Origin of the sequence: Spirosoma profusum (assembly GCF_014699005.1) — a bacterium.
In the GTDB taxonomy this organism is placed as follows: Bacteria; Bacteroidota; Bacteroidia; order Cytophagales; family Spirosomataceae; genus Spirosoma; species Spirosoma profusum.
Genome location: NZ_JACWZY010000016.1, coordinates 55405 through 113075, shown reverse-complemented (window position 1 = coordinate 113075; position 57671 = coordinate 55405). Strand labels below are relative to the sequence as shown.

General features: G+C 48.9%; 40 protein-coding genes (2 of these 40 only partly in view). 20 read left to right on the top strand and 20 right to left on the bottom strand.

Annotated elements, in window-relative coordinates; translation table 11 throughout:
* Positions 1-2 carry a 2-nt sliver of an HAD family hydrolase gene (locus tag IC229_RS18735; protein ID WP_190888537.1) on the bottom strand. Its footprint begins 700 nt before the window's first position, so a 2-nt sliver of its 702-nt coding sequence is all that appears in the window; the start codon is cut by the window's left edge — 2 of its three bases fall inside, at positions 1-2; the stop codon falls past the left edge of the window.
* A 169-nt stretch (positions 3-171) separates the two neighbouring features.
* Between IC229_RS18735 and IC229_RS18730 the strand changes: the two genes are divergently transcribed.
* Positions 172-1689 carry a DUF4301 family protein gene (locus tag IC229_RS18730; protein WP_190888536.1) on the top strand — a complete coding sequence of 506 codons (1518 nt, stop codon included), beginning with the start codon at positions 172-174 and terminating at the stop codon, positions 1687-1689.
* Positions 1690-1758: 69 nt separating this feature from the next.
* Here IC229_RS18730 and IC229_RS18725 read toward each other — a convergent pair whose 3' ends face one another.
* The 3 genes from IC229_RS18725 to crcB form a co-directional block, all read right to left on the bottom strand.
* Positions 1759-2235, bottom strand: a complete 477-nt coding sequence (locus IC229_RS18725) for an RrF2 family transcriptional regulator (RefSeq protein WP_190888535.1) — start codon at positions 2233-2235, stop codon at positions 1759-1761.
* Positions 2236-2567: 332 nt separating this feature from the next.
* Positions 2568-3983 (bottom strand): M14 family zinc carboxypeptidase, encoded by a 1416-nt coding sequence (locus IC229_RS18720; RefSeq protein WP_190888590.1) that lies wholly within the window; start codon positions 3981-3983, stop codon positions 2568-2570.
* Positions 3984-4118: 135 nt separating this feature from the next.
* Positions 4119-4505, bottom strand: coding sequence for a fluoride efflux transporter CrcB (gene crcB, locus IC229_RS18715; protein ID WP_190888534.1), 387 nt, complete (start codon positions 4503-4505; stop codon positions 4119-4121).
* 116 nt (positions 4506-4621) lie between these two features.
* Between crcB and IC229_RS18710 the strand changes: the two genes are divergently transcribed.
* Positions 4622-5932: an APC family permease gene (locus IC229_RS18710; RefSeq protein WP_190888533.1), complete on the top strand. Its 1311-nt coding sequence runs from the start codon at positions 4622-4624 to the stop codon at positions 5930-5932.
* Positions 5933-6039: 107 nt separating this feature from the next.
* Complete coding sequence (locus tag IC229_RS18705; protein WP_190888532.1) at positions 6040-6324, top strand: hypothetical protein; 285 nt, start codon at positions 6040-6042, stop codon at positions 6322-6324.
* Between the two features lie 58 nt (positions 6325-6382).
* Here IC229_RS18705 and IC229_RS18700 read toward each other — a convergent pair whose 3' ends face one another.
* Together IC229_RS18700 and IC229_RS18695 are read right to left on the bottom strand one after the other, a co-directional pair.
* Positions 6383-6952: an LOG family protein gene (locus IC229_RS18700; RefSeq protein ID WP_190888531.1), complete on the bottom strand. Its 570-nt coding sequence runs from the start codon at positions 6950-6952 to the stop codon at positions 6383-6385.
* 144 nt (positions 6953-7096) lie between these two features.
* Positions 7097-8461 (bottom strand): UDP-N-acetylmuramate--L-alanine ligase, encoded by a 1365-nt coding sequence (locus IC229_RS18695; protein WP_190888530.1) that lies wholly within the window; start codon positions 8459-8461, stop codon positions 7097-7099.
* A gap of 243 nt (positions 8462-8704) precedes the next feature.
* On the opposite strand from IC229_RS18695, the gene IC229_RS18690 reads away from it, so the two are divergent.
* The 5 genes from IC229_RS18690 (at position 8705) to IC229_RS18670 (ending at position 16954) form a co-directional block, all read left to right on the top strand.
* Entirely contained in the window at positions 8705-9319 is a 615-nt protein-coding gene (locus IC229_RS18690) for a TetR/AcrR family transcriptional regulator (protein ID WP_190888529.1), read from the top strand.
* Positions 9306-10706 carry a TolC family protein gene (locus IC229_RS18685; protein ID WP_190888528.1) on the top strand — a complete coding sequence of 467 codons (1401 nt, stop codon included), beginning with the start codon at positions 9306-9308 and terminating at the stop codon, positions 10704-10706. The genes IC229_RS18690 and IC229_RS18685 overlap by 14 nt, the downstream gene beginning before the upstream one ends.
* Before the next feature lie 115 nt (positions 10707-10821).
* Positions 10822-11964, top strand: coding sequence for an efflux RND transporter periplasmic adaptor subunit (locus IC229_RS18680; RefSeq protein WP_190888527.1), 1143 nt, complete (start codon positions 10822-10824; stop codon positions 11962-11964).
* A 129-nt stretch (positions 11965-12093) separates the two neighbouring features.
* On the top strand, positions 12094-15528 hold the full coding sequence (locus IC229_RS18675; protein ID WP_190888526.1) for an efflux RND transporter permease subunit: 3435 nt from the start codon (positions 12094-12096) through the stop codon (positions 15526-15528).
* A 130-nt stretch (positions 15529-15658) separates the two neighbouring features.
* The gene (locus IC229_RS18670) at positions 15659-16954 is read left to right on the top strand and encodes a metallophosphoesterase (RefSeq protein WP_190888525.1); all 1296 of its coding nucleotides are present in this window, start codon (positions 15659-15661) and stop codon (positions 16952-16954) included.
* A gap of 166 nt (positions 16955-17120) precedes the next feature.
* Here the strand turns inward: IC229_RS18670 and IC229_RS18665 are convergent, their stop codons facing one another.
* From IC229_RS18665 to IC229_RS18655, 3 genes are all read right to left on the bottom strand, one after another.
* Complete coding sequence (locus IC229_RS18665; protein ID WP_190888524.1) at positions 17121-17912, bottom strand: DUF4397 domain-containing protein; 792 nt, start codon at positions 17910-17912, stop codon at positions 17121-17123.
* A 14-nt stretch (positions 17913-17926) separates the two neighbouring features.
* Complete coding sequence (locus IC229_RS18660) at positions 17927-19471, bottom strand: SusD/RagB family nutrient-binding outer membrane lipoprotein (RefSeq protein WP_190888523.1); 1545 nt, start codon at positions 19469-19471, stop codon at positions 17927-17929.
* A gap of 71 nt (positions 19472-19542) precedes the next feature.
* The gene (locus IC229_RS18655) at positions 19543-22671 is read right to left on the bottom strand and encodes a SusC/RagA family TonB-linked outer membrane protein (RefSeq protein ID WP_190888522.1); all 3129 of its coding nucleotides are present in this window, start codon (positions 22669-22671) and stop codon (positions 19543-19545) included.
* A gap of 363 nt (positions 22672-23034) precedes the next feature.
* On the opposite strand from IC229_RS18655, the gene IC229_RS18650 reads away from it, so the two are divergent.
* Positions 23035-23910, top strand: a complete 876-nt coding sequence (locus IC229_RS18650) for a dienelactone hydrolase family protein (protein ID WP_190888521.1) — start codon at positions 23035-23037, stop codon at positions 23908-23910.
* 119 nt (positions 23911-24029) lie between these two features.
* On the top strand, positions 24030-24326 hold the full coding sequence (locus tag IC229_RS18645) for a hypothetical protein (RefSeq protein WP_190888520.1): 297 nt from the start codon (positions 24030-24032) through the stop codon (positions 24324-24326).
* A gap of 99 nt (positions 24327-24425) precedes the next feature.
* On the opposite strand, the gene IC229_RS18640 is transcribed toward IC229_RS18645, so the two are convergent.
* Positions 24426-25187, bottom strand: a complete 762-nt coding sequence (locus IC229_RS18640; RefSeq protein WP_190888519.1) for a glucose 1-dehydrogenase — start codon at positions 25185-25187, stop codon at positions 24426-24428.
* Between the two features lie 187 nt (positions 25188-25374).
* On the opposite strand from IC229_RS18640, the gene IC229_RS18635 reads away from it, so the two are divergent.
* Complete coding sequence (locus tag IC229_RS18635; RefSeq protein ID WP_190888518.1) at positions 25375-26526, top strand: acyltransferase family protein; 1152 nt, start codon at positions 25375-25377, stop codon at positions 26524-26526.
* Positions 26527-26762: 236 nt separating this feature from the next.
* Here the strand turns inward: IC229_RS18635 and IC229_RS18630 are convergent, their stop codons facing one another.
* The 3 genes from IC229_RS18630 to IC229_RS18620 are packed head-to-tail and all read right to left on the bottom strand — an operon-like array spanning position 26763 to position 36433.
* A complete protein-coding gene (locus IC229_RS18630; RefSeq protein ID WP_190888517.1) occupies positions 26763-30146 on the bottom strand; it encodes a fibronectin type III domain-containing protein in 3384 nt (1127 codons plus the stop codon).
* 38 nt (positions 30147-30184) lie between these two features.
* Positions 30185-33310 (bottom strand): fibronectin type III domain-containing protein, encoded by a 3126-nt coding sequence (locus tag IC229_RS18625; RefSeq protein ID WP_190888516.1) that lies wholly within the window; start codon positions 33308-33310, stop codon positions 30185-30187.
* A gap of 27 nt (positions 33311-33337) precedes the next feature.
* Complete coding sequence (locus tag IC229_RS18620; RefSeq protein WP_190888515.1) at positions 33338-36433, bottom strand: fibronectin type III domain-containing protein; 3096 nt, start codon at positions 36431-36433, stop codon at positions 33338-33340.
* 263 nt (positions 36434-36696) lie between these two features.
* Between IC229_RS18620 and IC229_RS18615 the strand changes: the two genes are divergently transcribed.
* A complete protein-coding gene (locus IC229_RS18615) occupies positions 36697-37620 on the top strand; it encodes a TIGR01777 family oxidoreductase (protein WP_190888514.1) in 924 nt (307 codons plus the stop codon).
* A gap of 43 nt (positions 37621-37663) precedes the next feature.
* Here the strand turns inward: IC229_RS18615 and IC229_RS18610 are convergent, their stop codons facing one another.
* A complete protein-coding gene (locus IC229_RS18610; RefSeq protein ID WP_190888513.1) occupies positions 37664-39097 on the bottom strand; it encodes a mandelate racemase/muconate lactonizing enzyme family protein in 1434 nt (477 codons plus the stop codon).
* A 116-nt stretch (positions 39098-39213) separates the two neighbouring features.
* On the opposite strand from IC229_RS18610, the gene IC229_RS18605 reads away from it, so the two are divergent.
* Together IC229_RS18605 and IC229_RS18600 are read left to right on the top strand one after the other, a co-directional pair.
* On the top strand, positions 39214-40176 hold the full coding sequence (locus tag IC229_RS18605; RefSeq protein ID WP_223834070.1) for an RraA family protein: 963 nt from the start codon (positions 39214-39216) through the stop codon (positions 40174-40176).
* 219 nt (positions 40177-40395) lie between these two features.
* Positions 40396-41325 carry an RraA family protein gene (locus IC229_RS18600; protein WP_190888512.1) on the top strand — a complete coding sequence of 310 codons (930 nt, stop codon included), beginning with the start codon at positions 40396-40398 and terminating at the stop codon, positions 41323-41325.
* A 36-nt stretch (positions 41326-41361) separates the two neighbouring features.
* Here IC229_RS18600 and IC229_RS18595 read toward each other — a convergent pair whose 3' ends face one another.
* Together IC229_RS18595 and IC229_RS18590 are read right to left on the bottom strand one after the other, a co-directional pair.
* Complete coding sequence (locus IC229_RS18595) at positions 41362-42366, bottom strand: YpdA family putative bacillithiol disulfide reductase (RefSeq protein WP_190888511.1); 1005 nt, start codon at positions 42364-42366, stop codon at positions 41362-41364.
* A gap of 577 nt (positions 42367-42943) precedes the next feature.
* Positions 42944-46096, bottom strand: a complete 3153-nt coding sequence (locus IC229_RS18590; protein ID WP_223834069.1) for an SdrD B-like domain-containing protein — start codon at positions 46094-46096, stop codon at positions 42944-42946.
* Positions 46097-46740: 644 nt separating this feature from the next.
* On the opposite strand from IC229_RS18590, the gene priA reads away from it, so the two are divergent.
* Positions 46741-49266 carry a replication restart helicase PriA gene (gene priA, locus IC229_RS18585; RefSeq protein WP_190888509.1) on the top strand — a complete coding sequence of 842 codons (2526 nt, stop codon included), beginning with the start codon at positions 46741-46743 and terminating at the stop codon, positions 49264-49266.
* A 55-nt stretch (positions 49267-49321) separates the two neighbouring features.
* Here priA and IC229_RS18580 read toward each other — a convergent pair whose 3' ends face one another.
* Positions 49322-51787: a beta strand repeat-containing protein gene (locus tag IC229_RS18580; RefSeq protein ID WP_190888508.1), complete on the bottom strand. Its 2466-nt coding sequence runs from the start codon at positions 51785-51787 to the stop codon at positions 49322-49324.
* A gap of 304 nt (positions 51788-52091) precedes the next feature.
* On the opposite strand from IC229_RS18580, the gene pyk reads away from it, so the two are divergent.
* Positions 52092-53528, top strand: coding sequence for a pyruvate kinase (pyk, locus tag IC229_RS18575; RefSeq protein ID WP_190888507.1), 1437 nt, complete (start codon positions 52092-52094; stop codon positions 53526-53528).
* A gap of 46 nt (positions 53529-53574) precedes the next feature.
* On the opposite strand, the gene IC229_RS18570 is transcribed toward pyk, so the two are convergent.
* Positions 53575-54201: a 4'-phosphopantetheinyl transferase family protein gene (locus IC229_RS18570; RefSeq protein ID WP_190888506.1), complete on the bottom strand. Its 627-nt coding sequence runs from the start codon at positions 54199-54201 to the stop codon at positions 53575-53577.
* A 76-nt stretch (positions 54202-54277) separates the two neighbouring features.
* Between IC229_RS18570 and IC229_RS18565 the strand changes: the two genes are divergently transcribed.
* From IC229_RS18565 to folB, 3 genes are all read left to right on the top strand, one after another.
* Entirely contained in the window at positions 54278-55180 is a 903-nt protein-coding gene (locus IC229_RS18565; protein WP_190888505.1) for a WD40 repeat domain-containing protein, read from the top strand.
* Positions 55181-55299: 119 nt separating this feature from the next.
* Complete coding sequence (locus IC229_RS18560) at positions 55300-56232, top strand: DivIVA domain-containing protein (RefSeq protein WP_190888504.1); 933 nt, start codon at positions 55300-55302, stop codon at positions 56230-56232.
* Between the two features lie 58 nt (positions 56233-56290).
* Positions 56291-56641 (top strand): dihydroneopterin aldolase, encoded by a 351-nt coding sequence (gene folB / locus IC229_RS18555; protein ID WP_190888503.1) that lies wholly within the window; start codon positions 56291-56293, stop codon positions 56639-56641.
* A gap of 65 nt (positions 56642-56706) precedes the next feature.
* Here the strand turns inward: folB and ytxJ are convergent, their stop codons facing one another.
* Positions 56707-57036 carry a bacillithiol system redox-active protein YtxJ gene (gene ytxJ, locus IC229_RS18550; protein WP_190888502.1) on the bottom strand — a complete coding sequence of 110 codons (330 nt, stop codon included), beginning with the start codon at positions 57034-57036 and terminating at the stop codon, positions 56707-56709.
* A gap of 55 nt (positions 57037-57091) precedes the next feature.
* Positions 57092-57400, bottom strand: coding sequence for a phosphoribosylpyrophosphate synthetase (locus IC229_RS18545; protein WP_190888501.1), 309 nt, complete (start codon positions 57398-57400; stop codon positions 57092-57094).
* 59 nt (positions 57401-57459) lie between these two features.
* On the opposite strand from IC229_RS18545, the gene IC229_RS18540 reads away from it, so the two are divergent.
* On the top strand, positions 57460-57671 hold the 5' portion of the coding sequence (locus IC229_RS18540; RefSeq protein ID WP_190888500.1) for a 3-deoxy-D-manno-octulosonic acid transferase. It continues 1060 nt past the right edge of the window; 212 of the gene's 1272 nt are visible here — the first part of the coding sequence; the start codon lies at positions 57460-57462; its stop codon lies off the right edge, out of view.

Genomic DNA, 57671 nt, shown 5'->3' with positions numbered 1-57671 from the left:
ATAACAACAAAACAGGCAAGTATGAAACGGCAAAGGTAAGGGGCGTATTCGTAAAGAGACGCGCAGAAAAATAGACATTTAAGAAGTTCATTTTGCAATAATTTGATTTGCGTCCTATTCTCGAAATCCGCAATTTGCCGCCCGTTCGTCACGTATTTCCATTTTATCCATATGCAGTTCACGGAACTAGACCAGGATCAGATTCTGAAACAGGGCGTATCGCTCGACCAGATTGACCAACAGATACAGCATTTCATTCAGGGATTTCCCTACCTCCATGTTATTAAAGCGGCTACCATTGTCGATGGCATTATTCGCGTGGAAGAAAGCCAGTTATCGGATTATATCCACCGCTTTGACCATGCCGCTCACGAGCGCGATCTGGTGAAGTTCGTACCCGCATCGGGAGCCGCTACGCGCATGTTCAAATCGTTGTTTTCGGCACTGGATGGTAAGTCGGATAAATCAGTCGATGAGGTATTTGCGCGAATCGAGGACTTTGCGTTTTACGAAGATTTGAAAGCAGCCATGGCGGCAAACGGTCAGGATTTAGACAAAGCCGTTAAAGACAACGATCGACAAACCGTGCTACGCTTCCTATTGACCGACGAAGGACTGGACTACGGCAGTTTGCCCAAAGGTTTGCTCAAATTTCACAATTACGCCGATGGGCCACGCACGCCGGTAGAAGAGCATCTGGTAGAAGGAGCGGCCTACGCCAACTCGGATGGCCTGGTGAAAATTCATTTTACGGTTTCGCCCGAACACCGCAGCCGTTTTGAACAACTCATCGACGAACAGAAAGCCGATTACGAAGCCTGGCTCGGTGTTACGTTCGATATTAGCTTTTCGGAACAGAAGAAATCGACGGATACCATTTCGGTAAATCTGGACAATTCGCCATTTCGAAATTCGGATAACTCACTGCTATTCAGACCCGCAGGACACGGCGCACTGATTGAAAATCTGAACGACATCGACGCGGATATTGTGTTCATCAAGAATATCGACAACGTAGTACCTGACGAAATTAAAGAGCAGACTGTTACGTATAAAAAAGTGTTGGCAGCTGTCCTGCTCGATGCACAGAAGCAGATTTCCCGCTTGCAGGATTTGTTGGCAGGCGACGATGTGAGCGACGGCTATCTTGCCGAAGCCGACGAACTCTTACGAACGAAACTGTTCACTTTACCGCCCGACGGTTTTGATGCGCTCTCGAAAACCGAAAAACTGGACTATTTCCGCAGAAAATTAAACCGGCCAGTACGTGTCTGCGGTATGGTGAAAAACGTTGGCGAACCCGGTGGTGGACCGTTCTGGGCTCAAAATCAGGATGGATCAGTGTCGCTGCAAGTGGTGGAATCGGCGCAGATTGACATGAACGATGCAAGCCAGAAAGCGATTTTTGACGAAGCTACGCACTTCAATCCTGTTGATCTGGTCTGTGGTCTGAGAGATCGAGATGGACAGAAATACGACCTGCCCGCTTACCGCGATCCGCAAACGGGCTTCATCACGGCAAAATCGAAAGACGGAAAAGAGTTGAAAGCGCAGGAGTTACCCGGTCTCTGGAACGGTGCTATGGCCGACTGGAACACCATGTTTGTGGAAGTACCGCTCATTACGTTCAACCCGGTGAAAACCGTCAACGATCTGCTACGTAAAGAGCACCAACCGGGGGAAGAATAAAGGAACTTATAAACCGGTCCGCCGTAGCGGTTGAAGAATCCGCTACGGCGGACCGGTTTATAAGTTCCACTAAGCCGTCAGCCTTGAAGAATCCGCTACGTTCGCGAGAGGAATCTCTTTGGTCTGCATAGATTCGGAATTTTGGAATGTTACCAGTGACGTATTCTCATATACGCTCAGGTTTGCATCACGAACTCGCTCCATGATCGGACGTAGCGCGCAGGTTACTTCATCGTCGCAATCGTCGCATTTGACGTAGAAATTAAAAGATACACAAGGAGTTGGCGCAATAGGCCCATCAATGACCCGCAATACCTGCGCCAGGTTCACCCTTGCAGGATCGACACGTAGCAGATAACCGCCACCCTTCCCTTTCTGGCTTTGTAAAATGCCATGGTTACGAAGTTCCAGAAGAATGGCTTCCAGGAATTTTTTGGGAATGTGTTCTTTGGCAGATATGTACGAAATCAGAACAGGACCTTTTCCGTATTCTTCGGTCAATACCTTGAGGGCTTTAATAGCATATTTTGCTTTCTTGGAAATCATAGTTACGGGAACTGAAAGGATTATTAGGGAGAATGAAAACTCGCACATATTTGAGTATAAATCCCTAGAATTGCCAAGTTAATAAGTCCTTAGCACTCAATCAAGAATCTAAACTCCTTGAAAAAAAATGTGTACAATTTAGAAACGATCTTACTGGTTAAGTAGTGGCTAGCGCAAATTTACTGCCGAACATCTATTTATTCCCTAAAAGTTCATGGATTTAGTCGAGTAGTAAGAATAACGAAGGAATTCACCTAATGCCTGAGGAAAACCATAATTCTGAGCCAATACATTTGGAGTTCCTGCCACGTTATACGAATCCGTTGTTAGCCTTAATCAATAATTCCGTTCTGAACTCGTTCAGGCTTCTCTTCCCAAAAACCATTGACAAACCGATACTGAACCTGATTTCCATTTTTAAGTAAAAACGTAGGAATTTGCTCTAGTTCGAGAGGTTGTGCCGGTAAGTTACCTTCGTGCAATACGTGTATTGACTGAGAAGGGAAAACGCCTTGCTGAGCTTTTTTGACCTTAAAGGCAAGCACTCCGTTTTGGCGAAGATTTGGCAAATCCAGTTTAGACAACTCCGCTACCGAATCAAGCGTATCGGGATGGATGGTAGCCGGTATGAGTGTCAGTCCTGTAGCATCGATTTCGTCTATCCCAAAAAAAGTGGACAGATCGCCAATGTCTTCAATGGCACTTCTATAATGAAATGAGCGGGCCGATTTGTCACTCACTTCATGGTGATTTATACCTATGTCGACTCGAACCGGATGACCATCACGCATGGTGGTAGCATTTCGAATTAATACGTCGAATAAAGCGCGTCCATTTTCTGGAATCGTCGGATAATCAGCCATGTTCTCCTGTTTATACGAACCATCGGCTATGGATTTCAGGGCTGTCAGAATAGCGACGAAATTTAACCGACGAATCGTCATTTTTTCAGAGTCGCCTTTGAATCCGCCCGATTCGATCAGAATCAACGTAGTACCCCACTTCTGAATGTTATCGCCGAACGCACGGGGTTCAAATTCATCATCGTAGCGAGCGACCTGACCGGGTATAAACTGTTGCAAAACGCGGTTCATTCCCACAATCAACTGCATCGACCGCTGCCGAACATCGTTCACGTTACGTTCTTCATCGTAGGCCGTAGCCAGAAATGAGACTACGGCTTGTTTACCGGTTTTTGCCACGCTATACCGCGGATTCTGGTCGTGCAGATTGAAACCAACCAGCGGTTTCAGGGTTTGTTGCAGGTGTTTCAGCAAGGCTCCTTCAGGCGTTTGCAAACGTAACGCATCGCGATTCATGTCGATGTCGGTAGCGGTACGTCGCTGGAAACGCTCGGCTCCGTCGGGATTGAGCATCGGCACAAAATAGATGGACGTATTGGTCAGGATGGTTTGCCGCAGCGCATCGAAACCGTCGTTTTTAGCTTGCAGGAAATTGAAAATATCGAACATCGCCATCGTTGCCGTGGCCTCATCGCCGTGCATCTGGCTCCAGAGCAATACGTTCGTAGCGCCGGTTCCGGCTTTCACCTGATAAATAGCCCGTTTTTCCAGCGATTCACCTGCCTGACTAACTGATAATGGCCCACTCAAACGGTGGATCAGCGGGACAATATCGTTATGCTTGAACCGACGGTGATTCAGCGTCTTTTCCTTGAACGTATCGTGGGCATCATGTAATCGACGAGATAGTTCTAAATCCTGGGCTTGTAAGTTCGTAACAGCCATTCGTAACAGAAAAAATAAAGTCAGAAGCGCAGATTGCCGGGTCGTATAAACCGATAGAAACAGACGTATTGGCTTACGTTCAGCCAATTGCTGAGTCAGACCAGCGAGCGGTTCAATCTGCATAGTTATTTGTTTTTATAGTTTTTGACCCAGCCAAAGTCCCGCCACCGAAGCCAGCAGACACAGCACTACGTTTAAACCAATGTTGAGCAAAGCGGCTCCGGTACGTCCATTTTGCAATAGAGCTACGGTATCGTAACTGAAACTCGAAAACGTACTGAGCCCTCCGCAGAAACCAACGCCTATCAATAAACGAGCGGCCTCATCCTGTCGATACGTTGCCCAACTGACCACCGCACCAAGGATAAAGCTGGCTACTACGTTCACGAAAAGAATGGCATTCGGAAAAGGCGACCCCGTTAGCGTAGCCGGTACGTAGCGACCCGCAACGTAGCGCAGCAGGCTCCCAACTCCTCCGCCCATAAAAATCAATACGTATGGGTGTGTCAGCAACAGTCTCATGCCGACAAACTTACAAAAAATCAGTCACGAAGGTCGTTTTAGCGTCCTGTGCTACGTTGAACAGACAACTTTTCGCTATCATTGTAGGATTCCCCTCCGTTCACTTTTTCTCTACTATGGCTCAAAATCAGCTAAAAAAACTATTAGGTGTTGGTTTCGGCATAGCGGTTACGATTGGCGGCACTATTGGCACCGGTATTCTGCGAAAACCTGGCCCAATAACGCAGGACATCGGCGACCCGACACTGATTATTGCTGTCTGGCTGGCAGTTGGTCTTTACGCGCTGGCCGGGTCGCTGTCGGTGATGGAGTTGGGAACCATGCTGCCTAAGGCGGGGGCCTGGTACGTGTATACGCGCCGGGCGTTTGGCGATTATGCGGGCTTCGTAATCGGCATCAGTAGCTGGCTGGGGAGCGTATCGGCGATGGCGTTTGGGGCCGCTGTCATGAGCGAATACACCAGTTTGCTTTTCCCTTCGCTGGAAACGTACCAGAAATTTGTGGCTATTGGTATTCTCGCGGCTTTTGTGGCGTTTCACTCGGTGGGAGTTATGCTGGCCAGCCGGGCGCAGGAAGTGATGAGTTTACTGAAAGCGGTGGGACTGTTGGCATTTGTCATCGTTTGTTTTACAGTAAGTCCAGAGAAATCGGCTTCTCCCTCAGTCAGCGACATTCGTCCGTTGGCAGAAGGTGGTGTCTGGCTAGGTATTCTGGCAGCTTTACAATCTATCTTTTACACCTATGATGGCTGGCACACAGCCGCTTATTTTACCGAAGAAGACGTAAATCCCAGCCGAAATCTGCCCCGCTCGATGATAACCGGTGTCCTACTGATTATTGGTATCTACGTACTAGTGAATCTGGCCCTGCTCTACGTACTGCCGGTTTCGACGCTGGCGGGTTCGAAGCTGGCGGCTGCCGATGCCATTCAATACCTGTTTGGGCCGGGCAGTGCGCAGGTTGTTACGTTCCTGCTGATGATTTCGATTATGGGTATCATCAATGCCCAGATTATGTTCAATCCGCGCGTCATTTTTGCGATGGGGCGCGATGGTCTGTTTTTTCCCTTCGTCACGCACGTAAACGCGGGTGGTACGCCTACCTACGCTACTGCGCTGACAGCCATCGCGTCGGTGCTGATGATTCTGACCAATACGTATGGCAAACTCTCCGATATTGCTACGTTCTTTTTCGTGCTTTGTTACGCATCGGGGTTTGCTTCCCTAATACGTCTGCGTAAATCCGAGCCCGAACTTCCGCGACCGGTACGTGCCTGGGGCTACCCATTCTCGACCTGGACACTGCTTATTATGTCGCTGGCGTTTTTGATCGGCGTTGTCATCGGCGATTTTTCCAGTAGTCTATACGCCATTGCGTTCATCGCGATTAGCTACCCGATTTATTTGACCATTAGACAACGCGGGTAGAAACCTGTTGACATTTTGCTGCCGTTCACCTGATTAGGTTGGATTTATAGTTACCTGCGATGCGTAAAAAAATGTATTTTCAGCTTCACTGAACCAACTTGATTTGTATGATTATCTTACGAATTGAACACAAAATTGCCCATTGTGACGGCTGGAAAAAGGCTTTTGATAGTGATCCTATTGGTAGAAAGAAGATGGGCGTTAAAAAGTATCGGATTTACCAGCCGGTAAATGATTCCCAATTCGTGATCATCGATCTTGAATTTGAACAACTGGAGCAGGCACAGGCAGCTTTGGTGGCGCTACAGGGTATGTGGAAAGGAGTTGATGGAACATTAATTCTCAATCCGCACACGCAATTATTAGTGATACGTGAAAACAAACAGGTCTAGGTCAGGTCACTACGTTGTTTCATGAATCAATACGGCAGCCGGCCGTATCATTTCATTTTCATTCCAACGACTCCATTTCACCACCATTCCAGAAAGCACTTATTTGTTCCAGCGCTTCATCAACCGATTCGGCTACGATAAGCAATTCACGGTTTTGGGGTTTAAGAAATCCATCGTCCACCATCCGGTCGAGTTGCTGAATCATCAGGTCGTAGAAGCCGTTGATATTGATGATGGCGATTGGGCCTTCGTAAATTTTTAGTTGCCGCCAGGCCAGAATTTCAAACAATTCATCGAGTGTGCCGTAGCCGCCGGGCAGGGCAATCACTCCTTTAGCCAACTGTACCATCTTGTATTTCCGCTCGTGCATGGTTTCCACAAAATGCAGCTCGGACAGTGTTTTGTGGGCCACTTCGAGATCGGCCAGAAAATTGGGGATGACACCCGTTACTTCGCCACCGTATTGCAGCACGGCATCTGCTACGTCGCCCATAAGGCCGAAGCCGCCACCACCGTAAATCAGACGGATACCCTGAGCCGCCATCTTTTTGCCAAGCTCCAGCGCGACTTCATTATAAAGGGGGTTCGTTCCGGGGCTGGAACCGCAATAAACAACTATACTTTGCATGATTTTTTAGCGAATGTAATTATCCTTTTTATAAGGGTTTTGTCCTGCTGAGGCACGAAGCATCTTAACGTATCATCACTCACAGGTAAGGATATGTTAAGATGCTTCGTGCCTCAGCAGGACAAAAATGCTCATTGACATGTTTTATACCAATTGACGACCGACGGCCGCCAAATCGAGTCCTCCGAACGTAGCAGAACTCATAAACAGGAAACTATCGGCCTTCTCGCGTTGCTCCAGCAAATACGCCTGTAGCGCTGACGTATCAGTAAACACACGTAAATCAGACCGGCCGAACGTAGCAGCCATATGTTCAGGATTGAAGCTATCAGACGTAGCATTCGCATAAATGGTCACAGCATCAGCAGCTTTCAGGCTGTCTTTATACTCTTCCAGGAAATCGCTGTTCGCTACATCGGAAGCTGATAATTCCAGCACAGCAAACAATTTCTGAGCCGGATATTGAGCTTTAACAGCCTGCGTAGCTGCTTCTACCTGTGCAGGTGCATGAGCAATGTCGCGGAAAACGATACGTTTGTCGGTGGTTCCAGCAATTTTTTCGAGCCGATTGCTCACACCACCAAAACTCGGAATGGCTTCGTAAAATTGATCTTCCGTGATGCCGATTCGGTCGCAGACTATCATGGCTCCGGCAATATTTTTCATATTGTGCTCGCCAAAAATCTGTACCGGTACCTTCTGTTTCTGTCTCGTAATCAGATACGTTTGCCCGTTGATAACTTCGCTGGGGTGAGCCTGATACGGAATTTTGGTAATATCCTCGCGCTCTTTCTGACCAATTACATCGAGCATATCGTCCGACTCATCGAAAATCAAAATACCTGCTTTCGGCATGGCTTCAGCCAGCGACTCGAACGGGTCGACATATGTTTCCCAGGTTGGATAGTAAGCCACGTGGTCCCATGATATTCCGCTGATAAGGGCAATGTGGGGCTGGTATTGCAGAAACTTCGGCCGCGTATCAATAGGCGAAGAAGGAAATTCGTCGGCTTCCAGAATGATAATCGGCGCAGCCGTTTCGTCTTTATCGTTTGTTAGACGCACGGTAGAATCGAAGCCATTTATCACGGCCCCAATTACATAATCGGCGTTACGTTGGTAGTGCGTGAGTGCGTGAAGAATCATCGCCGTAATAGTCGTTTTGCCGTGGCTACCGGCAATCACTATGCGCTGTTTATTTCGGCTCAATTGGTCGACAAACTCAGGATAGGAGTAGATAGGCAAGCCCAGTTCCTGTGCCCGAACCAACTCAGGGTTATCCGATTTGGCATGCATTCCGACAATAACGCCGTCGAGTTCAGCATGAATTTTTTCAGGAAACCAGCCCGGACTAACAGGTAGTAAGCCTTGCGCTTGCAGCCGAGTACGCGAAGGTTCGTTGATTTCGTCGTCGGAGCCGGTAATAACGTAACCTTGTTGTTGCAACGAGCGGGCGAGGTTATGCATGGCGCTACCGCCAATGGAAATAAAATGGATAGCCTGAGGCATCAGATAAACAGTAACAAATATCAGAGAACAAAAGTAGGGCTTCTTTTTGGGGAAACGTAGAGACAAGGCATGCCTTGTCTCTACGCATTACAGATTCGCTGGCAAAATACCGCAAATTTCATCGGTGATTTGGGCGGGTTCACTCCACTTTTCGGGCCGTTCATCACTTTCTCCAAATTATCCCGGAAACTCAGAACTATATTTGAGTTTCCGAAGTTCATCCTGTAAAAGTTCTATTTTTTGATGAAACAGAGGATTTTGGCAGAGGCTGAACGGTTGTTCTGGAAGTATGGTGTACGCTCCGTAACAATGGAGGATATTGCTAAACAGCTTGGTATTTCAAAAAAGACGATTTACCAGCATTTCAACGATAAAGAAGAGATTCTATACCAGGTTATTCAGGATAAAACGGTCAGAAATCTCTCAGAAATGGATTGCATGGCCATAGAGGGCCTCAATCCGGTAGAAGAGATGTTGTACGTGCTGAACATGATGCAGAAACATGCTGATCAGGTCAGTCCTAATCTAATGGTCGATGTAAAACGCTACTACCCCCAGGCGTTTGCCTTGTTCCGCCAATATAAAGAAGGTCAGATTATGCGCTCTATTCTTGAAAATATCCAAAAAGGTATTACTCAAGGCCTATATCGTCCTGATATAAATCCGACCATTTTAGCCCGTCTTCGGGTCGAACAAATCGAGCTTGCCTTTAATCCCGAACTATTTTCAACTGACCAATTCACTATGCAACAAATTCAATATGAACTAATTCACCATTTCGTGCGCGGAATGCTGACCGAGAAAGGATTCACCATCTACAACCAGTATGTTAATCAGTACAACCATGAAGTTCATTAATACGAAACTAGCCATAATGGTCGGCGCACTTGCTCTGGTGAGCAGCGGTCCATTGCTGGCTCAGAACAAGCAGGACTTTTCGCTGAACGACGCGATAAAGTTCGCCGTAGACAACAACATCAACGTGAAAAATTCGGGGTTGGATGCCCTGAGTGCCGAAGCCCGGATTCGGGAGGTCAAGTCGAATGCGCTGCCTCAGGTGAGTATCGCAAGCCTACTGACCTACAATGCTATAATTCAGAAGTTTATCCTGCCAGCCGGTGGTTTTGGCGGAGGAAGTTCGACAACAGCTACAAGCGGTAATCAGCCAGAAAACGCGGGCGTAACGGCCATCCCGTTTGGGGTAAATTTCCAGGGAAACGTATCTGCTACGTTAAATCAGTTGCTGTATGACGCCAGTTACAAAATTGGCCTGAAAGCAGCCGCTACGTTGCGTGAACTAAGCCAGAAAAACATAACGGCTTCGAAAATTAGCGTAGCGGAACAGGTCGCCAAGGCGTATTATAATGTGCTGGTCAGCGAAGAACGTATCAAACTGCTCGACTATAACATCGCCCGGATCGATACGCTTCTGAACGAAACAACAGCCCTGAATAAGCAGGGATTTGTTGAGAAAATCGACGTAAACCGGCTGGAAGTTCAATCGAATAATCTGAAAGCTGAGCGCCAAAACGTGCAAAATCTGGTGGGTCTGAGCTATTATCTGCTGAAATTCCAGATGGGACTGGGAATCAACGATGCCATTACGTTGACCGACAAAATTCAGGATTTGAATCTGGAAGAGCTGGAGCGGACGATAGCGATTTCGCCGGAATTTGATTACAACCAACGTATCGAATTTGCTACGTTGCAAAACCAGATTCAACTCGCCGATCTTGATTTTCAAAGCATTGGCAAGCAATATCTGCCACGAGTGTTTGCATCGGCGACCTACGGTCATAACAACGGACGTAACAATCTGGGTGAATTTTTTACGACACAGTGGTTCAATTCGGCGGCTATCAACTTACAGATTCAGGTTCCCGTTTTCGATGGTTTTCAGAAACGCTATCTGGCTCAGCAAAAGAAATTTGCGCTCGAAAAAGCCAAGCTGGGAAGCAATCTGCTGAAAAACTCGATTGACCTGCAAATCAGACAGGCGCAGATTACGACGCAGAATAGTCTGCAAACGCTACGTACGCAGAAGCGCAACCTCGATTTAGCGCAGGAAATTCTGCGCGTAACACGTATCAAGTACAAAGAAGGGGTTGGCTCAAACATCGAAGTGCTCAACGCCGAAAGTTCATCGCGCGAAGCCCAGACCAACTATTTCGCATCGTTGCTTGATTTCATGCTGGCTAAGGTTGATGCCGATAAAGCCAGTGGGAAACTCTACACAGGACAGTAATTTCTTTAATGAATAATGTAAAATGAACAATGATTAATAGGTGTGATCTCATGGATTCTGACGGCGAAACGACATTATCCATTTTTCATTCACCATTTTTCATTCACCACTAATTATGAAAGCATACTACGCGATTGCCCTTGTGAGCTTACTTGCAGCCTGCTCAGGGGAGAAAAAACAAAACGGAGGTCAGGCAGACGTGGCCGCTAAACGGGAAGAACTTGCTACGTTGAAATCGCAACAGGCCGACCTGAATATCAAGATTAAAGCACTGGAAGCGGAAGTCGCCAAACTCGACCCGAAAAAACAGGAAGAAGCCCGCGTTAAGGACGTAACAGTCGCGCCATTGACGTCCGGTACGTTCAAGCATTTCGTGGAATTGCAGGGAACGATTGACGCTAAAAACAACGTACAGGTTTCGCCCAAATCGGGTGGTGTCGTTACGGCGGTTTACGTGAAAGAAGGTGACCACGTACGGGCAGGTCAGGCCATTGCTAAAGTGGATGATCAACTGCTACGTGAATCGGTGGAAGAAGTGAAAACGCAGCTTTCGCTGGCCAACACGGTTTTCGAAAAACAGGCGTCTTTGTGGAAACAGCAGATCGGTACGGAAATTCAGTACCTGCAAACTAAAAACAACAAAGAATCGCTCGAACGTCGGCTCTCTACGTTGAACGCCCAAATCGGTCAGTCGACCGTAACGGCCCCAATTTCGGGTGTTGTCGACCACGTAATGGTGAAAATCGGTCAATCTGCGATGCCCGGAATGGGTCTGGTTCAGGTGGTTAATCTGTCGCAACTGAAAGTGGTTGCGAAGGTTGCGGATACGTATTCGGGTAGTGTTCGGAAGGGGGATGCCATCCAGATTGAATTCCCGGATTTGAACCGGAAACTGAGTTCTAAAATCACGTTCGTGGCTACAACCGTTGATCCTGCCACCCGGACATTCACGATTGAAGCTCCGCTACCGTCGGATAACGCACTGAAACCAAATATGTTGGCACGCGTTAAAATCAATGACCAGACTCAGTCGAACGCCATTGTGATCAACCAGAACCTGATTCAGAGCACTGAAAACGGCCAACTGGTTTACGTAGCGGTGAACGAAGGCGGCAAGAAAGTAGCGAAAGCCAAAACCATTAAAACGGGTCAGTCGTACGGTGGGCAGATTGAAGTGACGCAAGGGTTACAGTCGGGCGATCAGATCGTTACGGCTGGTTATCAGGATTTGGTCGATGGACAACCGATAAATTTCTGATTTGAATTTGTAGAGACAAGGCATGCCTTGTCTCATATGCGTCAGCAAAACCATCCGGGTCAATAACCATCCGGTCTTTAGACAACACATGTGTTGTCTCTACAAATCGAATCGAAAAACTATTTCATTATGAAATTTGAACAATATAAAACCCTCGGATTTACCAACTGGTGCGTTGAAAACCGGACGGCGATTTACATTTTCACCTTCCTGATTACGATTGGTGGGCTGTTCGTGTATAATAATCTGCCGAAGGAGCAATTCCCCGACATCAAAGTACCGCAGGTGTACATCAACACCGTGTACGTAGGAACGGCCCCGGCGGATATCGAGAATACGATTAACAAACAGATTGAGAAGCAGTTAAAATCGATCTCGGGCGTAAAACGGATCAAATCGAATGCGTTGCAGGACGTATCGGTTATTCTGGTTGAATTTAACCCGGACGTTCAATCGGCGGAAGCGCTGCAACGGGTACGCGACGCCATCGACAAAGCCAAGCCAGATCTGCCGCAAAAGCTAGACGCGGGTCCGACGGCGCAGGATGTCGATTTCTCGGAAATGCCGATTATGAACATCAACATGGCCGGTAATTTCTCGCTGAAACAACTGAAAGAATACGCCGAAGATTTGCAGGACGTGATTGAAGGAATGCCCGAAATCCGTCGTGTCGATATCGTGGGTGCGTTGACACGGGAGATTCAGATCAACCTTGATCTGGCCCGGATGCAGTCTGCTGGTTTGGCGTTCAGTGATATTCAACAGGCGATTCAGGGTGAGAACATCAACGTATCGGGTGGTGAGCTTCCTATCGACGGTGTTCGGCGGACGGTACGTGTAAAAGGTGAGTTTACCGACGTAGCACAGCTTCAGAACCTGAACATTCGTACAGCAACGGGTGCTACCGTTCGGCTGGGCGATCTTGCCGAAGTGACCGATAATTTTGAGGAGCAGCAGGATTTTGCCCGTCTGAATAATAAATCAGTTGTTACGTTGAATGTCATCAAACGGGCGGGAGCCAACCTGATTTCGGCTGCCGACCGGATTGAAGAAACCATCGAGGAATACAAAACGTCGCATTTCCCGCCGGGTCTAGATGTGAAAATCACCGCCGATCAATCGGAGCGGACGCGCGAAAGTGTGAACGACCTCGTGAACACGGTTGTACTGGGCTTCATTTTCGTGGTTCTCGTACTGATGTTCTTCATGGGTGTACGCGACGCTATTTTCGTAGGTCTGTCGGTGCCTTTGTCGGCGCTGGTAGCGTTTGTCTTGATGCCCGTGGTAGGCCCAGTAGTCGGTACGGCATTTACACTGAATATCATGGTGTTATTCGCCTTCCTGCTCGGTTTAGGATTGGTGGTCGATGATGCTATTGTGGTTATCGAAAACGCGCACCGACTCTTCAATCAGCATAAAGACTGGAACATCAGACAGGCGGTGAAAGCGGCTGCGGGTGAGGTATTTGCTCCGGTACTGTCAGGTACGTTGACGACTATCGCGCCGTTCTTCCCGCTGTTGTTCTGGCCGGGTATTGTGGGCGAGTTCATGAAGTTTCTGCCACTGACGCTGATTCTGACTCTTTTTGCGTCGCTGTTCGTGGCTTACGTGATCAATCCTGTTTTCGCTGTTACGTTCATGAAACGGCACGACGAAGAGGCTAATCATAAAAAACCTACTTTCCAGGAAATCAAACGGCCGGTATTGATTCTGACCGTGCTGGCTGGCGTTGGCTACGTCATTGACCGGGGTATCGGCAACCTATTCGTCCTGTTCCTGATTCTGTACGTATTTAATCACTACGTCCTGACGCCGAAACTGATTATCCCGTTCCAGGAAACACTATTGCCGGGCCTGAAAAACGGTTACCGTAAATTGATTTCGTGGATATTACACGGCTGGCGTCCAGTCTGGGGTATTGTTGCCGCGTTTGGATTACTGATCCTGACGTTCTTTATCGTCGGCATTGCCCAACCCAAAGTGCTCTTCTTCCCCAGCGGTGAGCCGGATTACATCTACGTGTACAACGTAATGCCCATCGGTACGGACGCCCGCGTAACGAACGCAACGACGAAGGAAATCGAAAAGCGGGTTTTCAAAGTCATGAATGACAACAAAGCCATGGGCATTGTGAACTCAGTTATTTCGAACGTTGGTAAAAACGCGGGCGACCCCATGAACCCTGACCGGTCGAACACGCCACACAAATCGAAAGTGACGGTGGCGTTTGTACCGGGTGTGGAACGTAACGGCATTTCGACTGATTCGTTATTGTCGAAAGTTCGGACGGCCATGGTCGGACTGCCGGGCAGCGAGATTTCGGTAGAACGCGAATCGAATGGTCCGCCAACCGGTAAGCCGATTGCTATCGAAATTGCGGGTGAAGAGTTTGATCAACTGAAAAAGCTGGAAACGCAGGTTCGGCAGAAGATTGCGAAAGCGGGAATTCAGGGTATCGACCAGTTGAAATCGGACCTGATTACCAACAAGCCCGAAATTGTAATCGACATCGACCGCGAAAAAGCGGAACGTGAAGGTATTTCGTCGGGTCAGATTGCAATGGCAATTCGAACGGCTTTGTTTGGTTTAGAGGTATCGAAATTCCGCGATGCGAAAGACGAATACCCAATTATGGTACGTCTGAAGCAGGATGACCGCAGCCAGATTGACCGATTGCTGAGCCTGAATATCGTTTACCGCGATATGGTATTAGGTGGTCAGCTACGTCAGGTACCCATTACGTCGGTAGCGAATATCAGCTATTCCACTACGTTCAGCCAGATTAACCGCAAGAATCAGGAACGACTCGTAACGCTCAGCTCCGACGTAGTACCAGGCTACAACGCCAATCAGATTGTCGCTCAGATTCAGCCCGTTATCGATGAAATGGAAGTACCAAACGGCTATACGGTACGTATCGGTGGTGAGCAGGAAGACCAACAGGAATCGATGAGTTTCCTGGGTGCTGCTTTCGGTATTGCCCTGATGCTCATCTACTTAATCATGTCGACGCAGTTCAACTCGGTGGTGAAACCGCTGATTATCTTCGTCACTATCCTGTTCTCATTGATTGGCGTACTGCTCGGGTTTGTCGTCTTCAATAAAGATTTCTCAATTATCATGTCGGGCGTGGGTATCATCGCCCTGGCCGGTATTGTGGTGAAAAACGGGATTCTGCTGATTGAATTTATCGAGGAATTACGTGGTCGGGGCGTACCGCTACGTGAGGCCATTATTGAAGCGGGCGGCATTCGTCTGACACCGGTATTGCTGACGGCGTCGGCTGCTGTACTGGGTTTGATTCCGCTGGCATTTGGCCTTACGGTCAATTTCGTGACGCTTTTCCGCGACTTCGATCCGAACCTGGTTATAGGCGGAGATAGTTCGGTGTTCTGGAACATCCTTGCCTGGACTATCATTTTCGGGCTAACGTTCTCAACCATTCTTACGCTCGTCATTGTGCCCTGTATGTACTGGATCAACGAACGGATTCGGATGAAGTGGTTCGGCAAGAAAGATCCCGCGCTGGAGCCACAGGAAGAGCCGGAAGAAGAACTGGTATAATTAATGAGTGAAAGAGTGATGAGTGAAATCGGACCGCCGAAGCGGAGCAAAGGTGACCGGATGGTTTTCGCTCCGCTTCGGCGGTCCGATTTCGCTCATTTGCTCTTTCATTCTTTTACTTTTTAAAACTATGAATCGCGCGTCACTTGTCTTTGTTCTGCCCGTCATCATGTTGCTGATTGATTGGTACGTCTGGCAGGCCGTAAAAACGGTTAGCCGGTCGGCCAGCGAAAGCACGCAACGAGTTATTACCCTTATTTACTGGGGGTTCACAGTACTTTCGTTGCTGCTATTTGTGGTGATGCAGTTATTACCGCCCGATTCCCTGAGTCGTCAGGTACGCACGTTCCTGTGGGCGAGTATTGCGATTCCATACTTCTCGAAAGTCTTTACTATCCTGATTTTGTTGATCGACGACATCGGCCGGTTTTTCCGCTGGGTTGTATCGCTGTTCTACAAACCTGCTGTGATTGAAGCCGTTCAGGATGCGTCGAGCCAGACGTCGCCCGTAACTACTACGTTACCAAACGATACCATTACGCGATCTGATTTCCTGATGAAAACGGCGCTGGTGGTTGGTACCATTCCATTGGCAGCTTTTTCGTGGGGCATCATCTCGGGCGCGCACGATTACCGAATCCGACGTATCAAATTGCCTATGAAAAACCTGCCTTCGGGTTTTCACGGGATGACCATCGCTCAAATTTCGGACATTCATACCGGTAGTTTCTTCAATAAAACGGCAGTAAAAGGCGGTGTTGAGATGCTGATGGGCCAAAAGCCCGACCTGGTCTTTTTTACGGGCGATTTAGTGAATAGCCACGCCGAAGAAGCCAATAATTACATCGACGTATTTGATAAAGTGAAAGCGCCTTTAGGTGTTTATTCAACGTTGGGCAATCACGATTACGGTAAATACGTGCGTTGGCCCAGTGAGCAGGCCGAACGGCAGAACGTTCTGAACGTAGTGGCGGCTCACAAGCAGATGGGCTGGAACATCATGCTCGACGAAAATAAAATTCTGGAGCAGAACGGTGATAAAATTGCTCTCATCGGCGTACAGAATCTGGGTTTTGGTCCAGCCGCGCTACGTGCCGGAAACCTCGCTAAAGCTTATAAAGGCACCGAAGAGTACCCCGTAAAACTCCTCCTTTCCCACGACCCCACGCACTGGGACGCTGAAGTTCGGCCTAAATATCCGGACATTGATGTTCAGTTCAGCGGCCATACACACGGAGCACAGTTTGGTGTCGAAATCGGTAGTATTCGCTGGAGTCCGACGCAATATTTTTATCGGCAATGGGCTGGCCTGTATCAGGAAGGCAATCAACGGCTTTACGTGAATCGCGGCTACGGTTATATCGGCTATCCGGGCCGTGTCGGTATTCTGCCAGAGATCACCATTTTTGAGTTGGTGAAAGCGTAAACTGCCTAAACATCGAGTATGCATTTGTCATTCTGAGGGACGAAGAATCTTAATGTATCCAAACTTGAGGGTTAAGAAACTGTAAGGTTCTTCGTTCCTCAGAATGACAAATACAAAAAATGGCGTCACTACGTAGTGACGCCATTTTTTGTCGAGATTATTCAACCTACCGGTTCAGGTAATTACCGAAACTTATAGCATATTTTGTTGGCGACTTGGGGTCTGTCGTCATAACACCTCTTACGTAAAAGGTGAAAGTACCCCCAGGCTGAGCTCCAGGAGCAGCGTTAGCAAACGTTGCCGTTGTCACCGGAATCGTTCCGTTCACTTTCGCCTGAAAATTCAGCGTACGAATTAGCCCTGATTTATAATCGGCGGGCGGGGCAATCGGAACAAAAGCACTGGCCTTTCCGGGAGCAACGCCAGTTATTACCTCCTTACCATCGTATGTCAACGTAACATCCGTCGAGTTGGGAACCAGGTTCACAATACGCGCAAAAAGGTTGTTTCCCGACAAAGCTGGCAGTTCGTCTGGCACCACCAAAAGGCTGTAGCTTGGTGCCAGCCCCGTTGCAAAAACTGAATAACGCTTGCCCGCTTCAACTGCCAGATCGCTCGTAATCAACGGGCTGGCAACCGTACCGCCCGAAGCATTGACCGCTTTCAACTTGGCCGTACCAGCCGGAATAGCTGAGTACTCAGAAGCCGGGAAAACGGACAACGTAGTATTTGAATAGAGGACACTACCGGTTGGGTTGGTGGTAGTAACAGCAGCCCCAGAAATTTGCCGCTCATTCACGTACACATCAAAGGCCGGCACATCAGGAGCCGCGTGTATGAAGCGCAACTGCGCACCCGCAGGCATCTGTAAATCCTGCAGAAAATCGAATTTATTACCGCAGCTTCCAGCCAGCAAGCCGCTCAGCGCTACGCAACAGATAGCTATTGTTTGTTTCATGGCTTGTTGATACATTATTTGGTTGAAAACCAGAGTTCTTTCGTGTGGTACTCGGGCAACGTAGCACCGATATTTGCCAGTGAACCGCGATTCCAGATGAATTCCGAATTGTAGCGAGGGCGCATCCGTTGCACAGTCTTACCCAGATTATCAGGGAACAGACTCGTACCGGTCGGAATGAGGAAGCCAGTATAGATATTCGTATCATACTGAAACCGACGCAAATCAACCCAGGTTTCGAGCGAGCCGTGCATGAACAGCGAAATATACTTTTGCAGCATGATATCCTTCATCGTTAGCGCATCGGCAGTCTGAGCCACAGCTTTACTTGCCATGTATTTGGTAACTTCAGCCGTCGGAATCGGCGTAGCGGTCCGGTCGACAGTGCTAACCCATTCTACGTTGGCCTGCACACCTTTCCTATACGCATCGAGCGCCAGCGTTTTATCGCCTTTCCGGAAAGCAGCTTCGGCTTTCATAAACTGTACTTCAGAATACGTAATGATCGGGTGATCAGCATCGTCCTTAAATAAAAACTTACCAGTTCCGGGCGTAGGCGTAATGGCCGGCGAGTAACCAAACAGGAACGGAAGCCGTCTGACGTTACCCGTTACGTTGTTAGGATCGCCTGAGATAGGAACAACCCCGCGATAAACACCATCGGGAGCCGGCGAAAACATAAGCGGCAAACGTGGGTCAACAACGCCCCCCAAAACGCGCCCGTCCAGCAGCGAAATCATAAAATCTGTCACCCGGAACGTATTGACATTCCCCCGGCGCGGCCCAAAGAAATTGGCATCGTTCGATGAGCTGGCCCGGTGCGTTACGTTAAAATTATCGGCATTGCTCGCCAATGATTTATCACAGTACTCAATTACCTTATCTGCGCTGAACGTAGCTTTATTACTGATATGCAACATGTTACGTGCCAACGTAGCATAAATAAATTTGACCCATTTCGCTTTATCGCCTTTGTACACTATGTCGCCGGGGCGGGTAGCTGCCGTCGGTTCTTTGCCATCGGTACGTGCCAAATCGGTCAGCGCTTCCTGATTGAGACGTATCACTTCCGCATAAATATCGGGCTGTGGATCAAAGTCGAACTGATAACGATCACTGTCCCAGGCCTGCTTCAGAATCATCTCGCCGTATAAATCTGTCGATGATTGCCAGCTCCAGGCACGAATGGCTTTCGCAATGCCAACCAGGTCGTACCGCTGGGTTTTGTTACCATCCTCGATCATTAAATCGATGTTTTTGCCAATCCGCCAGTAGTGCGTACTCCATTTTTCGCCCCCCAAATCGCCGGACCCGAAAATGTACCCTTGTCGGTCCCAGGAATCCTGCGAGGTAGAACTGGCAAAATACTGGTCGTATTTGCCTACGTAGCGAGTATCCCAGGCCTCACCACGTACCATGTTGGCAATGATTGGCGGTAACAACGCATTGCCGTCTGATACCTGCGGAAAACTGGGATCGGCATTTATATCTAAATATTCTTTGCAACTGCCCAACCCAAATGCGAAGAAGGTCAGTAGCAGAATGAGTCTTTTTTTCATAGAAGTAACGCGGGTTTCCACCCGCGATTTTATGTCAAACTGCGGGTGGAAACCCGCGTTACGTTGTCAGATTAGAAACCAGCCCGGATACCAAATGAAATACCACGTGGCACAGCCAGTTTACCGAAATCAAAACCAGCCGCTCCGGCCCCCTGCGACGTAGCAGTAGTACCATTTACGTTCGGGTCAGCACCCGTGTAGTTCGTCAACAAAAACAGATCAGTACCCGTCACAAACACCCCCGCCTGACGTATCACTTTTGTCTTGCTGAGCCAATCCGTCGGGAACGTATAGTTCAGTGTCAGGTCGCGCAACCGCATCCAGTTAATATCCCGTTCAACAAAAGCTGACTCCGGTATAGAACTAAAATAGTCGGCGCTACGATATAAGGGCGTAATCTGAACAGTATTTACAGTCGGGTTTTCGGTATTTTCCTTCCCGTCACGTAGCACGCCGTTAAAGACAATGGGTTGTTCCCGATTTAGCGTATTGGTACTCAACCCCGTTCGGAACATATACATTTCGTTGCCATTGAACACGTCGCCCCCTTTGCGAATGTCGAGCAGGAAGGATAGACTTATATTTTTGTAACGGAACGAATTCGTCAGGCCGATGGTGAAATCAGGCGTCCGATCGCCGATGGGCAGGAAGTTAGTGTTTATGACCGGCAGCCCCGAAGCGGGATTGATCAGAATCTGGCCATTCTTGTTCCGAATGTAGTCGTAACCACCGAACGCCAGCGCCGAACCCGAACCCCGCAAATCCTGAGGACGTAGCGACTGCTCGGGGAAGTAATCTGTTACGTTCGGGACAAAGGCAGAAGCCCGGATGTTACCATATAACCACGTATCAGAATTGTAATATTCCGGTACGTTGGCGGCTGGCAGAGTCAGCACGGCGGTTTTATATTTCGAGAAATTGACGATCACATCCCAACTGAAATCTGCGGTTTTAACGGGTTTTCCAGTCAACGCAAATTCAACCCCTTTGGTAGAAAAAGAACCACCGTTGAGTAAGCCAAAAACGAAACCGGTTCCGTAGCTAAGGCGCTGTTCCACAATCTGATCGATCCGGCGCGTATCGTAGTAAGCCACGTCAAGACCGAGTCGTCCGCTGTAGAGTTGAATCTCTCCGCCAATTTCCATACTCTTGCCAAATTCAGGCTTCAGATTCGGGTTTCCAGCGTAGAAATTATACCCAAAACCACCGCCCGTCGTGAGCTGCGTAGTTAGGCTCGACAGCACCCGATACGGACGCGCATCTTTACCCACTTCGGCAAAAGAAGCTCTGATCTTAGCGAACGAAACCGTTTTATTTCCCTGTAATCCAGGCAGTTCAGACAATACAAAACTGCCGCTAACTGACGGGTAGAAGAACGACCGCGACTGGATTGGCATGGTCGATGTCCAGTCATTACGTCCCGTTACGCTCAAATACAGAATATCGCCATAACCGAAGGTAAACTGGCCCAGCGCACTCACCACGCGCCGTTGCAGGAACGTGTATTTGTGGTTCCGCGAAATCGGGTCAGTATTGTTTGATGAGTTGTAATCGGGAATGTACAGGTTCTCGCCGTAGGTAGCCGTCGTTTGTTCGCGGGAGTCATAAAGGTCACCACCTACCAACAATGAAGTTTTAATCTTGTCGCCGAACGATTTACGAACGGTCGCCAATACGTTGCTGGTCAGAATCCGGCTGTTCTGGTTGTAGTTTTCAATGGCACCTCTCCGGGCAATACCGTCGTTGGTTTCAGGGTGGATGAAATTGTTCCCCGACGTAGCAGCCAGATCAGTTCCGATACGTCCCGTAATATTCAGCCAGGACGTTGGATCATACTTTACGGCCAATCGCCCGATGGTCCGGTTGGTCTGATCGCTGGACTGATTCTTGTTCACGTTGAACAGCGGATTATCTAACTCGCCACCCGCTTCGGTAACAATACGTCGGCGTGAACCATCTGCATTCAGGTAATTGGTAATATCATCGTTGGTGGGCCAGGTCAGCAGGTTAATCAGATAGCCCAAATTCCCAGCCGCCTGCTTCTGAACCTTGGTGTTCGTATACTGAATGGAAGGCGAGATTTCGAGTTTCGAGCTGATGGTAGAAACCAGATTCAGGGACAGATTCAGAATCTGCGAACCCGTAGTCGGCACCGTTCCCTGCGAATTGGTATAGCTGCTCGACGCCCGATACGTTAATTTTTCGCTGCCGCCATCAAACGTCAGGTTGTGCCGATTCGTCAAAGCGTCACGGAAAAAAGCTCTTGCGTTGTCAAAAACGGGTGTTCCCTCCGGATACTTCGGGCCAAAAAACGTTAAAGCCGTTGGGCTCGGCGTTCCTACAGCACCACGCCCGTAGGTTGACTGCACTTTCGGATAGCGATAGACGTGATCGACCCGAAATACGTTGTCATAACTCACGTTGCTACGTCCTGCTCTGCCTTTTTTGGTGGTAATGATGATAGCTCCCGCAGCAGCATTGATGCCATACAGAGCGGCTGCTTCGGGCCCTTTCAGCACGCTAATACTCTCAATATCATTGGGATTGATATCAGCCCCACGGTTCAGGTAATCATTGTTGCGGTTCGGCCCTTCCGATACCAGCGAATTTTGGTTGAACGTACTGTTGTTAATGGGCAAGCCATCGACAACGAAAAGAGGAGAATTGTCGCCACCAATCGAATTTACGCCCCGAAGCTGAACCTGAACCGATGCACCCGGCAGTCCACTAGTGGTCGACATTTGCAAACCGGGTACACGTCCCTGTAGCGAGGTAAGAAAATTTTCGCGTTGGGTTTCAGCAAGTTGAGATCCTTTTACCTCACTGATAGCATACCCTAACGCCCGTCGCTCCTGCTTCACACCGAGTGCCGTAACCACTACTTCATTCAGCGCATTGGCTTCTGACCTCAGTGTTACGTTGATAACGTTGTCGTTACCGATGGTAATGTCTTGCGTAGTCGCTCCGATAAAACTCACCCGAAGCACCTGACCCGAGCTGGCCTGAATCTGATACGTTCCGGTTGCATCCGTAGTCGTGCCGCGCGTTGAGCCACGTATCACAACGCTGGCCCCAGGAATTGGCGTGTTGTCTTCTGCCGAGGTAACTTTACCCGTTATCTGGCGATCCTGGGCATAGGCCGCCGTCATCAGGGCCATACCAAGTAACAATAGGAAGGCTTTTTGTAGAAATACCTGCATAGTTTAGTTAAGAATTGTTGATGGTACTCACTCAAAATTGCCTTTAAATTGACAAAGAAGCAATAGAAAGCGACTTATCGGTAAATAGAAGGAGTTAGTTGGCGAAGAAGTTAGAAGAGTTAAACCGTTGATTTTGGAGCATATAGCCAACTGAGCAGGATTTACGGAAATTTTCAGAGTTGGCCTATCGACTGGTCTGATTTCAAAATCCGATCAACGCTCTTTTCGAGCGTTTACCATCCAGCATTTCGCCTGGAACAGCAAACGTATCATTCCCGATTATTCCCTGTTATATTTGGTATCGGCTGTTTAACCAAACGGCTATTCAACAGGTTACTACGTTCAACTAACTATCAAAGCCCCATGAAAATCATCTTTATCTCAGGACTTTCCTTCTTGCTATCGTTGCTGACATACCTGTATCCCGTACAGAAATCGCAGCAAACTGAAATCGTTCTTTGTCACGCGCCCGCTGGTCCAAACGTATCACACGACATGGCACAGATGGCCGCAGATCCAGCTTTCCAAAAATTGCACGAAAATCCGCTTCTGTTTACGTATGTCGGCGCGGGCGATATGATTAAGTTTTCGACACCAGATGGTCAGTCAGCGAACGGCTTTCTGTTGAAATCAAAAAATCCATCGAACAAATGGCTGCTGGTTTATCAGGAATGGTGGGGCCTGAACGACAACATCAAACAGCAATCGGAAGCGTTTTACAACGATTTGAAGGATGTGAACGTACTGGCCGTAGATATGTACGATGGCAAGGTAGCCACCGACCGGGCCGAAGCGGGGAAACTCATGAGTGGGGCCAGCAAAGATCGCCTTACCAGTATTGTGAAGGGAGCCATTGCCTATGCCGGCCCTAAAGCAGAATTTGGCAGCGTAGGCTGGTGTTTTGGTGGTATGTTATCGCTTCAGTCGGCGCTTCAGGAAGGTCAGCAGGCCAAGGGTTGCGTGATGTATTATGGCCGGCCGGAACAGGACGTAGAGAAACTCAAAACGCTACAAACGGACGTATTAGGCATTTTCGGAAGCAAAGACAAAGGTATTACACCAGAATCGGTGAAGCAGTTCGAGGAAAATATGCAGAAGGCAGGCAAAAAAGTGACGGTGAAAATGTATGACGCCGACCACGGTTTCGCCAATCCAAGCAACCCGATTTATGATAAAGAAGCCGCGACAGATGCCTATAAACTGTCGTTAGCCTATCTAAAAGAAAAGCTAAAAGCCTGATTTTTAATCAATAAGGTTTTTCTTAAAAACTTTATTGGTTTTTTTATCGTTTTGATTAAACGTAAAACGTCATGATTTGTCTAAGTGATAAATAGGTTGACTACTAAACAGCTATAGTCATGAAAACGATAAAACGAATGCATCTGGTAATTGCGGGGCTGCTCGTTATGTTAATGACCAGTTGCGGACCAGCGTATGTGAATACTGGCGTTGGCTACGGCCCTCGTCCATACGGATATAATTATGGGTATCGCCCTTATGGCTATGCTCGCCCATATGGCTACTACCGACCAGCACCGCCAGTCGTTGTTCGGCCACGCTATTACGCACCAGCGCCCCGTTATCGGTACTATAATAACCCCGGAGCCCGCAGCGGCTACGGAAGCAACCGTTCGCGAGGTCGTGGACCAAGGTAATTTTTTGGATTTATGTAGAAATGAAAGTATCGGTCTCCGAATGAGCCGGTACTTTTTTGTTGATACGTATCAGGGTTTTTGACACAACTTTTTTGGCGCTTAGCCCGCCGTCATGCCGCCATCCAAATGAATAGCCTGACCCGTGAAGAACGCATTTTCGTCGGAGCAAAGCCACAAAATGGCCTGAGCTATCTCTTCAGGTTCACCTAGCCTACCAATCGGAATCAACCGGCGCATTCGTTCGCCCAAAGCAGGGGCCGCCTGCACCAGCTCGTCAACCATAGTCGAGTGTGTGTAGACCGGACAAACGGCATTGATACGTATTTTCTGGCGAACGTATTCAAGTGCGGCCGTTTTGGTCAAGCCAATTACGGCGTGTTTCGACGCGCTGTAAGGTGCGCCCATCGGCATTCCCCGGACACCCGCAATACTTGATACGTTCACAATTCGACCGCCTTCGGATTGGGTCAGCATCTGCCGAATCTGGGCTTTCATCCCATGAAAAACGCCCCCAACATTCACGGCCATCATTTGCTCAAAATCATCCTGAGTCTGGTCAATGAACGATCCATATCGTCCGCCTATACCAGCGTTGTTGATACCAATATCCAGTCGCCTGAACTGATCGATTGTCTGGCGAATGGCCGACTCAATCTGGGTTGGTTCTGCTACGTTGCAGGCTATAAACAGGGCGTCGCCACCTGATTCAACAATCATATCGATAGTAGCACGGCCGCTCGTTTCATTGATTTCGGCCACAACGACTTTGGCGCCGGCTTTGGCAAAAGCTAAGGCTGTTGCCCGGCCAATACCTGAGCCTGCGCCCGTAATAAAAGCGACCTGATTGTTGAAAGTTGCCATAAGACCTAAGGAAAAGGGAGATAGAAACTGATAAAAATAACGGTTTTCTATAGGGAATTAGTGAACTTAAGGAATAAACGGTTTGAATGTTAACCGAGTACTAATTTTCTAAGCAACTGACAAAGTTTACTTATTTCTTTACAGCATAAACGTAGCGTTACACGTCAAGACAATGACCGTTCCTGAAATGAAAGTAACTTCAACGCCTACCAGCCTACCCGCTTCGTCCCGGCTGCTTTCGCTCGATTTTTTTCGGGGGCTGACAGTAGCCGCCATGATTCTGGTCAACAATCCGGGCGATTGGAACCACATTTACGCGCCCCTCGAACATGCTTCCTGGCATGGCTGGACACCTACTGACCTGATTTTCCCATTCTTCCTTTTCATCGTGGGTGTGTCCATTACGTTCGCGCTGGGCCAATACGTTACGGGTAGCGCTCAGGCGGGCAGGAGCGTTATGCTCAAAATTGTCAAACGTAGTGCTACGTTGTTTTTGCTTGGCCTATTTCTGAATTTCTTCCCAAAATTCGACATCACTACGGTTCGATTACCGGGCGTGTTGCAACGTATCGCGCTGGTCTATCTGTGTTGCTCGATGTTGTTTCTAAAAACAACGTACCGGCAACAATTTTCGCTGGTTGGTATTATTTTGGTCGTATACTGGTTGTTGATGACGCTGGTGCCGGTACCGGGCGTTGGCTTCCCGAATCTCGAACCCGAATCCAATCTGGCAGCCTGGTTCGACCGGACAATTTTGACACCCGCGCACGTGTACAAACCCGCAAAAGTCTGGGACCCGGAAGGCTTGCTCAGTACGTTACCAGCCATCGGCACGGGTTTGCTGGGTATTCTGACCGGTACGTGGCTACGTAGCAGCCGATCTGCCCCTGAAAAAATAGCCTGGTTGTTTACCGTGGGCTGTCTGACGTTGCTGGGAGGACTATGCTGGAATGGCTTCTTTCCCATCAATAAAGCGCTCTGGACCAGTTCCTACGTATTACTGGCAGGCGGATTGGCCATGCTGGGCTTAGCCATCTGTTACTGGCTCATCGACGTGCAGCAGTACCGTTTTGGTGTGATGCCGTTTGTGGCGTTTGGCGTGAATGCTATTACCGTGTTTTTTTTATCGGGGCTGATTCCACGTATTATGGGTCTCATCCACGTTACGTTGCCCGATGGTAAAGAAGTTGGTTTAAGAGATTATCTGTACCGCTCTTTCATCGCTCCGCCTTTCACCGACCCACGTAACGCTTCGCTGGCGGGAGCCGTTACGTTCGTGCTCATCTGGTTCGGCATCCTGTGGTGGATGTACCGGAAGAGGGTGATTATCAAGGTTTGAGAAATTATAGTGTTATAAAGTTGTAGAATTTCACGGCAGAGCGAAGCCAACCATATAACGAAGCTGTTTAAACTTTCGAGCATAGGTCAAAAATGGGCGTTTTTGTCATTCTGACGCAGGAAGAATCTTAACGATTCCTTACTGGAGTGCTAGGAATCGTTAAGATTCTTCCTGCGTCAGAATGACAAAAGTCTCCTCTAAACAAAAGTTTAAACAGGTTCAACGTTAAAACTCCTTCAAAACCCCGTTTTCAGTCGCGCATCCGTTCCATATTTCACGGCTTTCCCGGCATCGTAGTTGATACGTCGGGCGTTGGCAATGTAGCTGGCAGGAATAATTACGGCGTGTTTGATCTGCACGGCATCGTCGGAAGTGGGAATTCGATTGCAGGACCAGGTACTCGGATCATTCCACAAGCCCGTCTGGATCGTGTACATAATCGGGCAGGGTGTCAGGGTCTGGAACCTGGAATAGCTAGTAGAAATGGTCGTGAAATCCGAGCTTTCGGACGCTGAGCAGATCGTTCGGATTTGCCATTCATACGTAGTGCCGCTCGCCAAACCGTTTATAATCGTGTAGCCAAGACTGCTCGTACTCATCAAATTATCCAGTGTAATCCAGTCGGTGGCGCCAACCGCCCGATAGCGGGCCTGGAAACGTGTATCGGCGGATGGATAACTAAAATACCAGTTCAATTGAGCCGAGTTGGTCGTTATGTTCGTTGCCGCATTGACACTTGGTTTATCACAGGCATACGTAGTGAAATTCGCACCCTGAGAGTACCCAATAGTGATACCGTCAGAACATATTGTTGCCAATTGCCACTCATACGTAGTGTTTGCTGTAAGATTCGTAACGATATAACTCGCACTAGTCACGTTATTGATAGTTGTCCAGTTTGTCGTACCCGATTTTCTGTACTGAATGTTATAGGTAACATTCCCCCCAATTAGCTCCCAGTTCAACGTAGCAGCCGTGACCTGTGGACTAGCAACCCGGAATATGGGGGCCCGACAAAGCGTCGTAAAATTCGGGCCAGCCGTAAAACCGGCGGATTCGTTTTCGTAGCATACCGTTCGCACCTGCCATTCATAGGATGTGTAATTCGTAAGCCCCGTCAACGTAACGTTTGTGCCAAGTGTGCTGATCGTGGTCCAGCTTGACGAACCGACGACACGATACCGAACATCGTAATGATTCGCCGGGTCATCCATAATAGTCCAGTTCAATTGTGCCGAGTTCGACGTAACGAATGCCACCGAAAAACCATTGGCCAGCGGTACCGAACAATTGGTGGTAAACTGGGCAATATTGGAGAAATCAGACAGCGCCGTTAGTGAGCAGGTCGTCTGGACGCGCCATTCATACGTAGTACCGGTTGTCAGTCCGCTCAGATTGGCGGAGCCGCCAGTGAACGAGGTAACTGTACTCGTAGTGGTGGTCCAGTTTGACGAACCAACGGGCCGGTACTGTACGATAAACGTATTACCACTTTGGGTAAAAGGCGTAATCCGCCAGCTTAACTGGGCCTGCGTTGCCGAAGTTTTAGCCAATAGACTGCCTGGGGTTCGGCAGATGGTTGTAAACGAATTAGGGGCCGTATAGTCTGTTTGGTCGGTAGATGAGCAGACGCTACGTAGCTGCCATTCATAAACCGTATTGTTTGCAAGCCCTGTTAGCTGATACGTGCCCGTTGTATACGTAGTAGTAAGGCTGCTAATGGTCGTCCAGGTGGGCGTTCCAACCGGGCGATACCGCAGATCGACAGTCCGTGGTGGGTCTGGCGTACTAAAAAACCAGGATAGACTGGCAAAGTCTCCACTCACCGAATTCAGCGACGTTGAGTAAGGAAGTTGGCACGAGCGGGTAGTAAACGATTGAGGAGCGCTAAACTCCGACTGGACTGTTGGCGAGCAAACATCCTGAACCCGCCATTCATAAACCGTGGTCGATGCAAGCTCTTTAAGTGTATACGTATTGGTAGTCAGATTATTAACTGTTGTCCAGTCTGACGTACCAGCCTGCCGCCACTGAAGCGTATAGGTTTGATTGCTGACGCCACCCCAGGAAAGTACAGCCCGAATCCGCTCGGATGCACTGAATAGATTGTTAGGAATTGGGCAGACCGTTGAGAACGTAACAGTCCCGGAATAGGTACTGCCAATAGAGGGTTTGACTTGCCATTCGTAATCGGTAATAGTCAGCAGAGGTCCGATTTGGGTAGTGGGAGCGGAAATGCGTCGTACTACATTCCACGTAGCATTCCCTATCTGACGCCATTGAACATCATATTCAACCCCGTCACCCAGACTATTCCAGATTAGCTGTGCACTGGTTCCGGTAATGTTGGTGGTGGTTAAACCTGTAATAGGCGGAATGGCGGACGTAGTGATCGTGGCATTCGGGCTCAGGTTACCTGTGGTGGTGTTAGACGGTCGAATCCGGTAATAATACGTCGTGTTCGGGCTGATAGTCCGATCTGTGAACGACGTAGCGTTGGGTTCCACGCCACCAACCGATACAAAACCCGCAGAAGGCGACGTAGAACGTTCAATAAAATAGCCCATTTCGTTGTTCGCGTTGTCCTGCCAGGAAAGTTGTACCCATAAGCTATTTGGCGTTGCATTCAGATTGGTGACGGGTGCTACGTTGACCGCGGGATAATCAAGCGTATAAGCCGTGTGACCCTGCCGGACAGCTAATCCCCCCTGTATTCGTTCGTATTGCCCCGGCGTAAAATGCGACGGGCAGTCTGTCTCATAATAATGATAATACGACATGATATTTGTTATCGATGGCGTATAAGGGTCACCATTCGCGTCGCGGTAGACATTATTGGGGGAATATTGGAGGCAGCCATCTACAGTAACGTATTCGTACTGATTACCAATCAGATATGGATCGGCGGGCGTATCGCAGATAAAGTCACCAGCGGCTGTGCAGTTGGCCCCAGCTCCACGCGTAACCAGCTCATCAGTACGCACGGTGCCATTTGATGCCCCATGCGTATGCAATAAACTGAAATTATGCCCTAGCTCATGGGGTATAAGGTGATTACCTATATAATCGTTTGACTGGTTCGTACTGATCACTGATCGGGTTGATACGATGCTGTTGTCAGGATAGAAGGCGTAACCCGCAGCCGCTGAACTCTCTATAGAATACGGATAATACTGGTTCATGGCGTTTGTTACGTCATGCGGATCCAGCGGCAGGAGATTGTAATAGGGAAAATTGTAATACCAACTATCACTGTTGATGTAATGGGGCATCTCCCCAGCGAAATAGAACTGAATACCCAGGCCATTAGTCATGTAATAGCGATTTGTAGCCGCCATGACAGTATTTAAACTCGCCAGATCGAATCCGCCGGTTCCATCGCTCCGGCGGATGATGTGCGGGCGAATCGGTACGTAGGTTACCGTAGTGAAGACTCCGTTGGTGGCCATCTTCCGCTTGAAGGCCAGTATCGCTTGCTGCTGCAACGCTTTGGCCTGTTCCGGACTTATTTCCGTACCACAATTCGGTTCCGGCTGTTTCTGCGCAACTGATACGTACTGAACACTACTGCACAACAGAAAGCCAGCAAGGAGTTTGATGGCAAATAAATGTAGTTTCATAAACGCTGTAAAAAAGAGATAGCCAAGATAGCTCTTCTTCAGAAACCTAGTCTTAATCGGGCATCGGCTCCATAGGTAAGTGTGATACCCGGAAAAAATTGCAATCGCTGCGCCGTCCCTACGTAGCCCGCCGGTAGATTCACGACGTGCTTGAGCTCTACCACGTCCGAGCCAACCGGCAACCGGTTGCACGACCAAACCGTCACATCACTCCACGAACCCGATTTCAGGGTGTACATCCCGCTACAGGGAACCGGCGTGGAAAACGTAACCGAACCGCTGAATGAGGAACTCTCCCCCACCGAACACAGCGTGCGAATCTGCCACTCGTAAGCCGTTCCACTGCTCAACCCGTTGAGGACGGTGTAGCCCGCCCCATTGCTGCTGGTCAGATTATCGAGACTAATCCAGTCCGTAGCGCCCAGGGCCCGGTAGCGAGCCTGGTAGCGGGTATCGGCGTTGGCAGCCGCAAAGCTCCAGTTGAGCTGGGCCGAGGTAGTGGTCAGGTTGGTGGTCAGTAAATTGGTGGGAACGGTGCAGCCAGGGGTGTAAAAGGTTCGTGTTGAAGAGAAATTAGATGAGCTAGTATTCCCACAAATCGTTCGTACTTCCCAGTCATAGGCCGAATTACTGCTTAATCCCGTCAACGTAACAGTCGTGCTGTTAATGTTGGTAATGGTTGTCCAGTTATTTGGCGTACCGGCTAACCGGTAGCGAGCCTCATACGTAGCACCTGGTCCGACCGCATCCCAGTATAAGTAAGCCGACGTAACAAAAACGGTGGGGTATAAATTAACCGGAGTCGAGCACAGGGTGGGAAAGGGGGGGCCTGGCGTAAACGTCGAACTTTGTGTTGGTGAGCAGGCGGTTGCCATTTCCCATTCGTAACTGGTACCCGGCGTTAAGCCAGTCAAGTCATAATTTCCAAACGTATAGACACCGTTGTTGGTAATTGCGGTCAGATTCGATACGGTAGTCCAGGTAGGTGTGCTTATCGGTCGGTAACGTAGCGTGAACAACGTACCGGGGTCCGCAGTTGCAAACCAGTTTAACCGAACCGATGAGGACATACTGTTGGTTGCGTTTAAATCCTGGGGTTTGATCGGGGAACAGCCCGTCGTAAACGTAGTAAGAGTAGAAAAATCGGAAACCGCACTGGCCGAACAGACCGACGCTACCTCCCATTCATACGTAGTACCAGAGGTAAGTCCGCTGAGATCATAAACTGGCTGGATGGACGTAGTAACGGTTATCCAGTTCGGATTGCCAATGGGCCGATAGCGAAGTTGAAACGATTGGGCATCGCTGGGAAAAGGTGCCGACCATTGCAGCCTGGCCCTTGTCTGTGATGCCACGCTGCTCGTTACATTAGGCACCCGGCAGGTAGTCGTAAATGTGCTGCTCGCCGTAAACGTTGAACTCTCAGTTGGTGAACATACGCTCTTCACCTGCCACTCATAAGCGGTATTGTTGGTAAGCCCCGTTAGTGAATACGATTGACTGCTAATGCCGCTGATGGTGTTCCAGTTCGGCGCTCCGGTAGGTCGATACCGTAGTTCGTACGTCCGGCCTGATTCACCATAAGTAAGGTACCAGTAAAGCCCCGCCGAGGATGACGTAGCGCCCGTAGTGCCTAAAAAATAGGGAGCCAGACAGGTGAACGTAGTAAAGGTTTGTCCCTGCACAAAAGCAGATACCGACGTGGCCGAACAGACCGATTGTACGCCCCATTCATACGTAGTACCAGCCGTCAGGCCGGTAAGCGAATAACTACCGGAAGCGATACCATTCACAGTGGTCCACTCGGTAGCTCCGGCTACGCGCCACCGGATGTTATACGTAGACACAAAATTTCCATACCAGTTTAAAACGGCCGACGTTCGGGCCGGACTTGGGGAAGTAGACTGAACAGGTGCACAGGAAGTCGTATTGATGGTCACCGTCGGGCTGAGGTGGGCGGTGATGGTATTAGACGGGCGAATACGGTAGTAAAACGTTACGTCGAGCGGCACCTGCGTATCCGTAAACGTCGTTACGTTGGGGGCAACCCCACCCACCGGTATGAAAGGCCCCGACGGCGACGTAGCGCGTTCGATGAAATAGCCTAATTCCGTGCTGGAATTATCCTGCCAGGTCGCCGTAACCGTTCGCTGCGAAAGTGCAAACGTCAAACTAAGGTTACTGGGGGGCGTCATGGGCGTTGGCCCATAATCAAGCGTATAAGCCGTGTGCGACTGGCGTAGCGCGAGGGCCTGCTGGATGTGGTCGTACTGCCCCGCTGTGAAATCGTGCGTACAGTTAGTACCGGCCCAGTACGACATGATGTTGGTTAACGACGGGTTATACGGTTCCCCATTAGCGTCGCGGACGGTATTGGCGGGGTCATATACGAAGCAACCATTGGGGTCGAAATTGTAGGTGGGCCTATCTTGATTTGTAAACGGATCGGCGGGGGTATCACAGATGAAATCGCCAGCGGTTTCGCAGTTTGCCCCAGGTCCTCGCGTAACCAATTCCGTAGTTAGTGATTCCCCGCTCCCCCCGCCAAATGTATGGTATAACCCAAAATTGTGACCGAATTCGTGCGGAATTATATAATTGCCCAAAACTTGTTTGACATTAGGCGTATTATCGACCGCAATAAACGACTCGGTCGAATACACATTATTCGAAGGAAAAGAGGCAAGTCCCCCATAGTCGCCCTGTATTTTATGAACGTAGTACTGATTCAGGGCATTTGGCACATCAAATGGGCCGGGAGGACCGGCGAAATTTGCCCACACATCGTCGTTATCGATATAATCGACGGATTCACCGGCGAAGTAAAACTGAATACCTAACCCATTTACCATGTAATACTTGTTAGCCATAGCCATCACCTCGTTCATGCCCGATAATTCGAAGCCACCAGAGCCGTCGCTTTTTCGAATAATATGCGGACGAACCGGAATGTAAGTCAACGTAGTGAAGGCGCTGTTGGCACCTACTTTCTTTTTGAAAGTCAGCATCTTCTGCTTCAGCTCTTTAGCAGTAGTAGCACTTAGTTCAGTACCACAAACGGATTGTGATTGCGGCTGCTGTTTCTGCGCAACTGATACGTACTGAACACTACTGCACAGCAGAAAGCCAGCAAACAGCCTGTTAACCAATAGTTGTATATTCATAGATGCTGTGAGAAATAGATATCTCTGTTAGAAACCTAGTCTTAATCGGGCATCGGCTCCATAGGTAAGTGTGATACCCGGAAAAAATTGCAATCGTTGCGCTGTCCCTACGTAGCCCGCCGGTAGATTCACGACGTGCTTGAGCTCTACCACGTCCGAGCCAACCGGCAACCGGTTGCACGACCAAACCGTCACATCACTCCACGAACCCGATTTCAGAGTGTACATCCCGCTACAGGGAACCGGCGTGGAAAACGTAACCGAACCGCTGAATGAGGAACTCTCCCCCACCGAACACAGCGTGCGAATCTGCCACTCGTAAGCCGTTCCACTCATCAGCCCGTTGAGGACGGTGTAGCCCGCCCCATTGCTGCTGGTCAGATTATCGAGAACGATCCAGTCCGTAGCGCCCAGGGCCCGGTAGCGAGCCTGGTAGCGGGTATCGGCGTTGGCAGCCGCAAAGCTCCAGTTGAGCTGGGCCGAGGTAGTGGTCAGGTTGGTGGTCAGTAAATTGGTGGGAACGGTGCAGCCAGGGGTGTAAAAGGTACGTACCGACGAATAAGGCGAAAAGCTTCCGTTGCCACATTTGGTTCTCACCTGCCAGTCGTATGACGAATTGCTGCTTAGCCCCGTCACCGTTACGGTCGTGCTATTAATGTTGGTAATGGTTGTCCAGTCATTTGACGTACCGGCTTGCCGATACTGCACTTCATAGGTAGCCGCAGGACTTACCGCATCCCAGTATAAATAGGCCGATGTGACAAAAACAGTCGGGTATAAGTTGAACGGAGTTGCGCACTGCGTTGAGAAAGTAGGCCCTGCTGTAAACGTCGAACTTTGTGTTGGCGAACAGGCAGTTGCCACTTCCCATTCATAATTGGTGCCGGGTAGTAGACCCGTTTGCAAATAGGTCCTTGACGTATAAAGGCTGTTGGTAGTCGTTGCCGTCAGATTACTCACCGTTGTCCAGGTGGGTGTACCTGTCGGGCGGTAACGTAGCGTGAACAACGTACCGGGATCTGCCCCAACAAACCAGTAAAACTCAACCGATCCGGGCATAATGCTGGATGTATTCAGATCCTGAGATTTGGGTGGAAAACAGCCCGTGGTAAATGTAGCTGAACTGGAGAAATCGGAAACGGCACTGGCCGAACAGACCGAGGCTACTTCCCATTCATACGTAACATCAGGCGATAGAGCGCTGAGGCTGTATGTTGGCTGGATGGACGTAGTAACGGTTGTCCAGGTCGGATTTCCGACGGGACGGTAGCGCAGCTGAAACGCCTGAGCATTGGTAGAAGCCTGCTGCGTCCATTGCAGTTGAGCCCGGGTTTGCGACGCCAGGCTGTTCGTCGTAGTCGGTACCCGGCAGACGGTGGCGAATGTACTACTCGCTGTAAACGTTGAACTCTCGGTCGGTGAACATACACTCTTCACCTGCCATTCGTAGGCCGTGTTGTTGGTAAGCCCCGTCAGCGAATACGACTGGCTGGTAATGCCGCTGACGGTGTTCCAGTTGGGTGTTCCGATGGGTCGATACCGTAGTTCGTACGTCCGGCCTGATTCATTATAGCTAACGTACCAAAAAAGTCCGACCGACGATGACGTAGCGCCGGTATTGCCTAACGTGTATGGAGCCACGCAGGTGAACGTAGTAAACGTTTGCCCCTGCACAAAAGCGGATACCGATGTGGCCGAACAGACAGCCTGGACCCGCCATTCATACGTAGTACCAGCCGTCAGGCCGGTAAGTGAGTACCCAGCCGACGGGATTCCATCGACGGCATTCCACTCGGTAGCCCCCGATAATCGCCAGTTCAGGTTATACGATGGGCCAAAATTTCCATACCAGTTTAAAACAGCCGACGTGCGGGCCGGGTTTGGAGAAGTAGCCTGAATGGGTAAACAGGAATTGGTACTGACAGATACCGTCGGGCTAAGATGATTGATAGTCGTGTTGGACGGCCGAATGCGGTAGTAATAGATTACATCGGTCTGCGCGAGCGTGTCTGTAAATGTCGTTACGTTAGGAGCCACGCCACCTATCGGCACAAAAGGCCCCGATGCCGACGTAGCGCGTTCGATGAAATAGCCCATTTCACTGGTGGTATTATCCTGCCACGTAGCAGTTACTGTTTTTTGGGCAAGCGTAAACGTTAAACTAAGATTTGTGGGGGGGGCTAAATCGGTTGCTGGCGCATCGAGCGTGTAGGCAGTGTGCGACTGACGTAGTGCGAGGCCCTGCTGGATACGGTCGTGCTGCCCCGCCGTGAAATCGTTGAGACAACTATTACTACCCCAGGACGACATAATGTTGGTCATCGACGGATTATACGGCTCACCATTGGCGTCGCGGGCAGTGCTGGCAGGGTCATAGACGTAGCAACCGTTGATGTAGTTGACAACTACGCCGGGCCTGTTTGATGGGTCGGCGGGAGTGTCGCAGACAAAATCGCCTTCGGTAGAGCAGTTTGCCCCCGGGCCACGGGTCACTAACTCGTTAGATACATTTGTGCCGTTACCGCTACCAAAGGTGTGATCTAAGCCAAAATTATGGCCCAGTTCATGCGGAATCAGATGTTCACCAATGGCTCGTTTGGAAGTGGCAATCTTACTCACGTTTATAATAGACTGAGTAGAACCCACGTAGTTACCGGGATAATTACCAAGTCCGGCATAGTTACCCTGTATAAAATGTACATAATATTGATTCAGGGCATTCGGCACATCAAATGGGCCGGGAGGACCGGCGAAACTTGCCCATACATCGTCGTTATCGATATAATCCGGGGTTGTACCAGCAAAATAGAACTGAATGCCCACGCCATTCATCATGTATTGCCGATTGGTCATGGCCATCACCTCGTTCATGTTCGACAATTCGAAGCCCCCGGAGCCGTCGCTCTTCCGAATGATATGCGGACGAATCGGTACGTAAGTCAACGTAGTGAAAGCGCTCTTTCTAGCCATCTTCTGCTTGAGAGCCAGCATCTTCTGCCGAAGCTCTTTGGCATCGGCAGCGCTTATTTCCGTTCCGCACACGGCTTGATTCTGAGCGTTTGTTGACAGACAAAATGCCATCCATATCACCCCAATAAGCAAATTAATAAACGTTGAGCGCATAGTTTCAAAAACGAAAATATATTAATATAACAAGAATTTATTGTATTGTAAATATAGCAATATCCATTATCAAATTTGGGTCAGTTTCTTTCAATTTTAGGACAAACCGCTTGTCATAAATTAGTATTTGCGCTAAAACAAGAGAGCGGATGCGGAGTTGTATAATGAATTATAGCAAGTTTTTCAGGCCCAATACATAAACAAGTTCCGGTTCCTGCTACGTAATACTGTTACGTCCAACTGGGTCGGAATGAGTCATTCGCATGAGTCAAAATGTTCTTATTACAGGCGGCACCGGTTCCATTGGCCGTCGGCTTACCCAACTGCTCCAGCAACAAGGCTTTCAGGTTTCGTTACTCAGTCGTGCTACGTCCGCTCAGCCATCTCAGCCCAACGTAACAGTCTATAAATGGGACGTAAAAAAAGGGGAAATTGACTTGAAAGCGATTCAGAATGCCGACCATATCATTCATCTGGCGGGCGAAGGAATCGCGGATAAACGCTGGACCGACGAACGTAAAGCAGACATCCTGGAAAGCCGCACCCAATCGACCGACTTACTTGTTCAGTCACTGGCCCAGCACCCACACCACGTTAAATCGTTTATCGGCGCTTCGGCCATTGGTTACTACGGTGGCGATACCGGCGACCGTCCCTTAACCGAAACTACGCAGGGCGGAACTGATTTTCTGGCGCAGGTGGTACGTGCCTGGGAGCGTTCGGAAGACCAGCTGGCAACGCTTGGCATACGTACCGTTAAACTACGTATCGGCGTAGTATTGATGAAGGAGGGCGGGGCGCTCCCCAAACTAACACAACCCATTCGACTGGGTGCCGGTGCGCCGATTGGCTCCGGTCATCAGTACATTTCCTGGATTCACCTCGACGATTTATGCCGACTCATTATCAACGCGTTGACTGATACGTCGTGGCAGGGCGTTTATAATGCCGTTGCGCCTACGCCCGTCACGAACGAAGGGCTAACTCGGTCGATAGCCAACGTAATACACCGGCCGATGTTGCTACCAAATATTCCGGCCTTCGTCATCAAACTCATGTTCGGCGAACTGGCAATTACAGTCCTCGGCGGAAACTACGTACTAAATAAACGTATCGCCGAAGAGACATCCTTTCGGTATCTCTTCGGCGATTTAGAAAATGCGTTGAAAAATCTATTGAATGAATAATGGTTCTGCTGGTCATTATTCATATTACATTATTTATTCCTGATTAACTCCACTCGCGGTCACTCGAATCTCTAGTATTCCAGGTATCGGTCGGTGCGAACCACGTAGCGCCTTTTCTGAGGAATTTTTTGGCCGCTTCCTCGTTCAGTTCGACGCCCAGACCGGGTTTATCGGGTACTTTTACGAAGCCTTTATCCACAATGGGTTTCATGCCCGTTACAATGTCCTCCCAACCGGCAACATCTACGCCGTGGTGTTCGAGAGCCACAAAATTCTCGGTTGCAGCTGCGCAGTGTACGTTCGCCATCATGCAAATGGGCGAACCTGCAAAGTGCATTGCCATCGGAATACCTTTTTCTTCGGCGTAATCACCGATTTTTTTGGTTTCCAGCAAGCCTCCCGACGATGCCAGATCCGGGTGAATCATGTCGATGGCTTTGGCGTCGATGAGTTTAATGAATTCTTCTTTCAGGAAGATATCTTCACCTGTCAGCGTTGGTGTATCGATGGCATCGGTAATCTGTTTCCATTGATCGGTGTAGAACCAGGGCACAAGATCTTCGAGCCAGGCCAAACGGAAAGGCTCCATCGCCCGACCAATCTGAATAGCGGTATTTACGTCGAAATGGCCAAAGTGGTCGGCCGCCAGGGGTGTATCATAACCGACAATGTCGCGCACTTTGCCAACGTGTTCCACCAACCTATCCAATCCTTTCTTCGTCACCTGAATGCGCGTAAAAGGGTGTTTCGTATTGGCGTAATTTCCCAGTTTACCCGGTTCACTATCGTTCCACTGCCGTCTTACGCTCCAGTTGCTGCCATTCACCAGCATACCCGGCTGGTCGGCCAGCATACCGATACCAAAGTCCATTTTCAGGAACGAATAACCCTGATCCCGGCGCTTTTGCATGTTTTTGGCAAATCCTTCATACGAATCGGCCTCGGGCGTATCGGCATATAACCGAACGTAATCGCGGTATTTTCCACCCAGCATCTGATAAGCAGGTACGTTGTAGGCCTTTCCAGCCAAATCCCAGAGTGCCATCTCAACGCCACATACGCCACCAGCCGCCCGGCTATGGTTACCAAATTGCTTGATCTGCTTGAAAATCTGCTCTACGTTACAGGGGTTTTTACCCAGAATCCGGCTCTTGAGCATCAGCGCGTAATTGGCGCTGGCCCCGTCGCGCACTTCGCCCCAGCCGATAAGGCCCTGGTTTGTATCGATCCGGATAATTGGGCTGCTGAATGGCACACCTTGCAGAACGGCTATCCGCATATCGGTGATTTTCAGTTCATTCGGTTTTGAGTCACGGCTTACTTTCTGCGTGATGAACTCAAGCTCCTGCTCAGTGGCAAATGGCTTTTTCTCGAACGCAAATCCCAGCGATAAGCCGCCTAAACCGGCATTCCGCAGGAAATCACGGCGATCCGATCCATTACCGGAAGCGGCTAAACGGGCGAAGATATTTTTCATATTGAAACAGTTAGTCTTGGTTTTCGGGTATTCAGCTATAAAATGAATCAATGGCAGTATTTTACTTATCAATTCGCCTTTTATCTCCACAGCAAGCTCCTTTTCTCCGTTGTAATATGAAAAAAATACTATCATTTAAAGCTCTCATAAATAATCTTTTAATTGGAACAATTGCTACATTTTCCGTAGTAACAACTACCCAGGCACAACGTATCGGTTCCTCGGTTGAATACGTTACGGCCTTAACCTCAAACTGGAAAGGGGACCGCCTACCGGATGGCCGCCCAAACGTACCGGAGATTGTGCTGGAACGGTTACAAAACTGTACACTGGAGCAAATCTGGGGGTATCTGGGCAATAAAGGGTATCGAAATCAGGTCGAAAAGAACTGGGTTATCCTAAAACCCGGCGAAACGATGACCGGTCGGGTAGTAACAGCGCAATTCATGCCCACCCGCCCCGACCTCGATACGTTAGTTCGGAAGCAGGGAAAAGCCGAAGGGCGAGCCCAGAAAGGCGGGATCAACATCTGGCCCATCGATATTCTGACCAAAGGCGACATCTACGTAGCAGATGGTTATGGAAAAATCAAAGACGGTACGTTGATTGGCTCCAGTCTGGGCAACGCCATCTATGGTAAAACCGGCAAAGGTGTCATTTTCTATGGCTCCGTACGCGACATGCAGGAGTTGAAAGATACTAAAGGATTCAACGCCTGGGTGAAAGGACATGATCCCTCGTATATCAAAGACATGACGCCCACGTCCATCAACGCGCCCATCCGAATTGGCGAAGTGACGGTATTTCCCGGCGACGTAGTGTTTGCCAATGAGTATGGCGTCGTGTTCATTCCAGCGCATCTAGTTGAAGGGTTGGTGTCGGCTTCGGAAATGACGGCGTTACGTGATGAGTTTGAACGGGTGTTACTACAGCAGGGCAAATATCCATCGGGCGAAATCCACGGCGACTGGTCGGCTAATATCAAAGGCGAATTCCGCACCTGGGTAAGCAAATACCCGAAAAAGCTGGCCATCACCCAAAAAGATATAGACGCTTATCTGGCGAAGGAAGGGCATTGAGTATCTTGCCGTTTGTAGTCATTTATCGGAGCTTTTTTGTCATGCTGAGGAACGAAGCATCTTAAGATTTTCTTACCGACTTGTTTGGAAACCTTAAGGTGCTTCGTTCCTCAGCATGACAAAAACGTGTTCCGACAAAAGGGTCAAAAGTCAACAAATGACTACTCCTGACCATCAATAACTACAAATGACCATTTCCGACCATAAACAACCGAATTGATGAAATTTCGAATTGCCTACGTAGCGTTTCTTACTACTCTCTGTGGAATTACCACTTCATCCGCCCAAACCCTACCAAAAGAAGAATTAACCTTTCTGACAGCCGAATGGAAAGGCGAACGTTTCCCGGATGGTCGCCCCAAAATTCCCGATGGGTTACTCGAACGAGCCAAAAACATTGGTTTGGACGATGCCTGGACGGTACTGAAAAACGAAGGGTATACCAACCAGTTTGAAGGAGGCTGGAAGCTGATTCAGAACGACGTAGCAGTGGTTGGCCGGGCCGTTACGGCGATGTTTATGCCAAGTCGCCCTGATGTTGAAAAAGCCATCAAGGAACGTGGCACTACCAAACAGGGACGTAAAGGAAACACCAACGCCTGGCCCATTGAAACGTTGACCAGGGGCGATGTATACGTAGCAGACGCTTACGGAAAAATTGGGGGTGGTACGTTGATGGGCGCTACGTTAGGCAACGCCATTTTCAGCAAGAGCGGCAATGGCGTCGTGTTTAACGGAGCCGCCAGAGATTTGCAGGAACTACAGAATATCAAAGGTTTCAACGCTTTCGTGCGCGATTTTCACCCGTCCTTTATCGAAGAGATGGTATTGATGGGGCTCAACTCCCCCATTCGCATCGGTGGCGCCATTGTATTACCCGGCGATCTGGTGATTGCGCAGCGGGAGGGCGTGTTATTCGTGCCTGCGCACATGGCCGAACAGGTCATCACCACCTGCGAATTCGTCACCCGAAAAGATCAATTTGGTTTTGAAGCGGTGAAATCAGGCCGTTACACCACCGGCCAAATCGACAGCCAGTGGACCGATGAAATCAAAACCGAATTCCTGAAATGGCTCACTCAGCACCCCGAATTAGGCACCATGACGCGGGCAGAGTTGGATAAAGTAATGAGTAAGCGGACGTGGTAAGATTTGTACGGACCAAGCTCCAGCTTGGCCCGTACATTAAATCCGGTCAATCAACTCCGCTACTTTGTGTACTTCGCGACCCATGATGTGGTCGATTATCGACTGAGCGTGTTCACGACCGTTTTCAATGAATACTTTTTCGGTGTGAATACCCGCCAGCACCGTTCCGCAGACGTAGAGACCGGGAATATTCGTCTCGAAGGTTTCCTTGTCGAAAACCGGTACCTGCGATTCGGAATCCAACACAATACCGCAACGACGTAGCAAATCGGCGTCGGGAATGTATCCCGTCAGAATAAAGACGAAATCGGCAGGGAGTTGGGTTTCGTCGCCGGTTTTCAAATTGGAAACCGTTACGTTACGTTCGTCAATCTGCGTTACGCATGAATCGAACATCGTTTTGATTTTCCCCTCTTTCACACGATTTTTCACGTCGGGTACCAGCCAGTATTTAACGGTATTCCGAAAATCCTCGCCCCGGTGTACAACCGTAATAGTTACGTCGTGTCGATATAGTTCCAGAGCCGCTTCAACCGCCGAATTCGATGCACCGATAAGTACTACGTTGGTAAAGGAATATTTGAACGGCTCATCATAATAATGTGATACGTGCGGCAGGTTTTCGCCCGGAATATTGAGCCAGCGAGGATGGGTAAAATAGCCCGTGGCCATAATCACTTTCCGGGCCTGATACGTATCACCCGACGTAGTGGAAACAGTGAACAGGTCTTTTTCCTTTTTTACCTCCCAAACCTCCTGAAACAGTTTAAAATTCAGCTTGTAATAAGCCGCTGCTTTCCGGTAATACTGAAGCGCTTCGTCGCGACTGGCTTTTACGCCCGATATCGGAAACGGCAATCCACCGATTTCAATGTTCTCGGCGGTCGAGAAGAAGCGCATCCGACGAGGGTATTCCCGAATGGATTCAGTCAGGCTACCCTTTTCCAGAATCAAATGGCTCAGTCCGGCTTTAGTGGCTTCAATACCCGCTGCTAATCCACAGGGGCCTCCACCTACAATAATTACATCAAATACCTGCATCGATTCACGTCAACAAATACAGTCGTTTCACCCAAAACGACTTCTCTTTTATGATATCCACAAATTGAGGGAAATCATTTCAAAGACAACGAATACGTATCGACAAAGATTCCGACCAATTTTACTGATAAAGGCTCCATGATAGGACGTAGCGGCTTCTACAATAAGCTAACGTGAACAACGTATCAATTGGCAAGTTAACTAATTCATTTATAACGTATTGCTGGCGCTTAGGGCTTCGACTGGCTCAGTCTGATAGTCCATTTATTTTTCACTCAAGCTAGTTTGTCAGGCTGAGCCTGTCGAAGCTCTACGCGTCAGCAATACGTTGACTTAGCCAGTATTCACTATAAACTAACGTGAACTCGGGACTATTTTAGGTTCCTTCAATACGTTACGTGCCGTAAGCACCAAATGGTTATAGTCTCTGCCCTCACCCTCCGTGCCGTAGGCACCTAACCAAGAGCTACTGTTAGGTGCCTACGGCACGGAGGGTGATCGTGGGGCACTTTTACTACAAACATTAGAACCCTATGGGGTAAAACGAATCCCGAGTTCACTATAAACTAGTTTCGGCTTATCGCCTGAGTCTGGATATGGTTATCGGTAAGCACTGAGGTAGGCAGGGATCGGGAGGAGCCGTAATGGGGAGAGAGAATTCGACAACTGCAAATGTAGAACATCCGCCAGGTAACGTAGCCGTAACGGTATAGAAGCCTACAACACTTACCAATGGTTCAGCTTCTGTGCTGGTGAATCCGTTAGGCCCTCGCCAGAAAAACGTAGCACCGGGTGCTTCGGCATGCAAACGACCACTACAGGTTCTACAAAGTCTATAAGCACCATTTGCAATCAGGGCTGGTTTTGCCGTATCGGCCACTACTTCCACCTGAGCAGTTGCTGTTTGGCCTGGACAGTCGAGATTCGTAGCCGTGACGCTATACGTTCCTGCTACCGTTGCCACCGCCAACTGCTGAGCGCTGTTAAAACTTCCAGGCCCCGTCCAGTTGAAGCTTGCAGAAGGCACGCCTGATCCGTTTACGTAGCGAAACTGACTTTGCAGCGTTGTGTACAATACCGAGCAGTCGAGTTTTCCGCCTATGGCTGTCAACGTTACGGCAGGAGTAGGCTCAATAACCGTTTCATCAGTCTGGCGGCAGGAGGGATTCTCGGGTGTCGGATAAATGATGGCGTAAACGTATTGATTACCTCCAGCCGACATAGTAATGGCTGGATTGTACAGCACAGCCCGGTTACTCGAATCGGGCTTCACCATACCTAGCACAGTTCCTCCGCTACCATACATAGCCGTTCCCGATTGCGGACCGCTGAACACCACAAACCGAACCGAATCGACCCGACTCAGGTGATTTCCCGTGGCGGCAATCGAGTCGATACGTCCCCCCGGACAAACGATGATGGTATCTTTCTCGGTCGTTAACTCAGGGCAGGAGTACATCGACAAATCGTATGTAAAATCATTCTGACCAGCATCCATGGTTGTTAGCGGAATTACGGCTGAATTGCCCACTACCCTAGCGTCAGAATCGCGTAAGTCAGCTTCGCTAAAATCAGACCGGTCTTTCGGCGAAATCGTATAATGCCGCTGTGGGATAGCCCCCTGCCGACCACCAGCCTGTGCGATGGGTTTGGCACCTCTAAGCGTAATGTCCAATCGTGGTAACTGAGTGGTATCCATGCGGACTTCGTATTTATGCCCAAACTTGATGCCCGCCGGAACCGTCGTGTTGTTAAAATAATATTGCCCTCCGTCGTGAGTAGTTTGCGTACCCACCTGTGCGCCCCCACTTTCCATATCGTGCAGCGTCAGGACAATACCATCGACACCGGGTTCATACGCGTCCTGAATCCCATCGCGGTTATCGTCGAACCAGACCCGGTTACCAATCTGGACGGGTGCTACGTCGCACAACGCTTTTGTATCGCCCAAACCAGAGGCTTTTCCAAACGAACCCGGCTGCTGTGTATAGATCACGTAATTCCGATTTTCACCGCCATCTGTATTGCTAAAGACCTTCAGGCCAGCCGATTGATAAACATTGTCGAGTGGATCATAAGCCGACGTAACAACTTCATTATAACCCGGAATAACTACGGATGCGCCATTTGTAACTTCGGAGTGAGCAACACGTCGGATAAAATACCAATCGTCGTGTCCGTAGAACTCCCCCCCACCCGGGCCTTCGTTATTTGCAACCCCACTTCCTGTCCGATCTCCGGCTATTCCATTGCTTTCCAGCACATATTCCCCATTGTGAATGTAGGCACGTAACAAATCCCCCCCTGTAAAACCGTTGTAAAATCCCTGGCCTTGTGGATCGTGATTTACTAAGCCAGCCAGATGTCCAAAGCGATCCAGAAGCCCGATCAACATAGACCCATCGTCATCAAACGAAAAACTACTTAGAATAGGCTGCGGAAACATCACGAACGTAGGATTCTGACCTAATCCGCAGGTTTCCGGCCACGCATTTGTCCAGGGGAGCCAATGGTCATATTTTGTGCAGGACCGGCTGGGATCAAGTGGATCAAAGGTCCCGTCGGCTGGCCCACGCCGAAAATCGAGTGGAAAGGATAAAATCTCTTCGAAAGCCGGAGTTGCTGCTGGGTCAAAACGGTAGACAGTCGCCTTTAAATCAGCCTGTTGCTGTGAAGTTTCGGCTGAGCAGACAACACCAACATATACTTTACCATGGTGAAATTTTACGGCCCAGGGTCGAAAATCGCCATTCGAGCAACCCGGGTCTGGGATAGCCCAGGATTTAACATCAGCCGCAGTTGGTGTCCGGCCGGGCGAATCAATAAAAATTCCGTATAGTTTTCGATCTTTTAAATTGACAAGATACAACGTCTTATCATCTTCAGAGACGTCCATTCCACCAATACTCGTACGCCCCATAGCGACCATAGGCCCCGCATCGACGCTGGCTTGCGTTTTATCGCCAAACAATCCACTATGCGGGTCGTCACCGGTATCGATGCCAATCGTTTTTAAATCGACAAAATTACTAGTTGTACCACTAGCAAGATCAGTAACATATATTCCACCCGAACCTAATGGCCCAAAACTCATGTGCCGTTTTATGACCGCGCTAGTATATAACTTTTTTGACCGACGCTGATATGCTACTCCCCAGGTAGCTCCTACCTGCTGGCCTGTTGCCAGACTATTTACCGGGAAATTAGACGGCCCGGCAACGCCAAATGCATTGTAGGACACTCGAATAAGCGCACTGCTCCTGGCCGCTTGCTTATCCTCTGGCACTGGATTTCCGTTTTCATCGGTCGTTACCTGAGTATTACCATTAACGTAAATTGGTACAGCTATTTCAACCCCAGAAGGTTGACAATAATCAGACGGGTAATTAATTCCTACGTTAATAGCACTGGCAGGCGCTTTTGTAAACTGAACGCTTGTACCGCTACTGTTTCCATAAGGGCCATTGTAATTTCCTGTTGGCAGATTAGTAAATTCGATACGTACAGATTTACCTGCGGGCACATCGGCACTGGAAAATGAATAAACCCCCGCGTTGCTAGTCGTAGTTAGAATTGGCGTTTTGCTCAAGTCAACAAACGCCCGGACTGTAACGCCCGAAATACCTGGCTCAATGGGGAGCGTATCGGAGCGCACCCCGTTCATATCGAAATCCCTGAACACATGTCCGCTGACCTGCGCTTGTACAGCGAGTGCCGTACATAAAGTCAATATGAAAAAGAGAGCTAATGCCTTCCTGTAAATTTTTAATGATACGTAATGGTGCTTCATCAATCAATAGGTTGTATAGGTAAAATGCCCGTTTTCTATTCAGGAGTTTCGAGGTAAGACTTTATTAACGTAATGCATTTATCATTTACAAATAGCCTCTAATACTTACCTATAAGTGCCTGTTAAATACATCGACTGAGCACTAAACGGTGTTTTGTTTAACAAAATCTCTGCCAGATCGAACAAGATGATATCGTAACTTTCCAACCCTTTCTTTGGTCACTATCAGTATACTTATTCCCTGTTACGTTCACTTATTTGGCGTTTATAAGTTACTCCATTTGCGAATGTGGCGCGTCACGAATTCATGACTACTGCTTCATTTTTCGTATCGAAAAGAGGCTCCGTATCGTCAAAATTGATGCCAGAACGCTTCCTGATTGAAATTTCGGTCTATTGTTCCTCATACGTAACGAATGCGAAATAGATGATGGATTGCCTTTTTCAGAGTGCCCTTCAATGTGTAGCTTTGTAGATACGGCGCTCCTGATAGTACGTCTGACTGGCCAATTTGCATTCACACAAATCGTATCGCTCAGCCTTGTTTCCGGCAAACAATACGTAGTAAACACTCTGGATAAATCGTGGAAGATCAACTCAATACGTTGTTTGCAACATTTGATAGCGAGGAAGTTACGTTCTTCGCCGACTTGATTCTTCCGATTCCAGTGCCTCGATTATTCACGTACCGGGTTCCGAGAGGAATGGCCGATTTGGTTAAAATTGGTGCCCGGGTCATCGTTCCATTCGGAAAAAACAATAGTCGTGTTATGACCGCCATTGTGGCCCGACTGCATAATTCTCCACCTACTGCTTATCAGGCGCGTTACATCAGTGAAGTGCTCGACGAGTATCCTTTAGTGACTGGTTATCAGCTCGAGTTGTTCCGCTGGATGGCCGAATACTACATGTGCTGCGTGGGAGAAGTCATGAACGTAGCCTTACCGTCGGGACTTAAAATTTCGAGCCAGTCGAAAGTACAGTACAACCCCGATTTCGATTATCCTGAACTGCTGACCGAGTTCGAAGAAGTCCTTCTGACGGAATTGAAAAAACACCCGGCTCTGTCGTACGAAGAATTGGGCCGACTGGCTGGCGAAGGCAGCAACGTACCGGCCCTGATCAAATCGCTGGTGGGCAAGAAGGCCGTTATTGTTTTTGAGGAAGTGCGCGAAAAGTACATCCCGAAAATGATACGTAAGGTGCGGCTCCACACCAATTACGAGGAACGAGAGCAACTTCTGGTACTACTAAATCGGCTCGAAAAACTGCCGAAACAGCAGGAAGTGGTGATGCGCTACCTGCGGCACGTACCAGTCCAGATGAATCCGTCGCTCAACCAAAAAGGGCTCGACAAAACCATTCTGAATCAGGACGATGAGATTTCGCAGTCGTCGCTAACGACCCTCGTCAAAAACGGCGTATTTGAGACGTTCGAGATCATACAGCCACGCTTCTCCGATACGTTGTCGCCACAGGTTGAGATCAAACTTACTGATTACCAACGTAGTGCTTCGGAGAATATCATGAAGCAGTTCGAGCAGCAGAATATCGTTTTGCTGCACGGTATCACCGGAAGTGGTAAAACCGAAGTCTATATCGACCTGATTCAGCAGGCGCTGGCCAGTGGTACGCAGGTGCTTTATCTGCTTCCCGAAATCGCGCTGACGGCACAGATTGTAGTACGTCTGCAACGCGTCTTTGGGGATAAAATGGGGATTTATCACTCCAAATTTTCGGACAACGAACGAGTTGAAGTCTGGAAAGGCGTTGTATCTGGTCAGTATCAGTTTGTGGTTGGCGTCCGGTCGTCGGTGTTTCTGCCTTTCGACAATCTGGGGCTGATTATCGTTGATGAAGAACACGAAACCAGCTACAAACAGCACGACCCCGCCCCCCGCTACCACGCCCGCGACGTAGCGATGATGCTGGCTCACTGGCAGCAGGCCAAAGTGCTGCTTGGATCGGCCACGCCCTCTCTGGAAACGTATTACCAGGCCAAACTGGGTCGCTACGGATTAGTCGAATTGTTCCAGCGATTTGGCGATGCTACGTTACCCAACATCCTGCTGGTCAATACGCAGCAGGAAAAACGGCAGAAGCTTATGAAGCACGAGTTTTCGTCGGTTCTGTACACAGCGCTGGAAATGAATATGGAGCGTAAAGAGCAAAGCATCCTGTTCCAGAACCGACGCGGCTATTCGCCCTACATGCAATGCGAAGACTGTGACTGGACCGCCGAATGCAACAACTGCGCCGTCAGTCTGACGTATCACCAGCGCGATGCCGAACTACGTTGCCACTACTGCGGCCACAAAGATCCCGTACCACGTACCTGCCCGGCCTGTGGCTCCACCAAAGTACGTACCATCGGCTTCGGCACGGAGAAACTGGAAGATCAGTTGCAGATTTTCTTTCCGGGATCGCGGGTGCTACGTATGGACCTGGACACAACCCGCGCCAAAAACGCTTACCAACAGATTATTCAGGAGTTTGAAAGCGGGCAGGTCGATATTCTAGTCGGTACACAGATGATTACCAAAGGATTAGACTTTGACAATGTAAGTCTGGTCGGTATTTTCGATGCGGACCGACTCATCCATTTCCCGGATTTTCGCGCTACCGAACGGGCGTTTCAGATGTTGACGCAGGTGAGCGGTCGTGCGGGCCGTCGCGCCGGTCGGCAGGGAACAGTGCTCATTCAGACTGCTAATCCACAGCAGCCCATTCTGCAAAAAATTATCACGAATGATTACAAAGGGTTATTCGAAGAAGAGATTCAGGAACGTCAGGATTTTAACTACCCGCCTTTTTCGCGACTAATTAAACTAACGGTACGTCATACTGACAAAATCACCAGCAGTAAAGCAGCCCAACGCCTGGCCGATGAACTGACCGACGCCCTTGGCAGCAGCCGTGTTCTGGGACCGGAAGAACCATTGGTCGAGCGCATCCGAAATCAGTTTCTGTTCGATATTCTAGTCAAGATTGAACGCGATAAAGTAAATGTCAAAGCCGTTAAGAGTTATATTCAGGAACGTATCAACGACATCCTGACCGACAAAGGCTTACGCCAGGTCAGCATCATAGCCGATGTAGATTGTTTGTAAAGGGCAAATAACTGGATTGTGGCTAAGCCGCCATAATGACAACGTATCATTTCGATTATGGCGTGAGCGTAAGCTTCCCACCCAAACCATAGATCAAGCGCTGGTTCAGATCGAAACTAATCTTCTTCGCATTGGCAACGTAGCTGGCTGGAATAGTAATCACATGCTTTATCTGTAGCAGATCAGTACTTAAGGGCAATCGATTACAGGACCAGACACTAACATCATTCCAATTGCCCGTTTTAAGCGTATACATCCCACCCGTACTGGCATTGACCGTCAGACTAAACACGGCTGAGGTAACTGAATTACAGGCACCTGTCACGACTACCGAGTAAGACCCACTATTCGCAGTAGTTACCGCAGGCAGGGTCAACGTAGCAGTAGTGGCTGACGCTACGTTGGTAATGGCAGCACCATCTTTGTACCATTGATACGTGCTCACCGTTCCTGACGCGCTGACCGACACCGTAACCGCACTACCTTCACAAACGACGGAACTGGCGGCCGGCTGCTGTGTGATTCCCGCCAATGGCTGATTGAGACGAGTGACGCTGGTCTGAGACGTAGCACTACAACCGCTGGCGTTTGTCACAACCACCAAATACGTACCCGTCTGGCTGACTACGGCTGTAGACGTAGCACCGTTTTGGTTAAGTCCAGGCCCCGAGAAAGCGTAATTTATACCACCCGAAGCAGTTAGCGTTACGCTGGTCATAGAGCACGACAAAGGGCCGTTGTTCACCAACGTAGCATTGGGTGGAGAATTGACCGTGAGTGTAGCGTTTGATGAGCTAGCCGTACAGGAATTACCTGACGTTACCTTTACCGAATAATTCGTTGCAGCGTCACCCGCACCGACGTTGGTAAAAGTCAATTTGGACGTAGTGGCAGTGGACGTAATAGCGATGGTTGAGCCGTTGCCCGTATTCCCGTTGCTGAGTAACGTAGCGCCTTTATACCATTGAAAAGTTAGATTACCGCTTCCACTGGCTGTCGTAGAGAAGGAAGCCGTACCACCTACACAGGTAGCCACCGTAGCTGGCTGTGCGCTAAAGGTTGGTCCGGCATTAAGGATAATCGAAGCTCTGGCCGTTGCATCATTTGATGGTACGTTATCGGTCGCAGCGTTTACTGTAGCATTTCCTGCGCTATTGCCTGTAAACGTAGCAGTAGCTAATCCATTGCTCTGAATTGTAGACTGTGCATTGGAAATGCTGCCCAAGCTAGGTGTGAAACTAATAGACACCCCCGTAAAGGCAGATAGGTTGCTGGCGGCAATAACTGTCCCTGCTGAATTCGTCGTAAAACCCGCGCTGATGCCGACGCCATTGCCCGTACAGGCAGAATTATTGGCGGCCGTAGTACGTAGTTGCAGATAAGGTGTTGTGGTTAATACGCCCGAACTGCTACCCGTAATGCGATAAGCTTTATCGTTGCAACTGGCAGGTCCCCCGTTACAACCCCACCAGTTGTTGGCCGCATTGACACTGCCCTGCGTATCTGTCATAAACAACGCGCTGCCATTACCACTTCCGGACGTATTACCCACAAAGCGGTTATAGTTGATAGCGAATGTATTAGTAGGGCTGAATGAGTTCGTCGCTAAAATAGCACCACCCCACCCGTTTGCGCCTGGAGCACTGTTACTGATAAAGTTATTTTTAGTAATCGAAATGGATAAAGTCGGGATAGGTGGATTACTCGCTGAGTATCCTTGTGCCGCAACGATAATCGCTCCACCCTGACCATTTGTCCCTACTGAGTTATTACTAAATGTACTATTCGTGATCGATAAGGTGCCATTCGGATATGTGTATACATTATTAATACTGGAGCTGTAGGCAAAAAAGTTAATAGCACCACCCGCGTTCGCATTCGTAGAAACCGAGTTACCGGTAAACGTACATTGATCAATGGACAAAGTGCCACCGAACGTAAAAGCGATAGCCCCACCGCCTGTCGAACCCGCTACAGTAGGGTCAATCATATTATTTTGAAACACACAGTTCGTCAGGGTCAACGTATTGGTTGGACCACCTGCAACGATGGCGCCACCGCCGAACGTATCTGATTTCAGGCGACCATTGGTAAATTTGATACCTGTGATACTGGTTTGAATATTCGAGATTGTACCAGGTGGATTAATCATAAAAATGCGATCCTGATTGTTACCTGTACCAGCCATATTAATAATGGTACTGTTGGGGCCGGCACCATTGATGATTATATTCTGTGCCTTATTGCCAAATACAATGGCCCCTAAAGTAAGGTTGTAAGTTCCGGCGGGCACAGTAATCGTATGCGAGCCGCCTGCTGCATCAGCGGCTAGTATTGCTCCTCTTAAATTCACCGTACCGCTGGCAGACGTACCATCCATCGTTGTAGTGACAGTGTAATTCTGCGCCCTGCCAGACAGACTCAGCAATACAAAAAAGGCAATTCGAATGGCAATTGATACGTATTGTTTTACAGGCTTGGCATAACTCAGAAACTGAACAGGTAGAAATGTGTGGACCATAAGTAGTTGAGATAGACAGGAAGGATGATGACAAAGTCATACATAAAAGCGAAACAAAGACTTATTCTCCCTAAAAAAAGATAGTATTAACTCATTGGGATGGTTAAAAAAGCATTAAAGCTCTGATAAGCTTTTGTCAATTGCACCTGTCAACAAACCAATCGTCGTATGATATCTCAACGATTTGGCAAACGGGTTTATAGAACTATAACCGTAAAATTTCCGTAAACTCCACTGTTTATAAGCCCATCCGGTTATTTTTGCACCGGCTTTGTGCCCGATTTGCCCAATTTTTCTGCCCCTCATGTCTAAGAAAACCAAGATTGTTGCCACTATTGGACCGGCTTCCGAAACTAAAGAACAGTTGCTGGCGCTCGCCAAAGCTGGTGTGAACGTATTCCGGCTCAACTTTTCTCACGGTACTCACGAAGACCACCTCATGCGGCTTACGCGTATTCGCGAAATCAATGAGGAATATAACCTGAACCTTTGCATATTACAGGATTTACAAGGCCCTAAAATCCGCATTGGCAACGTCGAAAATAAAGATGGTGTTATGATTGTTCCCGGTCAGGAACTGGTCTTTACCAATGACGACGTACTGGGTACCGCCGAACGTGTGAGTACGCCGTATAAAGACATGTACAAAGACGTACATCCCGGCGAACGTATCCTGATGGACGACGGCAAACTGGAAGTGCGGGTGCTACGTACCGAGGGCACCGACGTAGTGACCGAAGTTGTTTATGGAGGGCCGATGAAATCGAAAAAGGGAGTAAATCTGCCAAACACGAAAGTTTCGATGCCGGCGGTTACCGAGAAAGACTGGGCCGATCTCGAATTTGGTCTTACGTACGATGTTGAATGGATTGCCCTGTCGTTTGTGCGGGAAGCGTCTGAAATCATTGAAATCAAGGAATATATCAAAGCGCAGGGTAAGAAAAGCCGCGTAGTAGCTAAAATCGAAAAGCCCGAAGCTATTCAGAATATTGATTCGATCATTGCAGCCACTGATGGCCTGATGGTTGCCCGTGGTGACCTCGGTGTGGAATTGCCCGCCGAAGAAGTGCCGATGATTCAGAAAATGCTGGTCGAGAAATGCAACAGGGCTGCCAAGCCAGTTATTGTGGCCACGCAAATGCTCGAAAGCATGATTGATGCCCCTCGCCCAACCCGCGCCGAAGTCAACGACATCGCCAATTCAGTAATGGATGGCGCCGACGCGGTGATGCTTAGCGCCGAAACTGCCTCGGGGAAATACCCCATTCTGGCGGTTGAAAGCATGGCCAATACTATTCTACAGGTAGAAGCAACCACCGATAAAATATATTATCGCTATCATGCTCACGTAAACGAAGAGCCGTCTCAGAACGTACTGAATGACAACGTAGTAATGAGTGCCTGCCGATTGGCGCGTGACACCAAAGCGAAGGCAATTATTGGTATCACAAATTCAGGTTATACGGCGGTACGTATTTCGCACCATCGTCCGAAGGCCGATTTGTTCGTATTCTCCAACGATGCGCAGCTACGTAACACGCTGGGATTATACTGGGGAGTGCAGGTGATGCCCTACGAACCCGACCTTAGCCTAACAGTCGATCAAACCGTAGACGGAATTAAACAAACGTTGGTTAGTCAGGGAAAACTACAATCCGGTGATATTTTTATCAATACGCTCAGTATGCCGCTAACACAGTCGCGCCGGACAAACACGGTGAAATTGAGTAAGGTAGATTAGAAGCTACGGAAGGCCCCGATAGCCTCCCGGCTGTCGGGGCCTTCCACTAATACGCTACCGCCAGCAAGCCCGGCCCAATACGAAAACAATTGATTTGTAGCCGTTCGGCGTGGTCTGGCAAACGCACATGACCGACAAGTTTTTCGGCTCCGTCAGCAAAAGGTTCTACGTGCAAATGCTCGCGAAACGTGAGCTGACGTTTTCCGTACAATTTATACAGCGCTTCCTTAGCACACCAATACACAGCCAGGCGATTGGGATCGCCCTGGGCATCTACGATTTCACTTTCCGACAAAACACGCGGTACAACTCGTTTGAACTGCTCGCGAATAGGCTCAATGTCAATACCCACCGGCCGCGATCGATGCAATACAGCAGCAGCCCAGCCACCCGTATGCGACAGCGAAATATGCCAGGGCGAGTCAATCAGATACGGTTTACCGAACTCGTCTTTCTGCAATCCTGAATAGTTTAGCCCCTGCGCCTGCACCAGTTGCTGAATGGCTACCCGGCATGCCAACCACTCGATACGTTGCGCAGGATGAGTGATTAATGCCAATTCCTCCTCTTCCGCAACCGTAAGCGGCAGATGTGAACGTAGCGTCGGTTCATCTTCGGTAATGGATCGAAGTGTAGCTATGCAGTCTGAATGAATGTCTAATTGAAAAGTCACAAATCAAAAGTCGGAAGTAGCTGGACAAAATGAAAGGTTTCGCGACCTTTGGTGGCAACTTACTCCAATTTATCGAGTGATAGTAGAAAAAATCGATACGTTCGGTGGCCACCGTGATTGTGTGTACAGCCTGGAACGAGGCCCTTCACCGGATCAATTCTTCTCAGCGGGAGGAGACGGTCAAGTGGTACGTTGGAATTTAAACCGACCCGACCTGGGCGATTTAGTAGCCAGTATACCTGCGTCCGTATATGCCCTCGCGTTTCAGCCCGATGCAGGCCTGTTGTGGATTGGTCAGAATTATGAAGGCCTTCACATTGTAGACCCGATTCAGAAACGAGAGATAAACTCAGTAAAGCTAACGACAGCCGCTATTTTCGACATAAAACTCTATAAAGACGATGCCTTTGTAGCGCTGGCCGATGGTGTTCTTGCCATCCTTGATGTGAACCAGTTAGTAGTTCGTAAACACATAAAAGCGTCGAGTCAATCAGCGCGTTGCATTACCATCAATCCAGTCGAGCGTGAGTTTGCCGTGGGCTACAGCGATAATATGGTACGTATCTTCGATCTGGAAACGTATACCCTGAAACGTACGTTAACAGCGCATACCAATTCCGTATTCACAGTATCCTATTCGCCTGATTTTCGCTACCTTCTTACAGCCGGTCGCGATGCACATATGAAGGTTTGGGATGTAGAGAACAATTACGTATTACAACAGGACGTAGTGGCCCACATGTTTGCCATTAACCATCTGGCTTTCAGCAGCGACGGTCGCCTATTTGCTACGGCCAGCATGGACAAATCCGTTAAGATATGGGATGCTGAAACGTATCGTTTGGTCAAGGTTGTCGACAAGGCACGCCACGCCGGTCATGGTACGTCGGTCAACAAAATACTGTGGACCGGGCAACCGGAGCTGCTTCTGTCGGCCAGCGACGACCGGACAATTTCGGTATGGAAATTGATAAACTAATTTTGATTCATACGACAATCGCTCAATTTTCTGGCTATTTGTTGTAAAATCCGTAATATGGACGTTATTTCACCTTGTACGAGCAAATTAGCTCTAAAACCAAACCCTGGAGCGCACCAATGAAAATTACGCCCATCGAAATCCGGCAGCACACATTTGAGAAGGCGTTGCGCGGGTATAAACCAGATGACGTTGACGCTTTCCTGATTTCATTATCGCAGGAATGGGAACGCGTAACCGGTGAACAAAAGATGTTAAAAATGCAGCTTGAACTGGCGGAGAAAGAGCTAAACAAGCTGAAAGAAGTAGAAATGACCCTGTTCCGTACGCTCAAATCAGCTGAAGATACAAGCGCCCAGATCGCTGAACAGGCGAATAGAGCTGGTGAACAGAAAATAGCAGAAGCCCAGCAGAAAGCTGACGAAATCACGGCAGAAGCCCGAAAAAAAGCCGCCCTGCTCGTTCAGGATGCCGAAAATCAGGCCCGTTACCTGAAAGATAATATCATTAACGACCTTAAATCGCTGGAGCACGATTTCAAAGCGCTGGAGGGTTATAAAGACAATCTAGCCCTTCAGATTCGTACACTGGCCAACAATGCAGTCGACAGTGTGGAACGATTCGAGAAGAAATTTGCACGGCAAAATTTAAAAGGGAAAATCGAGGAAGTGACAGGCCAGATTCACGAGGAAATTAAGGCTGAAAACGAAAAAGCAGCAAAAACGGCTAAAGCGAAACCTGTTGAAACTCCAACAGAGCCCGAGACAGCGGAGGCTCAGGCCGAACCCGTTGCTGATCTGCCCCCGCTGACCGAACGCGAAGATTCTATACCCGAAGCGATTCCAGTGGATGAAGCCGTTGTCGACAAACTCGATGAAGCTATTGAGCACTCGCAGGAGGAACAACCTCAGCAGCAAGCTATACAGGAACCAATCGCCGAAACCGAGACGTCTGTTGAACAACACACGCCTGAATCTGAACTAGCCGAAGCCAACACTCCCGAACCCGAAGAACAACCTAAAAAAGGCGGTTCGTTTTTCGATCAGATTTAACTCACCGTTGCTACGTCAGCCAGTAAAACGTATCGGCCCGACGTAGCAGTTGCCTCGTATGGGAACAATTGCGTTAGAAGGACTTGAATTTTTCTCCTATCATGGTTTTTATGATGAGGAGCAGAAAATCGGCAACAAATATTCCGTAGATATCATTGTCACGGCCGACTTTTCAGAAGCCGCCCGACGCGACCGGCTCAGTGCTACGGTCAATTATGAAGATTTGTATCGCATTACGGCGACTGTCATGAAGAAACCCGCCCGCTTACTCGAACACGTAGCACACCAGATTATTCAGGAAATTCGCACAAAATACGCTGACCTTCAGAGCGTTGAAGTTAGCGTATCAAAATTCAACCCACCCATCGGTGGCGTCTGTCACCGCGCCAGAATTACGCTGAAGGAGTAAAAATAGTTGTCAGTCGCCAACGTCAATTTCTGACGACTATTGACTAACCACTAGCAACTATTTTTCTATACCGCCTGCTGCAAACCGGCAAATGAAATCGCCATGTGCGAGGCATCGTATACGCACTCGCCGTTACGTATTAGAAGCACCTGAGGAGATTCATGATGAACGCCAAACTCGTTTGCTACGTTATTCGAAGCTCGCCGATTGGCTAATAAATCGAGATAATACGGCTTTACACCAAGCTGATCGCTCCAGTTACGTTCCATCCGGCTAAGTGCCATAGCGCTGATCGAGCAACTGGTACTGTGCTTGAAAATCAGGATGGGCTGTTCCGCCGATTCTTCTTTGATAACGTCGAGTTGAGTATCGTTTGTTAATTTATTCCAATTCATTGCCTTAACAACTATTCTGTTGATAGTAAAGCAGTTTTTTTGCTTGAAAAGTTCGTCATTCGTCCTGTCGAACCCGCAGCTTCCCAGCCATTTCAGGCGAGATGGCTTCCGAATAAGGCCCGTAAGCGTCCACTAACGTACCACGTTGGCCATCTTTAGCTTCAATAGCGTAAAGAACAGTCTCGTCGCCGGGGTCGGTCATACCTTCGAAACGGTACACATCCACAATATCAAAATCACTGGGATTCAATTCAATATCATCCTGCTGGCATTTCAGACAAGTTTCTTTCAGATTGTAATCTCGTGTAAAGCCTTGTTGGCGGAGTCCTTCGAGGGCTTCGGTTAGTGTGTCGTAAGTTTGCATGAATGGAGGATTTGCGGGTGAGTTCGTAGCTTTGTCACTATAACTAATCACGTATTCGCTTGGTTTCAGGATTCTATAATGCCGGTATTGCAGTGTATCAGGGGTTGTTGCGACTGGCGGCTCCCTTCAACCAAAAAGCGCAGCAGTGGGTAACTGGTCGACGTAACTGGCAGTCAACGTTGAACTCCTTCCTGGCCGGAAATGCGTTTCCAATTGTTTGGTTTCATGCTGCTTCATTGGGCGAATTTGAGCAGGGACGACCGGTGATGGA

Excerpts from the sequence above, each read along its gene's own strand:
- IC229_RS18730 (WP_190888536.1), top strand. The coding sequence starts at position 172 with ATGCAGTTCACGGAACTAGACCAGGATCAGATTCTGAAACAGGGCGTA.
- IC229_RS18725 (WP_190888535.1), bottom strand. The coding sequence starts at position 2,235 with ATGATTTCCAAGAAAGCAAAATATGCTATTAAAGCCCTCAAGGTATTG.
- IC229_RS18720 (WP_190888590.1), bottom strand. The coding sequence starts at position 3,983 with ATGGCTGTTACGAACTTACAAGCCCAGGATTTAGAACTATCTCGTCGA.
- crcB (WP_190888534.1), bottom strand. The coding sequence starts at position 4,505 with ATGAGACTGTTGCTGACACACCCATACGTATTGATTTTTATGGGCGGA.
- IC229_RS18710 (WP_190888533.1), top strand. The coding sequence starts at position 4,622 with ATGGCTCAAAATCAGCTAAAAAAACTATTAGGTGTTGGTTTCGGCATA.
- IC229_RS18705 (WP_190888532.1), top strand. The coding sequence starts at position 6,040 with ATGATTATCTTACGAATTGAACACAAAATTGCCCATTGTGACGGCTGG.
- IC229_RS18700 (WP_190888531.1), bottom strand. The coding sequence starts at position 6,952 with ATGCAAAGTATAGTTGTTTATTGCGGTTCCAGCCCCGGAACGAACCCC.
- IC229_RS18695 (WP_190888530.1), bottom strand. The coding sequence starts at position 8,461 with ATGCCTCAGGCTATCCATTTTATTTCCATTGGCGGTAGCGCCATGCAT.
- IC229_RS18690 (WP_190888529.1), top strand. The coding sequence starts at position 8,705 with ATGAAACAGAGGATTTTGGCAGAGGCTGAACGGTTGTTCTGGAAGTAT.
- IC229_RS18685 (WP_190888528.1), top strand. The coding sequence starts at position 9,306 with ATGAAGTTCATTAATACGAAACTAGCCATAATGGTCGGCGCACTTGCT.
- IC229_RS18680 (WP_190888527.1), top strand. The coding sequence starts at position 10,822 with ATGAAAGCATACTACGCGATTGCCCTTGTGAGCTTACTTGCAGCCTGC.
- IC229_RS18675 (WP_190888526.1), top strand. The coding sequence starts at position 12,094 with ATGAAATTTGAACAATATAAAACCCTCGGATTTACCAACTGGTGCGTT.
- IC229_RS18670 (WP_190888525.1), top strand. The coding sequence starts at position 15,659 with ATGAATCGCGCGTCACTTGTCTTTGTTCTGCCCGTCATCATGTTGCTG.
- IC229_RS18665 (WP_190888524.1), bottom strand. The coding sequence starts at position 17,912 with ATGAAACAAACAATAGCTATCTGTTGCGTAGCGCTGAGCGGCTTGCTG.
- IC229_RS18660 (WP_190888523.1), bottom strand. The coding sequence starts at position 19,471 with ATGAAAAAAAGACTCATTCTGCTACTGACCTTCTTCGCATTTGGGTTG.
- IC229_RS18655 (WP_190888522.1), bottom strand. The coding sequence starts at position 22,671 with ATGCAGGTATTTCTACAAAAAGCCTTCCTATTGTTACTTGGTATGGCC.
- IC229_RS18650 (WP_190888521.1), top strand. The coding sequence starts at position 23,035 with ATGAAAATCATCTTTATCTCAGGACTTTCCTTCTTGCTATCGTTGCTG.
- IC229_RS18645 (WP_190888520.1), top strand. The coding sequence starts at position 24,030 with ATGAAAACGATAAAACGAATGCATCTGGTAATTGCGGGGCTGCTCGTT.
- IC229_RS18640 (WP_190888519.1), bottom strand. The coding sequence starts at position 25,187 with ATGGCAACTTTCAACAATCAGGTCGCTTTTATTACGGGCGCAGGCTCA.
- IC229_RS18635 (WP_190888518.1), top strand. The coding sequence starts at position 25,375 with ATGAAAGTAACTTCAACGCCTACCAGCCTACCCGCTTCGTCCCGGCTG.
- IC229_RS18630 (WP_190888517.1), bottom strand. The coding sequence starts at position 30,146 with ATGAAACTACATTTATTTGCCATCAAACTCCTTGCTGGCTTTCTGTTG.
- IC229_RS18625 (WP_190888516.1), bottom strand. The coding sequence starts at position 33,310 with ATGAATATACAACTATTGGTTAACAGGCTGTTTGCTGGCTTTCTGCTG.
- IC229_RS18620 (WP_190888515.1), bottom strand. The coding sequence starts at position 36,433 with ATGCGCTCAACGTTTATTAATTTGCTTATTGGGGTGATATGGATGGCA.
- IC229_RS18615 (WP_190888514.1), top strand. The coding sequence starts at position 36,697 with ATGAGTCAAAATGTTCTTATTACAGGCGGCACCGGTTCCATTGGCCGT.
- IC229_RS18610 (WP_190888513.1), bottom strand. The coding sequence starts at position 39,097 with ATGAAAAATATCTTCGCCCGTTTAGCCGCTTCCGGTAATGGATCGGAT.
- IC229_RS18605 (WP_223834070.1), top strand. The coding sequence starts at position 39,214 with ATGAAAAAAATACTATCATTTAAAGCTCTCATAAATAATCTTTTAATT.
- IC229_RS18600 (WP_190888512.1), top strand. The coding sequence starts at position 40,396 with ATGAAATTTCGAATTGCCTACGTAGCGTTTCTTACTACTCTCTGTGGA.
- IC229_RS18595 (WP_190888511.1), bottom strand. The coding sequence starts at position 42,366 with ATGCAGGTATTTGATGTAATTATTGTAGGTGGAGGCCCCTGTGGATTA.
- IC229_RS18580 (WP_190888508.1), bottom strand. The coding sequence starts at position 51,787 with ATGGTCCACACATTTCTACCTGTTCAGTTTCTGAGTTATGCCAAGCCT.
- pyk (WP_190888507.1), top strand. The coding sequence starts at position 52,092 with ATGTCTAAGAAAACCAAGATTGTTGCCACTATTGGACCGGCTTCCGAA.
- IC229_RS18560 (WP_190888504.1), top strand. The coding sequence starts at position 55,300 with ATGAAAATTACGCCCATCGAAATCCGGCAGCACACATTTGAGAAGGCG.
- folB (WP_190888503.1), top strand. The coding sequence starts at position 56,291 with ATGGGAACAATTGCGTTAGAAGGACTTGAATTTTTCTCCTATCATGGT.
- ytxJ (WP_190888502.1), bottom strand. The coding sequence starts at position 57,036 with ATGAATTGGAATAAATTAACAAACGATACTCAACTCGACGTTATCAAA.
- IC229_RS18545 (WP_190888501.1), bottom strand. The coding sequence starts at position 57,400 with ATGCAAACTTACGACACACTAACCGAAGCCCTCGAAGGACTCCGCCAA.